This window comes from uncultured Gimesia sp. (genome assembly GCF_963972345.1).
Lineage (GTDB): Bacteria > Planctomycetota > Planctomycetia > Planctomycetales > Planctomycetaceae > Gimesia.
Genome location: NZ_CAXAVM010000038.1, coordinates 1 through 43,371 on the forward strand (window position 1 = coordinate 1; position 43,371 = coordinate 43,371).

Consider the following 43,371-nt stretch of genomic DNA (forward strand, 5'->3'; position numbering starts at 1 on the left):
ATAGAGACGTTTGGATTCCGGATGGCATTCAGCAGACGCTGGTTGATCTGTTTCTGAGGTTGTTTGAGACCGTAATGCAGCACGGCAATCACCCAGTCGGCTTCACTGAGGACATCATCGGGCAGGTCCATGCTGCCATCTTCGAGGATGTCGCATTCGATGCCTTTCAATATCTGAATGCCGGAAATTTTGTCCTGTACTTTGTCGATCTCTTTCCAGAGTTCCCGCAGACGTTTCGCATCCAGACCGTTGGCCATGGTGACCCGTTTGGAATGGTCGGTGATGGCGATATATTGATAACCTTTGGCTTTGGCTCCTTCCGCCATTTCCAGGATGGAAGCCGTGCCATCGGTGGCCGTTGTATGCATATGCAGGTCGCCGCGAATGTCTTTCAGTTCGATCAGGTCCGGTAAACTGTCGTTCTCTGCGGCTTCAAATTCCAACCGGTTTTCTCGGATTTCCGGCGGGATCCAGGGGAGTTCGAGTGTTTTGTAAACGTCTTCCTCGGTCTTGCCGGAAACGAGTTCGTCCTCGCGAAACAGGCCGTACTCATTCAGTTTGAGACCTCGATCCTGCGAACGGCGTCTGAGTACAATATTGTGTTCCTTGGAGCCGGTGAAGTAGAGCAGGGCGGCGCCATAGGATTCTTCGGGGACCACGCGGAGGTCCAGTTCGAGGCCGGAGTTAAGCCTGACGCGCTGCTTGGTATCACCTCGGGCAAGGACCTTATTCACCAGTTCGTGTGCCTCCAGTGCGTCCATGACTTCGGCAGGCTGGCTGGAGGTGACGAGCACATCCAGGTCACCGACCGTTTCTTTTCGCCTGCGACAACTGCCGGCTTCCGAAATCTGCTGCACGGAGTCGAGTTGACTGAGATCATGAATGATGGCATCGGACTGTGCTTTCGCTTCAGCGAGCCGAACACGGTTACCCGCCTGGCTGAGATGTTCGAGGCCTTCCAGAATGATCTGTTCTGTTTTTTTACCGAAGCCTTTCTGCTCGGCGATGACACCATTTTCGGCGGCCGCTTTAAGATCATCGAGAGACTGAATGGAAAGTTCAGAAAAGAGAAAGGCGACTTTTTTCGGTCCGATTCCTGGAATATCCAGCATGCGGACGACATCGGCGGGGATTTGTTCTTTGAGTTCTTCCAGTTGTGGAAGCGTGGAGGTTTCCACAATGATGACAATTTTTTCGGCGAGGTCTTTGCCGATGCCCGGCAGTTCCTGCAATTCACCGGGGTTGGATTCGACGATATCCTGTACGGAGTCCGGCAGTCCCGAGATCGTGCGTGCGGCGTTTCGATAGGCGCGAAGCCGAAAGGGATTGGCGCCTTGAATTTCCAGCAGGTCTGCCAGTTCCTCAAACTGGCGTGCGATTTCTGAGTTTTGCATAGTCCAGATCCGGATGATTGATCAAAGAGAGTGGAAACCGATTGTCGTATCGTATCTCTTTACGATAACGGGATTGGCGCATAAAAAAAGTGCAAGGCGGTCAGGCACTTGCACTTTGTTGAGACTTGGTGATTCTGTGATTATTTGCTGGCAATTTTTGCAGAATCGGTAATGGCAAACCAGCCGGAATTCACAGGGACATCCTGTTTGGCCACACGGGGTGCAGAGAAGCTGGTGCGAATGGTCAGCCGTTCTGCGCGGGGCGCTGATTTCCAGGTGATTTTCTGATCCAGGTTCAAAGGACGAACCCGCAGAGGAGGAAAGTTGGTTTCCTGTTCTGCTTTAGGAGCTTTGATAGCCGGTTCCTGAATGGGGGCCGACTTTTTCTGGGGGATGGCGGTTTCAGGAAGTTTACCATCAGGAGTTACTTTGAAGGCATCGGTTGAATTTCCACCGCCGAACAGATCGTTGCTGTCTTCTTTTTTCTCAGGCCCAAAGTCTGGCTGGCTGCGTTCCGGTCTCGTATTTTCTGGCACGATCGGATTGGCACGCGGCACAGGCTGAGTTTCTCCCTCTGGTTTCACAGGGGGTTGAAACAGGTCGTTGGCTTCATCCTTCGGCATGGGAGTTGAATTCATGGGACTGCGATCGTAGCGTCGCTGTTCGAATCCGGAATCTTCGACACCTGGTCCTGGATTGCCGGAATTCATCGGTTCATCGGCAAATGTTTTGGGTGTGGTGCTTTCCACTTCACGCGGTGGGGGAACAGGATTCCCCGAGTTCGGATCGGGAGTGGGAGTACTGGCGGTGGCCGGGTTATACGAAACCCCACATTGTCCTGTACTGCAGCCAGCTGCACCGCAGGCGCCTGTTGCACATCCACCAATGCCGCAACCACCCATTCCGCAGGATCCACAGCCGACCGGGCCATAATAACTGCCGGTAGAAGCATAGGCTGTTCCGCCACTAAAATTACGGTAGCTGACGCCCACTGCTTGCGGGTTATTGAGCAGATACCAGCGGTAGGCGGCCCGTGAACTGCGCCGTGACCGGGCGTTATTCATGGTTCCGCCGTAGTAGCTTGTGTAGCCGGGCTGACCACAGCAGTTGCCACTGTTCATCATGCCATATCCACCATAGTTGGTGGTATAGGGGGCAGGAGCGTAACCGGCACCATAAGCCATGGGACCGTTCCGGCTTGGGCCAAAGATTGCATTATAAGTCCAGGGAATGATTCCCGCATTGGACTCAGCCAGAGACATCATGGCAATGGTCAGGAAACAACCGACCGTCAGACAGACTTTTTTCAGATTCATTTTTTTTCGAAGACTCATCATCCATTCGACCTTTTTAAATCGAGCTCAACAATTGCACGACCAGGGGCAGTAAGCCATGCCGAAAGAAGACGTAGTCCATCACGCCAGATTCTCTATATTTCCAATATATCGAAAACTTATCCCTAAGTTACTCTTTTGTACCCAGATGATCGTACCGATGTCAATGATTGGGATTGTTGCTCCGGTCGGTTAAACTAAGTTTTTAAACAGTAATTTATAATATTTCGCGATAGTCTCCATTTTAACTAAAGTCTGATTTATCGGGATTGCTCCTGTATTTGAGGCTCAATCGCCGATGGGAACATTGGATGGCGGTTTTTGGATCAATAAATGATGATAAGTTGATGTATTGGAAAGACTTAATAAAAAAATTGTGAATCAGAATCTCACCGGGGCGGATTCCGGAAAGTGGAAAATCTCTGAGAGGTGTTAGCACCTGAAAAACAGCCGAGTTCCTCTACCCCAAAATTCAAAAAAATGGTATTGTCCGCGGCCTGAATCCGGCAGAACCCTGTCTGCTGGCGGGGACTTTATCTGATAATTTCGCTTCAGGCTTGTGACTTCATGGAGGAAGATCACCAGAGCGTATGAGAGATCGTTGTGCCAACACGTTTTCTGAACCCCGGTTCGGTGTGCCGAACTTGAATCGCTCCGATTGCGCGCGGAACGCGCTATTCAGGCAATGCGCCAGGTGGTTGTGTGTGGCGCTGCTGATACTTGTCTGTTCGAGTTGTGTGAGCTGGAAGCAGAAAATGGCGATTCTGGATTCCGAGTCGCAGGATCTGGTTGAACAGGTGCGGGTCGCGACCGAGAGTGGACGTCAGGAGCAGGCTGCAGAACTGCTGAAACAGGCTGTCGCATCCAATCCCAACAATGCCGCTGTGCGACAGCAACTGTCCGAATTTCTGATTGCCAACGGGTACTCGGAAGAAGCCATTCAACAATTGCAGAAGACGACTGTTCTGGCCCCCGATGATCCACGTCCTTATATTGACCTCTCTTATCTGCTGTATGAGAAGAAACAGTACACGGATGCGTTGAAAAACCTGGAACTGGGGCTGACCCTGGACCCGACAAATATTCGCGCCCTGATTCTGAAAGGGGAACTGGAGGAACTGGCGGGGCTGAATTCTTCTGCCGTGGAAACGTATCATCGTGTTTTGCAGGTGGAACCCTATAACATCGTCTCACGGCTGAAACTGGCGGGCCTGGAGATCAAGCTGGGAGAACCAAACCGGGCCACACCGATTCTGCGACCGATCTGTCACAATACGAGTGCCACGATTGATCAGCGAGCCGAGGCACAGTGGATGCTGGGCATCGCCTATGGTGCAGAGCAGCGATGGACGGATTCGGTCGCTTCGCTGGAGCAGGCATTGAAAAATCGTGAGCAGAATTCGGCTGATGACTGGTATCGGATGGCGTACGCCTGCCTGCAGGCCAATCAGATGGAGAAAGTGTATCCGGCGGTCACCCAGGCGCTGACATTGAACCCGATGCATACTGAAACCAATCGCCTGTCAAACTTTCTGACCCAACAGACCAATCAGATCAATATTCAGCAGGCATCCATGTATACGCCTCTGCATCGCCCCGGTTTTATCGGACAGGAACCGGAACGGATTCCGATTGAAACCCTGCAACCCCCCGAAGGCTGGGAACGCGTTACCAGGCACTCCGTTTCTTCTGCCAGATCGAGTTCTCCTTAGGTGCGAATGTATAGGGCAGGAAACTCCAACTGTCTCACCTGCCCGGCAGGATTGTTCCCGTCATTCAGAACGGATTCCGTCTGCGGAATTATTCGTAATTTCAGGTCAGAAAAGGGCTTATTTCGACTTATGGCCGGTAAATGCAGAATTTTGATACTTGAAAAAAGTATACACGGGACTAAATGATATAAAGGTAAGACTTTGCTATAGTATGTACCAGTAAATGTTTTCGATGAATTTCAGATGAATTAAAAGACTGTCCCCGGCTGGGTTTTTGAATCAATTGAGTGATTCCGTGTGTGACTCCTCAAAGTGGATTCTTAAGGGACGCGTCAAAAAAACGCGATCCGGTACCACCAGCAAAACAGCAGTGACAGCCCAATGAAAGACGTTTGTATGTTTGAATTTGTTTCCGATGCTCTGAATCTCAAACAGATGGGAGCTGCTGATCAGGGTACGCAATCTGTCATGTCCACAGACTCCCGCGCGGTCTCCACAGCAAGCCTGCTGCCTGATGTTGCCAATGAACTGCTGCCTACAGCTGGCGGTACACTGGAACGTGTGGGGATGTCAGGGGTGGAGCTGGTTCTGCGGTTGCGCGACGCCTCGGGCGAGATCTTTCGCACACCGGCCCGGGCGGATGCTGCCGTCAGCCTGGATGACGAAAACGTCAAAGGCATTCACATGTCACGGCTGTTTCTGAGCCTGAACAATCGACTGGCGGATACCGAACTGACTCTGCCTGTCGTCAATGATATCCTGAAGGATTTCATTCGCACGCATCAGGATATGAGCTCCAGCAGTTACCTGACCTTAACCTACGAGCATTCACTGAAACGCCCCGCGTTACTCTCGGATCATGCCGGCTGGCGTGCCTATCCGGTCAAGATTCAGAGTGCCTGCCAGCAAGGCGTCTTTCGTCATCAGCTGCAGATCAGACTGACTTATTCCAGTACCTGCCCCTGTTCGGCGGCTCTCTCCCGGCAGTTGATCCAGCAGGCATTCGAAAATCGGTTCGGCGATCGCAGCGAGCTGACACACGATGAAATCGTGCAGTGGCTGGGAACGCCGGAAGCGATCCTGGCAGTGCCCCACAGCCAGCGGAGTCACGCTGACGTGTGTGTGGAACTGGAAAGTGACGTCGATGACTTTCCGATTGCAGCGCTGATTGATTACCTGGAACGGGTGATTGCCACCCCGGTGCAGACGGCTGTCAAACGGCAAGACGAACAGGAGTTTGCCCGGCTGAACGGCGCGAACCTGATGTTCTGCGAAGACGCCGCCCGAAAACTGAAAGGCGCACTGGAGCATTATGCCGGTATCAAGGATTTCCGCGTGGAGATCAACCACCTCGAAAGTCTGCATCCACACGATGCTTCCGCCGTGGCAATCAAAAATCGGTCATAATCCGGGTGGAAGTCACAATCCTAGCCTGCCCTGTGCAGGCTTTTTTTATTGGCAGGGAGCAAAATCAACTGAAGCCCGCGTTACCCCGGCTTTTCTATTTTGACTCGAGTGATGAGTTTTTTGAGGTTGCTTCTTGCCAAGAGTTGTTGGATCCAATAACTTAATTTTATTAAAGAAATTACTTTCGGTTGAGCCCGCAATCGGGTTTGTTGTAGCGCGGGGCAGAGCTGGAATTCTCTCCCGGCGCCATTTAATTCAGGAAAGCGCATATGTATTTGAAACGACTACTGACGATCACCTGTGTCTGTCTGGCTGCTGTCTGGAGTGCTGGAGCAACAGCGGAAGACAAAGTCATCACTCCCAAAGATGGTGTGATTCATCTGTTTAACGGCAAGAATCTGGATGGACTGTATGTCTGGAATCGCGATACCGCCTATGAAGATCCCCGTGAGATCTTCACTGTGAAAGATGGTATGCTGCATATTTCCGGCGATGGTTATGGCGGATTGATTACCAAGAATGACTACCGTGATTATCACATGGTCATCGAATTCAAGTGGGGCGAAAAAACCTGGGGCAAGCGGGAAGACCGTGCCCGCGATTCAGGCGTCCTGATTCACTGCCATGGTCCTGATGGCGGATACGGCAATACCTGGATGGCTTCGATCGAAGCACAGATCATCGAAGGGGGCGTGGGTGACATCCTGGTCTTAACAGGGAAAGATCCCAAGACCGGTGAGACACTGCCGACTTCTCTGACCACCAAAATCACCAAAGACCGCGATGGTGAAAAAGTCTGGAAAAAGGACGGCGAAGAAATCACACTCAGTTCCGGTCGGATCAACTGGTTTGGTCGTGACCCCGACTGGGCAGACAAAGTTGGCTTCCGCGGCAAAGATGATGTCGAAAGCAAGTTCGGCGAATGGACGCGGATGGATGTCATCTGTAAAGGTGACAAGATTGAATACCAGGTGAACGGCGTGACTGTAAATGCAGGATACAACGCCAAGCCCGATTATGGCAAACTGCTGGTGCAGACCGAAATGGCCGAGATGTGGGTTCGCAAGTGGGACCTGTATCCACTGGGCGAAGCACCCAAATACAAGAAAGACTAAGTTCACACATCGTGAATTCAGCCCTGCTGCGGTGAGGACCGGAGCAGGGCTTTTTGATGCGCAGTATGAAGAGTCAGAGGCCGTGGCTCTCTCTTTGCCGGGGCTGTTACTTCTTCATCGTGACCGGGGAGTCATCTTTGTCCGCCAGCTCGGGGATTTCTTCCTGCATCACGGTAAACATCTCGGCGACTTCGGGTTTGAAGACATCGCCGATCAGGATGTCGACGAGGTTGGATTTGAATTGGGGATACTGCCTGAGGAAGTTCCCGAAGCTGAAGCCGGGGGTGTAGAAGGCGTAAACCAGTTTGCGGAAGTTGTCGACGCCTTCCTTGTATCCGGGATACCAGTGGCTCAGACGTTCGACTGAAAAGTCGTCTGTTTCGTAAGCTTCGTTGATGGCATCGGCGATCATTTCACCCGATTTCATCGCCAGGAAGACGCCACTGGAGTAAACGGGATCGATGAAGCCGAGTGCGTCACCCGCCAGCATCCAGCCGGGACCGGCAGGTTGTGTGGAGTGATACGAGAAATCTTTGGTGGTCATGAATTCGGTAACGGGCTGCGCATCGGTCAGGCGGCCTTTGATGCCGATACAGCGTTCGACTTCCTGAAAGAAGATTTCTTCGCTGTTCCCTCGCTCTTTGGAGAACATGTATTTCATATCGCCGGTACAACCAATGCTGACCACATTGTCGGGGAGCGGAATGTACCAGAACCAGGACCGTTTGCCTTCGGTCTGCAGGATGAGCGTGGCTCCTTCGTCGATGCCGGGATCGCGTTGTGCATTTTTGAAGTGGGCCCAGACGGTCCCTTTTCGCAGAACAGGATCTGCTTCCTTGAGCTTGAGTCGATTCACAATGAATCCGGATTGCCCGCTGGCATCGACGACCATTTTGGCGGTGATCTCGCGGGTTTCCTGGTTGCTCAGTTTGACTTTGACGCCGGTGACCTGTTCGCCTTGCGTCAGCAGGTCCAGAACCTGCACGCTGCTGTGAAAAGTCGCGCCCTGTTTGCGGGCATTGTTGATCAGCATCTGATCAAATTCGGCGCGGAGGACCTGCCAGGTTTGCGAGCTTTCGTGGTCTTTGTGTTCGTGGAAGTAGAAGGGCATCGTTTCGACGCCTTCATCCGTTACGAACTGGACACTGAATTTTTTGGGAAACGCGGTCTGTTTGAGCTGCTCGATCAGGCCGAGCCGTTGGAGCGGCCAGTAGGTTTCCGGGATCAATGATTCGCCGACATGGAAGCGGGGGAAGCGGGCGCGATCGACGACCAGGGTTTTGCCTCCCTGTTCGGCGAGCAGGGCAGCTACCGTGGAGCCTGCAGGGCCGGCTCCGATGATTACGACATCGTATTCAGATTCGAGTTCAGGCTGTTCTTTCAGGTCCGTATCAAGCATGGAAAACCCTTGGTCAGTCAGTATAAATTCAGTTAGCGAGCAAGCTGGTTCAGGATTACGTCTCCCCCGCTGTTCAGGTCGAGTCGTTGGGGATCAAAGCCGTGCTGGTTTAGGGAAGACACATTCCCCGGCTGATTTCAGGGAGTTATAGAAGCGGGGATGAAACTTCCAAGAGGTCAATTGCCGGTTGTTGATTACAAAATATAGTTGCCAGGCGTCCATAGGTTATCTGGCCTGGTTCGATTTTCATGACTTTCGACAGACCGGGACCTGCTGTAATACGGAGCACGGCTCCCAGGTCGACATGTCTGAGTACGTTATGGTTGATTAAAACCCGCCCCAGCGGAATTTCGCCGGCGAGGATTTCGTCTTTGACGGCCTGGGTCACATAATCAAAATTGAATCTGACAATCCCGAACTGGACGACATCGTCTGTGCCACTTTTGGATAACAGGATCTGTCTGCTGTAAATGTTTTCATCAAGTTTCTGGTCCAGCACGGTGACATCGACAGAAGTCTTGTGATATTCCTCCATCGTGACAGTCATGTGGTGATAGTGTGCGAGCAACGATTTATAAGGTTCCGGCAGACTGGCAGAGGAAACGTGTTCGGCCCGTTCGAACAGTCGTTGTTCGCTGGGAAACAATTTGACAAGTGCATCGAGTTCGTCTTGTGGGTTCACTTGAAAATGATTTCTTTTATCAGGGGAGGATCTGGAGGTGTAGAGCTATCAGCTAGCATAGGAATTTTATGTGTATCGTACCATACGATGTTCTGGTTCGAAATATTCAGTCAGCAGACTGTCTGCCTGTAGCATGCCTTTTCGGGTCAGTTTAACCTGGGAATCGTCGTAAGTCAGGTAACCCGCTTTCTGCTGGTTTTGCAATGCTTCGGAAAATTCTTCGGTGAGATCGACGCCGAATTTATCCTTGAATGGCTGGGTCAGCACGCGACCTTCTTTGAGTTGCAGAATAAATTCGCGAATCAGTCGCTGGTGTTCGGAAGGCTCCAGAGCACGGTTAATCGGCAGGTCCCCTTTTTCGACCGTTTCCAGGTAGTCTTCCAGGCGGTCGAGGTTCTGGTAATGGACGCCCTGCATATGTCCGAACGATGAGACACCTGTGGCAATGATGTCGTTGCCGCGGAACAGGTTGTCACGGTAGACGAAGCGATCTGTTTCGGGGTTTTTCACAAGTTCATTTCCGCTGGCGAGGTGATAACCTTTCGCCTGCAGGGTTTCGATGGCTTCATTCATCCAGCGGCGTTTGGTGGTCCAGTTGGCGATGGGCGAGGTGATGCCCATCTCTTTCATTTCTTTGGAGATGATCGTGTTGTGGGGGAGTTCCATCTGGTAGATGGTGATATTATCCGGTGCGAATTCGGCGGCTTTTTCGACGGACTCGGACCAGTTCTCATCGGTTTCTCCCATCATGCCGGCAATCAGGTCGATGTTGACCTGGGGGAAACCCACCTGCTGAATCCAGTCGTAGGCTTTGTAGACTTCAGGAGTGAGGTGGGCACGTCCGTTGGCTTCGAGCAGTTTGTCATTGAAACTTTCCACTCCCAGGGAGATGCGGGTGATGCCGATCTCTTTGAGTGTCTCGACTTTTTCCTGATTCAGAGTTCCGGGTTCGCATTCGAAGGTCACTTCTTTGGCCGTTTCCCAGGAGAGCAGGCTGGACAGGCGGTCGCGAACCGAGAGCAGCTGTTTTGAACTGAGATAAGAGGGAGTTCCGCCACCAAAGTAGGTGAAGTCCAGGGTGCGGCCCTTAATGGCTTCAACCTGGCTCAGCATTTCGAATTCCTGCTGCAGTGCCTGCACGTAGCGTTCGATGGTTTTGGCGTTCTGTTTTTCGTAGACGCGAAAGTAACAGAACTTGCAGCGTTTGCGGCAGAAAGGAATATGAATATAGAGCCCCATCGGTATCGATGTATCAGGACTCTGATTCAAAACCTCGTGGATACGAGTTACGTATTCCTGCTTCCACTGAGAGAAAGGGGGGTAGTTCGAGATAAAGTAACTGCCGATTTCGGTAGTGCCTGTTGCTTCCAGATCCATAATTCTCTCAACGTTTTAATTAAATGTTCAGTGGAGTCAGCGACCGCGTTTCTGCTGTTTCCGGGGCTTATTACTTATTGTCACTTCTTTCCGAAACAATACAAGGCACCATTTCGGGATTCTGTGCCGATGATCAGATGTCCCGATCCAATCGCCGGGGAAGCGGTGATGTCATCACCCAGATTTTTTTTCCAGATAACCTTCCCTGTCTTCAGGTCCAATTCATACAGGTTATCGTCCGAAGATCCGATAAACACGCGATTGCCGAGAATCACCGGAGAGCTGTCCACGCGCCCCCGCGTACCAAAATCCCAGACCGATTTTCCGGTTTTGCGTTCGACGCAGTGAACCTGTTTATCACGGCCGCCCGCAACAACATAATCGCTGGTGACCGCAGCAGAGGAATGATAGGGAAATTCTTTTTTGGGGTCTTTATAACGCCATTCGACTTTCAGGTCTTTCCAGTTGACCGAGATGATTTCGCTGGCATAAGTTCCCACATAGAGGCTGTCGCCCATTAACGCCGGTGATGCGATCAGGTAGGTTTCCAAGGGCATGTGGCTGTGCTGTTTACCGGTGTCGATGTCAATCACGCGGAGCTGTTCATCACAGCCGGTCACAAATGTGAAATTTTCTACGATCGCCGGGGAACAGTTCACATAACCGTCGGTTTCAAATCGCCAGACCAGGGAGCCATCGTTTTCATTGAGACAGTACAGCGAGTTGTCATAGCTGCCGAACAGGATTTTTCCGTGGGCGGTGATATTGGCGCTGCTGATAATCTCGGCGTCAGTTTTGAACTGCCAGAGTTTTTTTCCGGTCTTCAGATCAATGGCGTGGAAGATCCCGTCTTCGTCACCCAGGTAAACGCCTTTCGCTGTAACAAGCGGCGACGATTTAAAGCCGGGAGCAAATTCCTTGGGATCAGGATTTTCAATCGAGCGGTACTTCCAGATCGGTTTTCCGGTTTTGAGTTCGAGGCATTCGACATAGCCGTTGAGCCCTGCCATATAAACGCGATCTCCGACAATCGCAGCGGTGGAGGCGACGCCATCAGAAGAAGGATGCTGCCAGAGCAGTTCCAGTTCAGCGGGCAGAGTTGAATCGGCGATGCCCTGCTGCAGTTTTCCGTTGCGGAAGGAAGCCCAGTTCCCTGGTGTTTTCTGCGGAGTATCGCCTGCTGCCTGCCCTGATTTGCCTGTGAGGCCCGCCTGTTCGGCAGCGGACGCATCACTGAATGAACAGGCCAGCAGAAGCATGCCGATCAATGACAGTGTGTACCGGGCCCGTATGAACCGGTTTGCAGATCGGGGATGAGTTAATACGCGCATTCGTACAAATCCCTTAGTGAGGATTGATCGACGGGTCGGGGGTTGAACTTGCCCGTCCATTGACGGGAGGCTTCTTCTGCCAGCTGGTCGACCAGATTCAGGTCGACTTCACATTCAGAGAGAGTGGTCGGCGCGCCTGCCAGCGAGACCAGTGACTGAAAATGTTCGGCTAATAAGCCTGCGCCGGCAGGGTCTTGAGGCTCACACAGGCCAATATCGGAGGCCAGCAGCGAGTACTGTCGTCCGACGAGTTCTGCATTAAAGCGAATGACGTGGGGCAGCATGATTCCGATGGCAATGCCATGCGTGAGACCAAAGTGGGCAGAGAGCGGGTTGGCTAGGGCATGCGTGGCACCCAGCATGGAATTCTCAATCGCGGCGCCTGCAAAGTGGGCACCCAGTTGCATGTTTCCGCGTGCTTTCAAATCTTCGGGAGTATTGAGTACCTGCGGGAAGCTGTTTACCAGCAGAGTCCAGGCGCGGCGGCTGAACAGCTGTGAGATTTCGTTGCGGGGTTTTGTGACGAACGTTTCCACTGCGTGGCTCAAGGCATCGATGCCGGTGACGTGCGTGACCGAACGGGGCATGGTCAGGGTAAGTTCGGGATCGAGGATGGCGACGCGGCAGGCGGCTTTTTTATCGCCACAGGCCATTTTCATGTGCGTCTCGGGGTGGGCGATGACGGCGAAAGACTGTGCTTCACTGCCGGTCCCGGCTGTTGTCGGAACCGCGATTAAGGGAAGCATCGGTTTGCGCGCTTTGCCGACACCCCAGTAGTCTTCTATTTTTCCGCCATTGGTCAGCAGGAAATTGATGCCTTTGGCGCAGTCCATACTGCTGCCTCCGCCCAGACCGACGATCAGATCAATCTCATGCTGGCGGGCGACCTTTAAGCCTCGTTCGACGTCTTCGGTGGTGGGATTGGCGTGCACGTCATCAAAAATAGTGATATCGATGCCGCTGTCCTGGAGCGAGGCGACGGCCCGGGCTTCGTGTCCGGCGGCTGCCAGTCCTTTGTCGGTGACCAGCAGAACGCGTTTGGCCCCTTCTGCTGAAGCGAGTTCTCCCAGGCGGCTCAGTGAACCACTGCCGAACACAATGCGTGTTCTGGGTTCGTAATCAAAGGCGGAAAGCGAGGCTCCTTCTTCCAGTTCTGTATTGAGCTTCGTTGTAGATTTCGAATCCATGACAACCATATTTTCCTTGCGAATTCTGTCAGGTAGGTCAGGCCGAGTGATGAGCTACACTGACAGGTTTAATTTTTAATCCGATTCTCTGGTGATGTCATTGATGAACAGGATCAAAGTTGTCTCAATAATATCTGGCGAGATTTTCAGGCAGGTTTCAGCGGGTACTCAATTTCAAAATGCAGATTCAAAACGCAGACAGTCCATTCCCATTCTGACTCTATTTAACACCGAGGTGGTACTGTGGGCATCGTTTAAAAAACCAAAGCGCGTGGCGATTGACTAATTCTGATCGAAACCGACAGGAATTTCCAGTAGTCAGCACTGATTTATAAGTGTTCCCTCCTCATAAGCGAAGTGAAAATCCAAGTTTAGGGAAATCTTACTCTAAATACAGTCTGTTATTATGGATATAAACTTCGACCGAGCGCGGCGTCATATAGCGGACACTTCTGTTTTCGTGAATTCGCTGGCGGATGTCGGTTGAGGAAATTTCGATGCCCGGCATGCTGACCCAGGAGATTTTCCTGTCGATGGATTCACCGAATTTCTGTTTTAACTCGGTCAAATCTGGTAGACTGATGTGAGGGCGATTGACGCCGATCAGGCTGGCCAGTTCCAGAATGGCTTCCGGTTCGCGCCAGGTATGCAGGTCTCTGACCGAATCTGCACCGATGATGAGAAAGAATTCGTCCCGCGGGTGCAGGGCCTGCAGTTCCTGCAGTGTTGCCACCGTATAACTGGGTCCCTCACGGTGCAGTTCCAGATCTTTGATGAGAAACGCGGGGTGACCGGCAACTGCGAAGTCGAGCATTTCCCGTCGCTGTTTGCCGGAAGTGACATGCTTGACTTCCTTGTGAGGCGGGTTACCGGCGGGGATGAACCAGATCTGATCCAGTTGGCATTGTTCGCGGCACTGTTCTGCCATCAGGAGATGTGCATTGTGCACAGGGTCGAACGTCCCACCTAATATTCCAATCCGCATTATTTATCTTTTCTATCCCGCATTCCAGTCAGGTCTGTCGTTCAGAACCATTCAGATGGAAGTCGAGGAATCTTTTATTGTGAAATCTCGATAGTCGAGATTGTTTGTTGAGTTCAGCCTGGGAAAGAGTTACAAAACAAAAGAACCCTTTCCCCTAGTGCTTTGTCAAGCTAGAAATTGAGGGTTGGGGGTGTTGTTGACGTGCTCCGTTGTCGCACTCTCGTGATATCTATCAACCCAAAATTTAAAAATGACACTCCCCTAGTATATCCAGCTGGCGTGATGAGTAAACCGAAGCAACAGAGCCTGTTTGAAGAAGAAGAGCTTCCCGAGAATCCCATGCCCTGGGAACGGGAGTCGGCACAGGATCTGTACCTGGCGGAAATCGTTCTGAACCGCCCCGTCGATCGGGTGTTTCACTACAAAGTACCAGAAGAACTGAGACCGCTGCTGCGGGCAGGACATCGGGTGCAGGTCCCCTTTGGCAGAGGAAACCAGCTGGCGCCCGGTTATTGTGTGGGCGTGGGGCCTGGTGATGAGAATCTGCCCAGCGTGCGTCTGAAGTCGGTCGAAGCCATTCTGGACAGTCGCCCGTTGTTCAATGCCAAAATGCTGAAACTCACGCGCTGGATTGCCGATCGATATCTCTGCAGTTGGGGACAGGTGCTGGACTGCGTGGTTCCCGCGGGAGTCAAAAACCAGGCCGGGACCCGGATGGTGACGGTGTTTGAAGTGGTGCCCACTGCTCCTGGGGGAACATCACAGACAGAGGTGCCACAGACAGAGGCCATTGAGAAACTGCCCGCGAAACAACGCGCCGTTTATGAGGCACTCAAGTCAGCTGCCAGGCCACTCACGATGGAAGAACTCACGCAGTTGGCCGAATGTGGTTCCGGTCCGGTGACTTCGCTGAAAAAAAAATCTTTAATCAGCAGTCACCAGAAACGGATGCAGTACTTTGAAAATGATGACGATGTCGTGCACGCGCATATTCAGAAACAGGATGACCTCAAGCTGAATCGAGATCAGCGACTCGCCCTGGACCAGGTTCTGACAGCCATTCGTGCTCAGCAGAGTGAGACCTTTGTGCTGCACGGCGTGACCGGCAGCGGCAAAACCGAAGTTTACATCCAGGCGATTCGCGAAGTGGTGAGCTACGGACAGCAGGCGATTGTGCTCGTTCCGGAAATCAGCCTGACGCCTCAGGCAATCCAGCGGTTTCGTTCCCGCTTCGATTCGGTGGCCGTGTTACACAGCCATTTAACCGACAGTGACCGGCATTATCACTGGCAGAATATCGCTGCCGGCAAGGTGCAGGTGATCGTCGGTGCCCGCAGTGCAGTCTTTGCCCCGGCACCGCATCTGGGTTTGATTATCATTGATGAAGAACACGAAACGTCCTTCAAGCAGGAGACCGCCCCCCGCTATCACGCGCGGGAAGTGGCCCGCAAGCGATCTGAACTGGAGCGTGTCCCGTTAATACTGGGGTCCGCGACGCCGACATTGAATTCGTGGTTACGGGTGATTGAGAAAAAAGACACGCTGATTTCCATGCCCCGTCGTGTCAATGATCTGCCGATGCCGGGTGTGAATATTGTGGATGTGCGAAATGACGTCCAGATCAGACGCAATGAGTCGATCGGACGCGTGTTATTTACCGGAATGCAACATGCGCTGGGGGCCGGCGGGCAGGTGATTCTGTTTCTGAATCTGCGTGGTTATTCGCCGGCACTGTGGTGTAAGGGATGCGGGAATTCGGTGAAGTGTCCGCATTGTGAAATTTCACTCACCTGGCATCGCGATAAGAATCTGGCGGTGTGTCACAGTTGTGATTTTTCCGCCAAACCACCCACGAACTGCCCTGGCTGTGGTGCGCCGGGGCTCCGATTCGTGGGAGCGGGAACGCAACGACTGGAAGAAGAGGTCAAAGCCAAGTTCCCCGGTTATTCTTGTCAGCGGATGGACAGCGATACGATGCGCGGCACCGGCAGCCATGCGCGCGTGTTAAATGCGTTTGCCGGTGGGGAAGTGGATATCCTGCTGGGAACCCAGATGATTGCCAAGGGACTGGACTTTCCGAATGTGACGCTGGTGGGAGTCGTGGATGCCGATACGATGCTGCACCAACCCGACCTGTTTGCTTCCGAACGCACGTTCCAGTTGATCGCGCAGGTCGCGGGGCGCACGGGGCGGGGAATGCAGGGGGGACGCGTTTTCGTGCAGTCTTCTTCGCCGACGGAGCCTGCAATTGTGAAAGCGTCGGAACACGATTTCCTCGGCTTTGCCCGGCTGGAACTGGGGCACCGCAAAGAGATGCTGGCGCCTCCGTTTTCCCATTACGCACGGGTGATTTTGCGCGGACCACAGGAAGAACATGTCGAACACTTTGCCCGTGAACTGGCAACAGTTTTGAGTGATGCAGCGAACGCGAAGCAGCTGCAGGTACAGATTCTGGGGCCGGCACCGGCTCCGATTATCCGGCTGAAAAAGTACTTCCGCTATCATTTTCAACTCGCGGCAATTGATGTCGAACAGATCCTGCAGCTCTGGCATGAGGTGGAAGATAAACTGCCTCGCGAAAAAGGAATCGAATATATCATCGATGTCGATCCGGTTAACATGCGATAACCGGTTCCCCTGGTTGAGATTCCGTTTCCGCAGTGAATGCCGTCGATTCGCAATTGCAATTGCCGGTCTCGCAGGTTTGAATAGTATCAATGTGCGTTCAAGCTCTCCCCGTGATACGAACCGTCCTGACAAAAGACGCCTGACTAAAGGCGAATGAGGAACCTCTGGCATGTCAGCCCCTGAGAATAAAAATCGTCTGGATGCCTGGTGCCTTTGTGCTGCGATTCTCGCCTGTTTTGTGATCCAGGTGACAGCGATCCAGGCAGAGGAAACCCGTTTTGGTCTGGAAAAGCGAGTCCCCTGGACGACATCGCGCGTCACAGGGACACCCGATCCGGCGTTGCCTTATGAAACAGAGCGGGCCTTTCCCCAGCTGAAATTCAATCAACCCCTGGCAATTGCGACTGCTCCCGGCGAAAAGCGTTTCTTTGTGGCAGAGCGGAGAGGGAAAATCTTTTCGTTCAACTATGAAGATCAACAGGCTTCCCAGGCAGATCTGTTTTTCGATCTGAAGGTCAAAGAACCGGCGCTGAATGAGATCTATGGCATCACTTTCCATCCCCGTTTTGCCGAGAATCGTTATGTTTATATCTGTTATGTGCTGAAGCCCGGTTTGCCGGAAGGGACACGGGTTTCACGGTTCAAAGTGCTGGACACTGATCCTCCGCGCTGCGATCCCGCTTCGGAAGAGATCCTGATCGAGTGGTTGTCGGGAGGTCACAATGGGGGTTGCCTGCGGTTTGGTCCGGATGGCTATCTTTATATTTCGACGGGAGATGGCGGCCCCGCTTCGCCTCCGGATATTCATAACGCCGGTCAGGATGTCAGCAATCTGCTCTCCTGCATCTTACGAATTGACGTGGATCAAACAGGCAAAGAAAAACCTTATGCGGTTCCCGCCGACAACCCGTTTGTGAATCTGAAAGATGTGCGGCCTGAAATCTGGGCGTTTGGATTTCGCAATCCGTGGAAGATGTGCTTTCATCCTGAGAATGGTGATTTGTGGGTGGGAGATGTGGGCTGGGAACTGTGGGAACTCATCTACCGCGTTGAGAAGGGCGGGAATTATGGCTGGAGTATTCGAGAAGGACGACAGCCGGTCAAACCCGATTTAACACCGGGACCCACGCCGATTCTTCCGCCGACGGTGGCGCATTCGCATCGGGAAGCACGTTCGATTACCGGCGGCTATTTCTATCAGAGTCCGCGACTGAAAGCGCTGCACGATACCTATATCTACGGCGATTACTCTACGGGAAAACTCTGGGGACTGCGATATGCCGACAATCGCATCAATTGGCATGAGGAACTGGCGAATTCTACGCTGAAAGTAACCGCGTTTGCCGTCGATGATTCGGGCGAAGTCTATATTGTCGATATCGAAGGGGGTGGCTTTCACCGCCTGGTGCCGATTAAGAAGTCCGATCACAATCCCGAGTTTCCCACATTGTTGAGCGAGACCGGTCTGTTCCAGGATACGGCCAAACATGAAGTGGCTCCCGGCGTCATCCCCTACAGCATCAATGCGCCTGCCTGGGCCGACTATGCCACTGCACAACGATTTGTGGCTTTGCCCGCTGAGACAAGTATTGATGTGGTCAACAAAAAGATATGGAATTTCCCCAAAGACAGCGTGCTGGTCAAAACAATTTCCATTGAAACCGAACGCGGCAATCCGGCGACCGCTTATAGGCTGGAGACCCAGTTGCTGCATTTTAACGGGGTACGCTGGCTGGGTTATTCCTATCGCTGGAATGAAACGCAGACCGATGCCACGCTGGGACCGGCATCCGGGGATCAGATCAAACTGGAAATCGCGACACCAGAAGAGCCGGAGAAAACGATTGCTTATGAGTGGCCGATTCCCAGCCGGGCCGAGTGTGCGGTCTGTCATACGCCATATCAGAGTTATCTGTCGGTCCTGTCATTTGAAGAACCGCAGTTAAATCGAATTCAGAAGTACGGCGAAACGGTGGATTATCAATTGCGATCACTGGCACATATTAAAGTATTGCCGGAATCGGTCTGGACCGATGCGAAAGGCGCCCGCGCGAATTACCTGGTCGATCCATACGATACGAAAGCGGCAACCAACTCCCGCGCACGTTCGTATCTGCATACCAACTGCCGCCACTGTCATCGTAATAATGGGGGAGGCGGCGCTACCATTGAGCTGGATGCGGGTCTGGACTTTGATGCCATGAAGGCTCTGGGAGTGAAGCCGACTCAGGGAACGTTTGGTATTCATGGAGCGCAGGTGATTGCTCCCAGTGATCCCTATCGTTCGGTGCTCCTGTATCGCATGAGTAAGCTGGGGAAGGGCCGCATGCCTTATTCCGGTTCTACCATCGTTGATACGCGGGGGACGAGACTGATACGCCACTGGATTCAGGACATGGCGGGTATTGCCGGCGATACTACTTTTGAGGTGTCTCGTTTGAGAAACCGCCAGGGGCAACTGTTGTCAGATGCGGTCCAGATTGAAGACCAGGAGTTTGTCAGCCAGAAAATTCAGGAAGTCCTGAACTCCACCAGCGGCGGACTGATCTTGCTCCGCACCCTGGATGAAACGTCGATTTCTGAGCAGATGCGAAAAATGATTATTCAACAGGGGACGGAACATTCCAGCGCACAAATTCGTGATCTGTTCGAACGGTTTCTGCCTGCGGATCAGCGGGTGAAACGACTGGGCGTGAAGATTGATGCCGCCGCGCTGGTTGCATTGCCCGGCGATTCGCGTGAGGGAAAAAAACTGTTTTTTGAAATGGCGGGACTGCAGTGTCGCAATTGTCATCGCGTGCATCAGCATGGAAAAGAACTGGGGCCCGATCTGACTCAAATTGGCAAAAAACTCTCGAAACAGGAATTACTGGAAAATATTATTGAACCTTCCCGGAAGATCGATGAGAAATATTTCACCTGTGTCGTCCAGCTGCGGTCGGGCAAAGTCGTCAGTGGTCTGCTTTTGAATCGAGATGAGACCGTGGTGCGTCTGAAAGACGCGAAAAATGAAGTACTGGAACTTGCGCCGAAAGAAATTGAAAGTCTGACCATGCAGAAAAAATCGATCATGCCCGATCAGTTGCTGCGGGATCTGACCGCTGAACAGGCCGCTCACCTGCTGGCATATCTGGAATCATTAAAATAACTGGCCATGGAATTGGAGTGATCAGGCCGGACAATGCCAAAACACTCTGGTTTTTCGTCTGCGAATCCTTATAATTCCGTTCAGTTGCTCACGAGTTCCCTGCCGAAGCTGCCACAGCTGATTTCCGGATACTTGAACTCTTCCTCCGGTTCAATCCGTTTTTCCTGATCTATTATTCTTTGAGTTAAACAATGGCGATTCAGTTTGATTGTCCTTTTTGCACATCCACATTAAAAGTCCCCGATTCGACCGCGGGAAAGCAGGGGGACTGTCCCCGGTGTGGCACGAAGCTGGTGATCCCCAATCCGTTTGCAGCGGGAACGGCTGCGCCGGCCGCTGATACCGCTCCCGTCACTCCGGTTCCCCCACCAGAGGATGCCCCGACTCCCCCTCCTGCCAGCCAGGCAGCGGAACAGATTCCCGGTGCGCCTCCCGTCGATGTGACAGCTCCTCGACCGCGATCGAGCGTGACGGCTCAGTATCTACGGAAACGTCGTAGATCGAATATGGGAGGAATCATTCTGTTCCTGTTTTTCTTTTCGGCGATGGCAGGCGTTGGCGGATATTTTTACTGGACCTATGGATTACGGCTGGAAGGGAATCTGGTCGCGGCGCGGATCTCGTCTGATGCTGCAAAACTGGAACAGCGGCTCAATCCTGAAAGTGCAGGTGTATCGGAAGAGGTGATTAAAACCGTCAATCAGAATCTGCTGGAAACGCCGCGTCGAGTGCAGAGTGACCTGATGGATATGCTGTTCTACGGTCCCGAAAAAGGCGGTCTGGAAGTCCGGCTGAAACCGGGAACCGATACCCAGCTGGTGCGCGTCGATCTGACAGGTGATCCGGCACTGATGGATTACATCAGCAAAAATGGCGCACAACTGGATCAACCGCGGGTTGCCGAGCTGCAGGCTGCGTTAAAGAATTTTTATACCGACTGGAATGCCATGATTCAGAATCAGGGCGTATTGCCGGACCTGCTGCATTACCGGAATACCGTCGGTCTGAATTCGCTGCTGGGTGGATTAGGTTATCACATGGAAGCACGTGTGAATCATAAAATTTATCCCTGCGTGCATGAGGATTCAAATGGGGGGCTCTATTTCCTGGTGCCGAAAGGAACGCTGCAGTTCAATATCCAGGGACGGGAAATGGAAAATGGCTGGAAGACATTCCCGGGAAAATATGAAGTCCAGGTCACGCAGGAATACCAGTCGCAACCCTGAATTTCGCTTTCATAAAATATCGACCACAACCGAATCGGCAAGCAGACAACCGGCTTTCGTCAGCTTGAGATGAGTGTCTGTCTCTTCCAGCAGGCCGGCTTCGACATTGGTTCTGATGGCAGTTTCTGACAGCTGGTGCAGGTCAAATCCGTAGCGCTCCTGAAACTCACGTCGATTGATTCCCGCGCGGCGTCTTAAGCCGAAGATGATGGCTTCACGTGCGCGTGTCTCCGGTGCCAGTTCTTCCTGATCCACAATGGGTGAATCCCCGGCTTGAACCCGTTTCAACCAGGTGATGACGCTCCGGTGGTTCTGTCGTCGCACGCCGTTCAGGTAACTGGCGGCTCCGGGACCAAATCCATAATAGGGGTAACCGGTCCAGTAGACTTCGTTGTGGCGACATTCATAGCCGGGGCGGGCGAAGTTGGAAATTTCGTAATGCTGCAGGCCCGCCTCATCCAGAAATTCCAATGCGAATTCATACATGTCTCCGGCCAGTTCGTCCTGAGGCAGGTGTAACAGGCCGGCCTGCTCTCGGCTCCAGAACGACGTCCCCTTTTCGATGGTCAGGCCATAAGTCGAAATGTGCGGGATGTTGAGCTGCACCGCATCCCGCAGTGTCTGTTTCCAGCCGTCCAGGCTCTGACCGGGAACGGCGAAGATCAGGTCGAGACTGGTATTGCTGATCCGGGACTGCAGAGACGTCACGATTTCAAAAATCTCATCAGGTTTATGATCGCGTTCCAGAAATGTCAGGATATCAGAGTCGAACGACTGGACTCCCAGGCTGACGCGGTTCACTCCTGACTGTTTGAGGAAATCAATTTTTTCCGGTGTCAGATTCAGCGGGTTGGCTTCGATACTGAATTCGTAATCGTCGGCCAGTTGAAAATGGGAAAAGATGATTTCGAACAGTCGAGTCAGCTGATCGATACTGAGGTGGGTCGGCGTACCGCCGCCCAGAAAAAGCGTCGACAGTTCAATTCCCTCTCCCAGTTCAGACGTCTGTTTCGCCATTGCCTCCAGGTACGCTTCGATCAGATGATCTTTTTGTGCGACGAGCGTGAAGTCACAGTAGCCGCACCGATGTTGACAGAAGGGGACATGAAAATAAGCAGAGCGGGGATGTTTCGGGGTTAACACAATCAGAAATCCGCTGGCTGTGTCAGCATGTTTCCGGGAGTGATTCAGCGTCTCTTAAGCTGATTGGGAGAGAACTTCGCTGAACGGGGCATCACTGAAGCTCAAGGCAGCCAGAATATGAGCCAGTGTGAGGATCGCATCACAGGTGGGGACGGCATCCCTGAACCAATGATATCCGGATTGCCCTCCTGCGTAAACGGCCTGCTGCTGCATCATCTGAAAATAGCCGTCCGCCAGCGTGTCGGCATGGGGTTGAATGTTCCAGCCTGCCGGACAATCGCCCAGTTGTTCCAGCGCCGCCTGATCGAGCAGGAAGTTGCGGGATGACTGTTCCCGTGACAGGGACTGCATCAGAAACCGGGAGACTTTTGTGTTTGACAGGAGAGTTCCGGTTTCCGCGAAAAAAGCACAGCGACGACTGTCATCATCAATGATCAGGCCCAGGTCAGCGGAATCAGTCTGCAGCTCTTTCTGCATTTTCTGCACATCCCTGTCCTGTGAATTGAGCAGATCCCGTTTCTGATGGGGAATCTCGACCCAGGAGAGTTCGCAGGGCAGTTTATCGAAGAGCGCATTTAAGGTTTCTCTGACCAGTCTCAGTGAGCAGGCAATTTTGATTTTGAGTGGTCGCAGGGCATGAAAGTGTTTCTGAAACTGCGCCCGGTAGGCTTCCATGGGATGAAAAGTTCGCTGCGATCCCGGTTGTCGGGAGGCACGACCGAAGCCCCGCTGCGTGATCTGTTCAATTCTTTCCAACCCCCGTCCTGCTGAGACTGGTTGCGAATGTTCCAGCAGAAAGTCGAGTCCCGTATAAGCGGGGCCCGACTGCGCGCCGGTCACCATGATCGCACCATGTGCCTGCAGGTGATTTGTTGCGAACGAGAGTATCGAAGGGACGGTCAGTCCCAGGTCGATGACCCGACAGCCATTTCTGCGGAGGGCACTGGCGACACCGGTAATGATGTCTGGTGAGGAGGGGCGTTCATCAAAACCGATGACCACACTCGGTCCCCGGCTTTGCTCCTGGTTTCCTTTTGGTGCAACGTCTGCTGTTGCGGGTTGACTGTGTGGAACCTTTTTTTGCGGCGCCACTCCCTGCAGGGGGATCGCTTCCCAGAGGAGCGTGGAAAAAGCACCGGCGAAGTGGGCGGCCTGAGTCCGGTTGATCTGGTTCAGATAGACGCCTCGCACCCCTTCCCGGGTAAACGGTTTTTGTGTCGAGGCGCGGCTGTGTTGTGTCTGCTTTAATCGCTCGATCAGTTCCGGGGACAGATTTCCGGTATGTGCATGATGCGGGCACTCGCGGCACTTCGGATAAAAGGCTGCCAGTCGGGACAGGTGGATGGCTTTGGAAATCGGATAATTTTCGCCCGGACACTGAAAAAAAACTTCCGCTGATTTCAGCAGCGCCGGCTGTTGCAGTAGAGGCAGCGGGGGCAGGATCCCGGCTTTGATCTCGGTCAGAGGTCCAAATTGTGATTCGGTATCTGCAGAAATGAGATCAGGCTCCATGGGGATTTACAGTTTTTACGGGATCGGGGGGGCGGCGTCTCTCGAAATCGATACACAAATCGATTGTAATGAGAGACAACCGAGGGCCCCGAATATTCAAGATATCTCTCAATTGCGGGAGCCAATGTACGTCATCCCACTGATTTTGGTCAATAAGAGTTATTTATGAGCCAGCACGTTACCGATTTTCTGCTGAATCCTGCTGCCAGTGAATTGGGGCCGGTGGTTGTCCTGCATGGCGATGATCGCTATATGAAGCAGGAAGCGATCAAAGCGCTCGAACCACTTGTTCTGGGTGAAGAAGAGGACACCAGTATCACCCGCTTCGACGGTAAACGGCTCGAAAAAGAGCTGCCCCCCTCGACGCTGTTTGATGAACTGAAAACCGTCTCCATGTGGGGGGATAAACGTCTGGTCATTGTCGATGATGCCGAGAAATTCGTCAGTGCCTTTCGTGGTAAACTCGAGAAATACCTGGAGTCTCCTGCGAAAAGCTCCTTTCTGATTCTGGATGTCAAAAGCTGGAGTAAATCGACGCGTCTGGCCAAGCTGGTTGCGAAAATCGGTCTCGATCTGGAATGTAAAGAGCTCAAGGGGGGCGCGTTAGCCAAATGGATTTGTGATACAGCCGGGCAAATGCATCAGAAGCAGATTTCACGGGAAGCCGCGGCTTTGCTGGTGGAACTGGTGGGCACGCATTGTGGACAGATTCATCAGGAACTGGAAAAACTGTCAACTTTTGTGGGAGATCAGCCCCGCATCAGCCCTGATGATATACGTGCGGTCGTGGGGGGCTGGAAAGCAGAAACGACCTGGGCGATGACGGATGCCGTCCGCGATGGGAATATCGGGGATGCCTTGCATTATCTGGATAACCTGCTGGTCGCAGGTGAAGCGCCCCAGAAAATCCTGGGTGGGCTGAACTTTGTCTGGCGGAAATACTTTAAGGCCACCCAGCAGGCGGTGCGGGGAACCCCTTTAAAACAGGCGATAAAGCAGGCAGGGGTGTTTCCCCGCGACATCGAATCGACGGAACGCTATCTGAGACGAATCACCAGAAAGCGAGCCGAAAAAATCAGTCACTGGCTGCTGGAAACCGATCTGAATCTGAAAGGTAAAAGTCGGTTAACGCCTCGTCTGGAGCTGGAGCAATTGTTGTTTCTGCTGAGCGGCTGCTCCTGAATTTATTGTAAATAACTTTCGATTCTTCACTTAAAGCGTGCACGTATCTTCATAAACTTCCTTTCAAAATTATCCGATTCTCGTAGAAATGAATCTTGCCATGGATTTCGGGGAGGGGTATAAATCAGTGTTGATAAGGTTTTTACGAAACCCATTGACGCTGTTTGAACCTTGCAGCGATTGCTAATGTTTCGTGCACTATTGGGATCTCAGGCGCACATTGAGGTGAAGCATGTCGTCCGAACTCTTGGATCCAGGTGAAGTCGCAAGCATTTATGAGGAAGCCCCTCTGGAAGCTGAGCGACACAAATGGATCGAAAGCCAAAAGAATGGCTGTGATCTGGGCAAGCTTGCCATCTCTGACTGGTATGCAAATCACTGGTACTATTTTTGCATCGGAAAGAAGATGGAGCATCTGTTAGGAAACAGGTGCTGGCAGGAATTCAATGACACCCGTTTCGGGTTTTTGAAGTCACTGCAACTTGAACATGATCTGTTGGCAGACCGGATTCTCGATCGGATTTTCTGGCTGCGAATGGAGAATCTGGATATCATTATCTGGGCTCGCGAGTGGAGTTTACCGCTCGACCGTGTGCTGGAAATTCTCGAACTGATCGATATCAATTCCGCACGCCTCGAACCCGTTTTATCCTGATTCAGTTTGTGTTTCATGGATGAACCTGCTCCACCTGAAAATGCATCAAGCGAACAATCACGGGTGGCTGCCGTAGAGAATACGCGCAAGCTCTTCTCCGGCCTGCGGGTGGTCAGTCTGCTGACTTTGCTGAGTCGCATTCTGGGAATGGTCCGCGACATCGGCATGGCGACACTCTTCGGCAACGGGCCGATCATGGACTCGTTTTCGGTCGCGTTCAAGTTACCGAACCTGGCACGTAGACTGCTCGGTGAAGGGGCGCTGTCTACCGCTTTTCTGCCCACTTTTATTCGCGAGCTGGAAAATCAGGGTCGTGCCTCGGCGTGGAAACTGGTGACCGCCGTCCTGTTCTGGTTGATGCTCTTTTCCCTGTTAATCGTGGGGGTTGGCGAAATCTTGCTGATCTATCTGAGCAGTCTGGAGTCTGCCAGTTCCGAAGCACGTCTGCTGTACTGGCTCACCGGGCTGCTGTTGCCTTATCTGATCCTGGTCTGTATGGCAGCGCAGGTGAATGCGACCCTGCACGCTTTGAATCACTTTTCGATTCCCGCTGTACTACCTGCGATACTGAACCTGTTCTGGATGGCGGGGATCTGGTTGGTTGCTCCTTTTTTTCCGGAAGCTTCTGACAAGATAACCATCATCTGTCTGGCGATTCTGGCCGGCGGAGTTCTGCAGTTGATCCTGCCCTGCCTGAAATTATTTTCGCTCGGATATCGTCCCCGAATGGACTGGCAGGGTGGATTGACACAAATACAGACGATTGCGGCCAGCATGGCTCCCATTGTCGTGGGGCTGTCCATTACCCAGTTCAATACCCTGATTGACAGTGTACTGGCCTGGGGACTGGCGCGGCCAGAAGCTGTTGTCGGTGCAGGGGAAGTATCTGCCTGGGAAATCTTTGAATCAGGGACCGCATCGGCGCTCTATTTTGGTCAGCGGATGTATCAGTTTCCATTAGGAGTGTTTGGAGTCGCGCTGGGGACAGTGCTCTATCCCCGTCTCTCCCGACACGCAGAACGCCAGGATGGAGACCTGCTGAGACAGGATCTGCTGCTGGGCTTGCAACTGGTGATTGGCGTGGGGTTACCGGCCAGCCTGGGACTGTGTCTGATGGCGGACCCATTATCATCACTGCTGTTTCAGTACGGAGATTTTGACGTCTTCGATGCACGGCAGACAGCAGAAATGATTCGCTATTATGGCGTGGGGGTCGTTGCATTTATGGCGGTGCTGATTCTGAATCGAGGCTTTTACGCCGTCGGCGATACCCGGACTCCTGTGAGGATCGGTGTGGTGATTGTCATCTGCAATCTGCTGCTCAACCTGGCATTGATCTGGTGGATGAAAGGTAAAGGACTGGCGTTGGCGACCTCACTGGCGGCGATGATTCAGTCTGCTCTCAGCCTGTGGCTGATTCGGGAAAAAACGGGAGCACTGGATCTGAGGAAGTTAGCCAGTACGACATTGCGGGCGGGCTTCGCCACTCTGGTGATGTCGGTGCTGATCTACCTGGAGTTGCAGCTGCTTCCTGTATTCGATCAGTTTCAGTATCGACTGCTGCGCGTGCTGGTCCCACTGGTTTCCGCTGTTCTGGTCTACTTATACCTGGCACATGTGCTGGGACTGACTGAAATCATGACCCTGATGAAATCGGGTAAACAGACACCGGAGAAAACAGAGTAAGCTGTGTACAGCTTTACTGTCGCGTCTCCAAGGCTGTCTGGGCCGGGTATAACAGATCGAGAGAGACTATGGTTGTATGTGATGCGCTCTCGAATCTGCTGAATACTATCAAAGCAGACAGGCCCTGCAGATTCTCTGCAGGGCCTGTAAAGCGTATCTCGTGAATGTTCAACACAGTTTAGAATTCACCGATCACTTCACCACCGCTGCGGGTGCTGAGTGCCCGGTAGGTATTCAGATCGATGTTTTCGCTGAGCGAGCGAACCGATCCATCCATCAGCAGGGCATGCACGATCCCTGTGTGGTAGCTGCGTGCCGTGACGGCAGCATACGTCGGCCCCGAGCAACTTTGTGCTTCCCGGCAGGAAGTGTAGTCACCCGCATCCAGGGCGCCCGTGGCTCCTGGTACAACGACTTTGGTATTGGGGGGCAGGGTACTGGTAAAACCGGTCTGGTGCACGCGGCCATCGACCCATTCGGTATGACCGCTGTTGCCTTTGTTGGAACCTCCGCCGGCGATTAAGGCTTCGACTCCCCCGGCAGTGCTGGGAATGGAAGAGGTGCCTGAATCGCCATCCCGGTTATAAGCGGTAAAGGCTTTGACTTCTGCAAAGCAGAGTGTGTTGGTGGTTCCGTCCGTAAAGTCCCGTGGCCGGGTTTTGCTGTTGGGATAGAACGAACCGTCTCCACCGCTCAAGCTGGAGTTGGTGAAAACACGCCAGGTGCCTCCGTTGTAACCGTAGCTGACAGGATAGTGTTCGGGAGCGCCGCCAGCGTCGGTACGGATTTTGTCATTCACTTCACTGGGACACTGGAAGAACGGGACCCGGGTATAAGCGATACTGGGGTCACTCTGATTCGAGTAGTTGTTTGAGAAATCAATATTGTTGAACAGGTTGGCTCCATCACCATAAGGCAGAATCCGGGCATGGATGGACCATTGACCGCCGGGGGTATAGCCGCTGCTCCCGTCGGGGCTCACAGAGAACGCCGGGGGGAAAGCAGTGAAGGCGGAGAGGTAATTGTGTAACGCGAGTCCGATTTGCTTGAGGTTGTTTTTGCATTGACTGCGGCGGGCCGCTTCGCGAGCCTGTTGGACAGCAGGCAGTAATAATGCAATCAGGATGGCGATGATGGCGATCACCACCAGGAGTTCAATCAGTGTGAATCCTCGTTTGATCCGAACCTGGCTTTGGCGGGAGTTTGAGTGTTGCCCCATTTCTCTTCTTTCTGGTGAAAAGGATAGTGGCAACGTGCTCCCGGGCATGGGTGAATGCATGCAACGTACTTTCAGAGTCCGACAGGTATCTGAAAAAAGCCGTCTTGCCGATATTTCAGTAAAATATACGAGACCAGATGTCAGCTCTTTGTTGACACTGAGTCTCAGGTTCATTATGGTATCGCTCAGTCGGACGAGTTACAAGTATCAACCGACTCGATTTTTCGCATTTTTCTTGTGAAAAATCAGGGGAGCGAAGGTGTTCCATCTGCATCATGCTCCTCACTACGGAAATAAATTTAGAGCATTTCAATTAGCAGCAGTGAAATTCACGGTTGCTTGGGGCGTATTGACATGCGATTTTTGAAATCTCTTAATTTTTGGTATCTACAAAACCATGAGCGAACAAGAAAACACGGAACGCCCGTCTCCAGCACCTGCACCCCAAAAAGAAATTCCAGCCGAGGTCATCGGCTCGGATACGATCCTGCAAGGCAGGTCGGAAGTACTCATCCAGCATGGGGAAACGACCTACCGTCTGAGAATTACTCAGAACGGGAAGCTGATTCTCTGCAAATAGCCCAACAGGGGACCGCGACAGAGAATTGAGCAGGGAGCAGCAGATCGGTCTGACGGCTCGTGTTAATTAGAAAACGCGAGCTGCAGACTGTCCAGGATATCCTGTTCCAGAGCAGGGTCGCGCCCCCGGGGAATCCAGCCTACCGGGTTGCTGTGCTCCTGAACCAGGTTCAGGTCTCGACGCAAACTCAGATCCTGCTGAAAGGTTGCTCCGCCCGGCGCTGTGGATACCTGTGTGTTCACGTCTTCAATTTCTTTGAAGGCTTCGACACCCAGCAGGTAGCCTCCCTCAATGGGTGTCACGCTGATAAAAACGCGTCGGCGGATCGATTGCAGACTGCTTTCCAGACGATTATCAAAACCGACTGAATCGCCATGCCAGGGTTCCAGGAAGTTGGAACCGACCTTGTATTCGGTTTCAATTCGACCATCCAGTCGGTTTTCACGGGCGATGGCGAATTTATAGTTATGGATCGTATCCACGACTCGTTCCCAGACCACATCCTGGTTGGTTCCCGTGATCTGTATCGGATTACTGACCGTCACAGGCGCAGGCTGACTCCCGCCTGAGACACAGCTTGTGAACAGGATGCATAACATCAGGAATTTGATAAGGTTACAAGTCATTTACGGATGCCGTCAGCCAGACTGCATGGGGATCTTTATGTAATCGACAGGCACACTGAGTGAAGACACTCAGCAGTCAACTCTGAGGGGACGGGGAAAGGATTTGTCTCGAGGTTTCCTCAAACAGCTGCCAAGTTTCCCAGATTACAAAATCTGAGGCAAGATCACTTTGAAAATCCATTTGTAATGTTTGTTCAATAACTTCTGCAGGCTACTCTCTGCATTGAATTCTGTTTAGACTGTGTCCAGTTTTACTGTCACGTCTCCCGGTCCATCGGGGCCGGGTATCATCGATTGAGAGACGTTATAGTTCGACGTAATCCGCTCCGGCAGCGCTGATTGAAGTGATTGTCTTTAAACGTTTTAACCTCAATACAGGTAAGCACCATGGAATACTTTGCAGACGTCCCGAAAATTGAGTACGAAGGTCCCCAAAGCAAAAATCCACTCGCCTTCAAGCATTATTGTCCCGAAGAGGAAATTGAAGGCCAGACGATGCGGGATCTGTTTCGCTTCAGCATCTGTTACTGGCATACCTTCCGGGGAACCGGCAGCGATCCCTTTGGAGCCGGCACATTGCAGCGTCCCTGGGATGATGGCTCCCAGTCCGTCGAAAACGCGTTGAAGCGGGTGGATGTGGCCTTTGAATTCTTTGAAAAGCTGCAGGCTCCTTATTACTGCTTCCATGACAAAGATGTCTCTCCCGATGGTGCCACCCTGAAAGAAGCCAATGAGAACTTTGATCGCATCGCCGACAAGCTGCTGGAAGCCCAGGAACGAACGGGCATCAAGCTGTTATGGGGGACTGCGAACATGTTCTCCCATCCGCGTTTCCTGCATGGTGCTGCTACCAGTCCGAACGCAGACGTCTTCGCATACGCGGCCGCCCAGGTTAAAAAAGCGATGGAAGTGACACATAAGCTGGGCGGAGAAAATTATGTATTCTGGGGTGGTCGCGAAGGCTATATGAATCTCTTCAACACGGACATGAAACGGGAACTCGATCATTTAGCCCGCTTCATGCACATGGCGGTTGAGCATGCTCAGAAGATCGGCTTCAAAGGTCAGTTTCTGTTCGAACCCAAACCCAAAGAGCCGACCAAGCATCAGTACGATTTCGATGCCGCCGCCTGCCTGAACTTCCTGCGGTCTTATGATCTGCTGGATCATGTCAAACTGAATATCGAAACCAATCATGCGACACTGGCCGGTCATACCATGATGCACGAACTGGTTTACTCTTCCATTCAGGGCGCGTTGGGCAGTATCGATGCGAATACCGGCGACCTGCTGCTGGGCTGGGATACTGATCAGTTCCCGACCGACATTTATCTGACCACCCAGTGTATGCTGGCGATACTGGACCAGGGGGGGCTGGCGCCAGGGGGAGTCAACTTCGATGCCAAGGTCCGTCGCGAAAGCTTTGAGCCGATTGATCTGTTCTATGCCCACGTCGGCGGCATGGATGCGTTTGCCCGGGGCGCGGAGATTGCCGCCCGCATTCGTAAAGATGGCGTCCTCTCCGATTTCGTTGCAAAACGTTATGCCAGCTATGATGACGGCATCGGGAAACAGATCGAAGAGGGAAGCGTCTCCTTTGCTGATCTGGAAACCTACATGCTGGAAAAAGGGGATTCCGCCGCGAACACAAGTGGCCGTCAGGAATGGATCGAAAATGTGATCAACGATTACATTTAATACTGCTGCGACCAGTCAGGAATGAAATCGGATGGCCTCCTGTGTTTCTGTAATACAGGGGGCCATCTGCGTTCGGTTTGCAAGATCTGAAAATTTCAAAATAGTCACGCCACACTGTCCTCTGTGAAGTATGCTTGAAATGGTGTTCTCCCGCGTTCAGCGTTACATCGGTTGGAGGTGCTGCGGAAAGTCTGCACGTCAATCAGGGGAGTTCCCGTTGTCAAAAGATCACTGGTTGCTGTTTGAGATTTGAGGTGTACGATGCTGGAAACAATTCAGGATACCTGGCGTGAGTATTCCACTTTTTATATCAGCTATTTGAACAAACGATGGGATAATATTTCTCCGATGGAATACGGAGTGGTACTGGTCACCATCGCTGTGATTGGCTGGCTGCTGATGCGAAGTGGTGCCAAAAAAGCCTGAACGTCCCCTGGTTTCACTTGGAGCGGATGTCCGACTGACGCTGATTTCTACGCCCCTGCAGCAGAAAAATTCTTCCCCGTAGATTCCTCTTGCTCCCCTCACGAAAATCATTATGATCCCCTTCCTGCTGTGGGAGACCTGTTCTCCGGCGGATCACGGGACCGGCTGTTTTTTTCTCTTTTTTGAAAAACGAAGCAAACAGGCAGGCCTGTGAATGCCGATGAATTTTACAACCTGCTTCAGGCAGTGATAATTTTAGTTTCAATACCCGTGTCATCGTGAATTTTTTGTTTTGATTTAATTCACCCATCGACGAGTGTATTGACGATGCATACAATGAAATCAGTATTCTGTCGTATCAAATTCCGTCGGAGGATCCTAAACCTTAGCATGGACCGGAATCATTAGTGGTGAGTGCCAGGCACTACCCGATTCACCGTCCTTCTTGCAGCGACCCCACCGTCGCAATGTTATGACAGTTATACGATGAAAGTCGTGACCTCCCTGAGGCGCGGCTTTTTTTTTGTGCGCGGAGTTGAATCAACTCGTCGGTCATCCAGGCGGAACGTCGGCGATCAATTTGGAATAATGTGGTTTCATTTCTTGCTGAGGGCCTGTTTACGTGTCACAATTAAGTATATTTTGAATCGCTCGCCACACCCCGGATCCTGATGCTGTTGCATGAATATCTCGAAAACCTCACTGGGCAGATCTTTTTCTCATTCGATTCTGAAATCGTTTTCACGATCCCGGCTGTTCTCCAAGGGGAGCATGTGGATCTGGCCGATTGTCGGCACGATCCTGTTGCTGATCCTGGGATTTATGGTTCGCACGGTTGTGGAAGAATCCGCCAGGCAGACGGTCGCAAATATTCTGCAGACAATTCTGGATGCCGATGTGGCGGCCCTGGAGATCTGGCTGGAGCGGGAAGAGTCCCTCGCGGAAGTAATGGCGGAAGAACCGCGGGTGCAGAAACTGACCGCGGAACTCGTAGCCTTGAATCAACAGAAAGCCGACGACCGCGAGGCATTACTGCAGTCAAAGACGCTCGTGGAACTCCGAGAGGAATTTGAATCGGAACTCGAACATCTGAACTACCTGGATATCGGATTGATCAGTCTGCAAGGCAGAATACTGGCGTCTTCACGAGATGAACCGATCGGTCGCGGCGATTTACCGATTCAGAAATCGGCGCTGGAAGCAGTACGTCAGGGAAAAGCCACCGTGACGCGACCTTTTGAAAGTGTCTTCGTCCGCAAAGATGCAACAGGAGAACTCAAAGCCGGCCTGCCGACGATGATGGCGCTGGCGCCGGTGAAAGATGCCGACGGGAAACCGATCGCTGCACTCTCACTGCTGATTCGACCTGAAGTCAATTTCACGCGAATTCTATCTGTCGCCCGCGCCGGAAGTTCCGGGGAAACGTATGCGTTCGATAAAGAGGGAGCAATGCTGTCCCAGAGTCGTTTCGACGACGACTTGAAAATGATTGGTCTGATACCCGATCGCGCCGACGCCCAATCGATTCTCAATGTGCAGATCCGTGACCCGCAGGTGAATATGACGGAGGGCAAGCGACCCGAATTAAGACTGGCCGAGCGACCGCTGACCCGCATGGCGGCCTCGGCTGTGCAGGGAGAAGCGGGTATCGACGCAAACGGCTATCGTGATTATCGAGGCGTGCCTGTGGTTGGTGCCTGGGTCTGGCTGCCTGAATATGAATTCGGCGTCGCGACCGAGATGGACGTCGCCGAGGCATTTCGACCGCTGTACCTGTTGCGGTACAGTTTCTGGGGGCTGTTCGCGTTGCTGGCGATGGGGGCGATTGTGATTTTTATCTTCACGATTATCGTGGCCCGCAAAGAACAGGAAACCCGCCGCGCCGTGATCAAGGCCAAACAGCTGGGACAGTATGCCCTGGAAGAAAAGCTGGGAGAAGGGGGGATGGGCGTTGTCTATCGCGGGCAGCATGCCATGCTCAGACGGCCGACGGCAATCAAGCTGCTGAGTATTGAGAAGACCACCAACGAAGCGGTGGCCCGTTTTGAACGCGAAGTGCAGCTCACCAGCCAGTTGAACCATCCGAATACGATCGCCATCTATGACTACGGCCGCACGCCCGAGGGGGTGTTCTATTATGCGATGGAACTGCTGGATGGCATCAACCTCGATGATCTGGTCAAACGGTATGGCGCTCTCCCGGAAAGCCGCGCCATCCATCTGCTGAAACAGATCGCCGGTTCGCTGGCAGAAGCGCATCAGCTGGGAGTCATCCACCGCGATGTGAAACCGGCGAATATCTTTCTGACGCATCGTGGCGGCGTTTACGACTTTATCAAGCTGCTCGATTTCGGACTGGTCAAAGCCGTCGATGGCCGGGAACAGGCTTCCTTGACGTCCACCAATTCGATGGCGGGTACGCCGATGTATCTCTCTCCGGAAGGCATCAATCATCCCGACGCCGTTGATGGCCGCAGCGATCTGTACGCCTTCGGAGCAGTCGCCTACTACCTGCTGACAGGGACGACGGTATTTGACGGGGAGTCCGTTATCGAGATCTGCATGAAACACGTGCAGGAACAGCCGCAAAGTCTCTCGGAACGCCTGGGCAAACCGGTCTCAGCCGACCTGGAACAGATCGTGATGCAGTGCCTCGCGAAGGACCCGGCACAACGACCGCAGACCGCCGGCGAAGTGATTCTGGAACTCTCAAAATGTGACAGCGATGGCCAGTGGTCGATCCTGGATGCCAGCCAGTGGTGGGAGCAAAAGATGCCAGGCCAGGCCAGTCAGGGGCAGGCGACGCAGATTCAATCCGGCATTCAAGCCAAAACATCATCCAGCTCCGTCGCGGATGCGACACTGATTATGAATCTGTCGCAGGACGAGTAACAGCGTTACGCAAGAGGTATGTAAAACCGGTTTGAATGATTCAAAGTAAATCATGTGTTTGACAGAGTCGTCTGTTTGAGGGAATCGTTTGCTCATAGGAAAACGCTCAGTGTGATATACTGAGGGTAAACGCTTTCTAACTTCTTTTTAAAAGCCCAAGCCAGTCGCCTGGAACTTTTATACAGTCTGATAAATTACGTCATGTTTTATAATCTTGCCATTCTTGTCTACACAGCCTCAATTATATTTGATGCATTTACATTGACCAATTCCGCGAATGAGGAACAATCCATTGAAGGATATACCTGTCTCGTTTTGACCATGTTCGGTCTGTTTGGATTCTATGCATATTGCTGGGCAAATGTGTTGTTTTTAATGTGGGTTTGTGAAGCAAGAAATACAAAACGAAAAAAACATTGTCTAGTTATCTCCACGGCTGCAATCTTATGTGCATTTTCATTTTTATTTGAAACTAAATTTCCATTAGATGAAGCTGGTATCAATTATGGAACCATTCAGTCATATGGTTTAGGGTTTTATCTATGGTGTGCAGCGCCCGTTCTGGGACTGATTCATTCTCTGACTTTGAAAGATGATATAAGTCAGAACGCATCAGAATCTACCTGATACTTCTACTTCTCTCGACTTTGAAAATGGGAATTGATAAACAAGCCTAGACATCATCCAGATCCGCCGCGGATGCAACGTTGATTGTGAATCTGTCGCAGGACGAGTAACAGCGTTACGCAAGAGTTCTGCGGGTAAGCTGATGGGAATCACTTCCAGGAAAAAAGCGACGTGCCGCGAGTGGATCAAGGGGGACGTTACTCCCGTACGCCGGCGTTACGGAGGATGTTGATCATGTTGTCGCGGTGCATTTCGCGGGCGTGGTCTAATAATGTCTGTCCGTTCTGGTCCTTGAAATTCGGGTCGAGACCGCGGTGCAGCAATGCTTTGAGTTTCGCTTCGTCATCTTGATTGATGGCCTGGATGGCTTCCTGCCGTTGGTGGCGGATCGTGTCGGGGGAATGCTGATACAAATACGTCACGCCATAAGCGGCGGCATTCACGATGATCAGAACCAGCAGCCCTCCCAGCAGGCGGCTATACAGCGAGCGGCGGGATTTTTGTTCCAGCTCTTCCAGCGTGCCCCGGATCAGACGGTTGGGCTGGGTGCTGCCGGATGCAGGCAGCAGGCCCTGTTGCAATTCATTATATTTGCCAATCACACAAACCGGTTCGCCGACGTCAATCCGCTTTTCCGTCATTTTGGGAAGTGAGGAATACGAAAAGGCCAGGTCGTCTGCTGCGAAGTCTTCATCAACGGTATCGTCTTCCTGCTCAGCCATATCTTCGGATTCCCGTGTTTCATCCTGATAGAAAGTCTGGTCGGGATAGCCTTCCTGGTATCGTGATGGTTCTTCAGCGTCGGTATCCTGATGCGCTTCTGCGTTCTGTTTCTGCTGCAACAACTGCTCGAACAGATCGCGTGTGAAAAGTTCTTCGGGTTGAACATTACGCAACTGCATGTTTTTCTGTACCAGGCCATCGTCGTCCGACCAGAGTTCGCCAAACACACTGAAGATCGTCACCATTTTCAGGCCTGTCCGATTTTCAAATTCGGTCTTTGTCAGAAACTCAAATCCGTTTCGGGCGGCATCGAAGCCGTGGCAGACTTCATCGGGAATGTCCTCCAGGATCGGAAAGCCCAGCAGTCGCACCTCTCCCTGCGGTGTATGAATCGCAGAGGGGGTCATCAGGAATCCGGCATAGTCGGAAGGGGTGGGATTTTCACCCGACTGTGATCTGTTTTGACTGCCCGGACGCCCGATATCATATTCACAGATCACACATTCCCGGCCGCTGAAGGGGGCAATCAACGGTTGATCGACGGGGTGAATGGTTCCACCGACGGCGATCAGCCTGCCATCCTCAAGCCTGATACCGTTTCGGGACGCGGTTGCCAGCGACCAGTCTCGCAGCGCAGTGCGGGCATTCATAATGGAACCCAGGCACAGCGTCGTGATCAGGCCGACGCAGACCGCGCCAATGATGCTTCCCGGCGGATCATAGATTTGATCGAACCAGTACCAGTAACCCCCGGCCACAGCGAGCCAGAAAAACAACGCGAACAGACAGCCGCGCAACATGGTGATTCCAGTATGTCAAATTTGAAAGCAGGGATCGACGCCGATCGGTAAATCTGCATCAAATCCTATCAGGTTCTATTGAGAACTCAAGCAGGTAGAACAGTCAATTGAAACGAGTGAACCGCAGGGGAGCGGACAGTGGTATTCGTTTTTCCTGCAAAAATCATTGGAAAGCGGTTTTTTCTGTAAGTCATCCTCTTTTCAGGTTACTAATACTGGTGGAAAGGGGTGTAAGTTTAATGAACGACGCGCAAAAGTCGCTGTTTCTGAACTGGCTGGACGAGCATGGCGCGGCTGTCATGCAGGTCGCACGCGCCTACACCCTTAATTCCGAAGAGACCCAGGACCTGGCGCAGGAAATACTGCTGCAGGCCTGGAAATCGCTGCCGAATTTTGAGCAGAAGTCGAGTGCCGCCACATGGTTTTATCGCGTGGCATTACAGACGGCGATGAACTGGCAACGTAAAGAGAAACCGCGGCGGATTATTCAAAAGCCTCTGCTGGAAGTTCACACCGTGGTGACGGAAGGAGTGAACTCTGCCGAAGCGGCGCAGCAGCGGGATACCGTGGAGCAGCTATACCGCGCGATTCGACAGTTACCCCAGGCAGATGCCGCGCTGGTGCTGCTCTACCTGGATGAACTGAGTTATCGCGAGATGGCCGACGTTTTGGGGATCTCGGAAAGTAATGTGGGTGTGAAACTGAACCGGGCGAAACAACGACTGAATGAACTGATGAAAGGGGAATCCGATGGCTCCTGATGAATTTCAACAAGCCTGGCAGGCACAGGCATCTCAAACGCGCGTGACCATCGATGCAGACCTGCTGCGCCAGGAAGTGCACCGCGATCAGCAGAGTTTCCGCACGATGATATTGTATCGCGATTACGGGGAAGTCGGAGTCGCGCTGCTGCTGATTCCCGTCTGGTTCATTCTGGGAGCCGTGACCAGTTCCCCCTGGACGTGGTACCTGACCGTGCCGGTGTTGATCTGGATGGCGGGGTTCATGCTCGTGTATCGCCGACGTCATCGACAGGAACCGGGTGAACCGGATGAGCCACTGCTGCAGTGCGTGCAGCGTTCGATCACTGAGGTGGATGATCAGATCTGGCTGCTGCGGAATGTGTTCTGGTGGTACCTGCTGCCGCCCAGTGTTTCGATTCTCATCTTCTTTGCGCATGTGTCGTGGTTGTCGCGTGGGGGAGGCTGGCTATATGCGCTCATTTTCTTCGTGCTGCTTGCCGGCTTTTTAATTGCCGTTTATATCTGGATCTATTTGTTGAATCAGCGGGCCGTCCGTCTGCAACTGATCCCGAAACGCGAAGAGCTGCTAACGCTGCAGGCCAGTCTGCAGGAGGAAGGCACCGGGGAAGGGACACAGAATCAGATCGCCCTGCCAGGTCTGCCTTTTTCAAAACAGGGGCTCCCCGCGTCATGTCATTCACCGGCACGAATCATTCTCGGCCTGGTTGCTTTTTTCGTCATTATGCTGCTGGTGGTATTCCTGGTAGAAACGGCCCGGAATTCCGCGAGAAACGAACCGCATCCCGAGAAATCTCCCTTCGCTGCGGTGCGCTGGCAGGATTCTCAGCCGGAAGTCAAGCTGGATGAAACGTGGTATCAGCTCGTATCGCTGGACGGATTGTCTGCCTCAGAGATCGTGACATTCAGCAAACAGACCTACGACGACAAATGGCAGAAACGTTTCGAAGAAGACCTCGTCGAACTCCTGACCCGCATGGGGCACCCGCCCGCAGACCAGGTAACGCTGGTCGTGCAGTCGCTGTCATCATCAGAGAGACAGACCCGGAAAGGCGTCCCCATGACGTATGAAAATCGCCGGGAGATCCGCAACGCCGCGCGAGAGCGGGAGGAGGGGAAGCCGTGAGGTTGGGTTGGCTGCGTTTCACGAACAATGTAAAACGCAAAAAAGATTGTTCGTGGTCGTTCTGGATGGGTATCATGAATAGATCCGGTTTGGATCAGGACATGCCGGGTGGCAGAGTTGGCTTGCCCAACAGTGTATGTATTCCAGCCGCGTTTCACAGCTTGAACCAATCGATGGGAGATCAGATGTTTAAGAAACATTCTATTTCGAGAATTGGAAACAGCTTACTTCTAGTGTTCGTGTCACTCATCTTGCTGTTGAATTTGAATGAGCTCAGATCGAATGCGTTCAAAATCCCTGACTCTTTACCTGAAGACATGCTGGGGTCGAGCTATCTGCCTGAGGATGATTCTAAAAGGATTACCAGCCTGCCTAAAGATCAAAGAATGCTCTATACCGAAAAACCCTATTTCTTGCCTGGGGGGCTCAGTGACTGGGAGCGATTACGTCATTTAGAAGAACACAAGATCGAGTCTATCCGGATCCTGATACCTGAGTGTGCTGATGTGACGATCAAAGATCCGAAAGACTGTCAAAAGTTTTCTATTGCACTCCAACCCAGGTATATTTTACGAAAAGTCGCTTCTGACGTGGGAAGAAGCCACGGAGGTTATGGTGCAGGGGCTTCATTAGGTGTGATGAAAGTGCGCTATCAAGGTGTTAAGAAACCGCTCATCATCGGTATCGCACAAATTGGTTTTTATCTGGATGTCTGGCATGGAAATAACAGGCAGGAATTTTATTCCAAAGCCCTGTCTGTGGCCGTGGATCACGCCATAAAAAAATATTCCGACTATCAGATTCCCAAAGAACACCTTGCCAGGCAGTCCGGGATTGATTTCCTGACGCTTCCCGATGAGTTGAAGGACCTGTAGTTGAAATAGAGAAGGGCAGGGCTCATTGTTAGAGAGACCTGTACGCTTAATAGCCGCACCAGGAGAGACTGCGATGAGTAGAAAACGGTTTGATGCAGTCTGTCTGACTTAGCTTCTGAACTTCTGAATGGAATCAGTTAATTCGGTGCACTTAACTCTTTTCCGTCATTCCTAGAATGAGGGTATTATACTTCTTCAGTCTCAACGTGCCAGCTCATAGGTTCATCACCTGGTGCATGGGGATTTGATGTTGTTGTTGTGAAGATAGTCCCGCCAGGTGTATCGCAGTGAGTACCGCTGACAACATCGTCATCAAATCCCATGATTTCGCACATCGCGACGAAGTTTGCTTGCTTTTTTGCGTCCACTTTTAGCGAGTCAATATAATTGTTGAAGTGTTCGTGTATCTCCCGTACGAGGGCTGCAGGATTGATGTGGATTTCTCCACGGCAGAGGTGAATGCCCGGTTTAAAGTCGCGAGATAGATGGCAACCCATCTTAGGCATACCACCGTGGTACATCCCGCAACGCACAATTTTGTAGATCTTTCTGATTGCATCGTCAGTCCACTGCTGTCCAGGATAAACGTCTTTGAAGCCGCGTTTGAAGAAGTCCCAACTAAAGCTTCTGAAAGTGCCGTTATTCTCCTCTCTAGCGCTTTCCTCGCCATCAATGAACTGCTGAATCATTTCGAAGTACGCAGATGCAATAGAAAGGATCACGAACCCGGATTGCTTGAACGGAGTCTCATCATCCTTATCTTCAAAGTGCCGGCCTAAACATTCAGCAAGTCCAATCTGGCGAGTCTCGACATAGAATCGAAATCTTCTAATCTTTTCATCAATATTCAGTGGCATACGTAGTCTCGATTACTATTAATGTGCCTCGAGTAATATATTTTCAAAAGGTCTGTAGTCATAACCAATGAATTCGTAGTTGCTAGTACTCGAATGACCTGCACGCCGGGAGTTGATCGTGGCTTCAAAATCTGCTGGCCACTAATTTTCCCTATCATGTGATAGTTGTGCCTCGTATCAATTTACTGTTTCAATGTTGCCGACATGATTCCTCACCATCCATTGGGTTAGATTTTCTTTGATTATTGCTGGGTTAATCATCGTTGACGTGATTATGATTGCTGAATCACCGATTATTGGTTCATCTGGATCGAGTCCGCACGGAATCATATTCCTGTTTAACGCGTCCAGAATTGATTGAGCAAACCGCTTGCTACAAATTATTTCGCAGCATCCGTCACTACGAACCCCATTGTATTTCACGATGTTGGAGGCTTCGAATATTTGGTCAAGATTTTGAGTCATGTTTATCTTCCATACGATTGCAGTGTGTAAATGATGTTAAGTGAGATTCGGTGTTCAGAGAAACAAAGGTGTCAGGAGTCAATATTAGCCATATCGTTTTTTGGTTACTGGAATCTTTGTTTGTTCACATTGCTTGTCATAAAGTTGATCCTGAACCTCAGCACAGAATTGATATTATTTACCCCTTCAGAGATTCAATGAAAGCCATCCTTGCAGCTTGTGCCGGCGTAGGACCAGCAAGCCCAGGTGACTCTTTGATAGAACCTTCCTGCTCTGTATACGATCGCTTGGCTTCTTCAATCGCAACGGATATTTTTTGATCGATAGTATCGATATCTTCGAACACGAGATCCAACTCATGCGGTGGCAATGCCATTGGTCACTCCTTTAAAATTTTACTGTTTTAAATATTCTGCTAAAACGGTCTTATTCCATTGATGGGTCTAATTCACCAGCTGGAATTCCTAATGCGTCAGCTAATTTTTGAATTGTTATATCTGTCGCTGCATGCTTGCCTTGTTCTAGGCGGCTAACGTGACTTTGTGGCATCTTAGCCGCATTGGCCAGTTCCTGCTGTGTCCAGTTTCGGATTTTACGTGCAGCTTTTATCCTAACCCCAACTTTTTTTCGGTATGATTCCACCCTTCTAGCTGTTTCAGGGTCAACTATCGAATCGAGTTCTTGGCTACTCACCCAGTCACACTTACAAAAGATTGAATAGACGATCTCGACTAACGCATCTATTATTTCATTTTGTTCATCTGGGTCTGTGGAGTCCCTGTGCAAATTCCACAGTTCAGCAATTCTTATAGCCTTGGTTTCAGGGAGTTTTTTTAACTCCAGGGTAAGTGATTCAATATCGGGCCTTATTTCATTCTTTATCATATTCATCGGAGTCCTCAATCTCCTTCCTTGCCTGCTGTTTAGAGAGACGTCCTCTCAGATTCCCTTCTCTTTTTCGTTATCGAAAATCAGCTGCTCCAGCGCTGATTCTTCTAAATATTCTTCTAATCTATTTTCAACGGTTAAAACTATATGTCTGGGTATCTGATTTTCTTCCTCCTTTTTGTAAACTTTTAGTACAACGATTTCGTTACGGTCTAATAGATGGGCAAAATAAATACGAAGATTGATTTTACCCAGCAAACCACCTTTAAGTTTTAGAGCATAAAAACTACCAACTTTTTGAATACGAAGATCATGCAGTTCCCGTTGGTCACCAAAGTGCTTCAAGCGATCAACTAAATCAAGCAAATGCTTTCTCTTCCCCCTATTCTTCAGTTTTTTGGTTGCTTCTTTAATTGCAAAAGGATGCAACTTAACCACCAGCCCGTCTGCCCCATCAGACTCACCGGTTTCATCACCCTCACTTTGCCCCTCAGCGTTTTGCGCCATAACTTCACCTCCGTGAATAAGCGACTCATTTCAGATTGTCATCAGATAACTGTCTCAGCATTTCCCTATCGGAATGAATTATATAACAATATGCAACAATATGCAACGGCATATTGCTTTAGATTGCATATTATGGTTAAATTTCTCTACTACAAAAAATCTGTCTCAAAATAGGGTTTTCTGGTCCCAGGGGTTTCGGGTCTGTTTCCACAAGTGTTCAAAAAATGTTATCTGAACCGTTATTGCTGTCGTTTACCGTAAGATACTTCTGATTGACAGCAGTTTTATTTAGCTCACTATTAACCACAGCAAACGCCGTGCGGCTGATGTTGCTTGCTGTCCGTGATCGGTTTTCAGTAGTGTGGGATTACTCTGATCGTTTTCTACTCGTCGGGTTGTGCCGAGAAAGTGGGGAGATTCAATTCTTGTACGAACGCGGCAGCTGTGACCTCCTGCTCGCTGCGCTCGGTCCGGATAACATCCGGACTTACCCTTTTTTGCTTTGGTGTGGTTTTGTGTTTTTTGTGGTCGAAGATTCTGATGGGGGGGCCTCATCTGTTCCCATTGTATGCGATACCGGGTTGAACCTCGCCAGGCGGGCTGACACATGGGACAGCCCCTACGGCAAGGCAGGTCGGGTATGTGGCACTGAAGTGTGTGTTTGCCCTGACGGTTTCCTGTTGTCTGCGACAACCTCGAATTGGATTGGGGCTATCCGATTCTTTCTCGGGCGATTAAAAAGGTGTCAGGAACCTTAAATTTAAGGTTCCTGACACCTTTTTAATCCTATGATGAATATCGATCACACAATTCAAATCATTCAGTGGTTCAGGATTTTCATCTGCGGGGGTTGGGGCACTTCTTTTATGATGCTTTGTGAAACGGGTAAGGAAGCCGTGATCACCTTCACCGTTGGGCAAGCCAACGGTGCCACCCACCGTGTGAATGTGGGGAGCATGGTGCCGAATGTGTATGGGAATCCTGATGCTGGAATGAATGCGATAGCTGTGACTTCCTGCTCGCTGTGCTCGGTCCGGATTTTATTCGGACTCAACCTGTTTTTCTGAGTGGGGATGGTTGTTTAAAGCACTGTCGGGCAAGCCGACAGATGGCACCCGGACGGGGGAGAGGACATTGAAAACTTGTTATTTTTGTGGGGTTCATTCTGGTGTTCGATCTGTGGAACTGGGGTTCGTTG

General features: G+C 51.7%; 35 protein-coding genes. 18 read left to right on the forward strand and 17 right to left on the reverse strand.

From position 1 onward, the window contains the following. The coding region (gene polX / locus AACZ40_RS08960) for a DNA polymerase/3'-5' exonuclease PolX (protein WP_339674107.1) at positions 1–1,394 on the reverse strand (1,394 nt) is incomplete at its 3' end. 140 nt (positions 1,395–1,534) lie between these two features. Beyond that, positions 1,535–2,731 carry a hypothetical protein gene (locus tag AACZ40_RS08965; protein ID WP_291173408.1) on the reverse strand — a complete coding sequence of 399 codons (1,197 nt, stop codon included), beginning with the start codon at positions 2,729–2,731 and terminating at the stop codon, positions 1,535–1,537. A gap of 701 nt (positions 2,732–3,432) precedes the next feature. Between AACZ40_RS08965 and AACZ40_RS08970 the strand changes: the two genes are divergently transcribed. The 3 genes from AACZ40_RS08970 (at position 3,433) to AACZ40_RS08980 (ending at position 6,962) form a co-directional block, all read left to right on the forward strand. Then, positions 3,433–4,440, forward strand: a complete 1,008-nt coding sequence (locus tag AACZ40_RS08970; RefSeq protein WP_291173412.1) for a tetratricopeptide repeat protein — start codon at positions 3,433–3,435, stop codon at positions 4,438–4,440. 381 nt (positions 4,441–4,821) lie between these two features. Then, on the forward strand, positions 4,822–5,847 hold the full coding sequence (folE2, locus tag AACZ40_RS08975) for a GTP cyclohydrolase FolE2 (protein WP_339674113.1): 1,026 nt from the start codon (positions 4,822–4,824) through the stop codon (positions 5,845–5,847). A gap of 269 nt (positions 5,848–6,116) precedes the next feature. Continuing rightward, positions 6,117–6,962: a DUF1080 domain-containing protein gene (locus tag AACZ40_RS08980; RefSeq protein WP_291173417.1), complete on the forward strand. Its 846-nt coding sequence runs from the start codon at positions 6,117–6,119 to the stop codon at positions 6,960–6,962. Positions 6,963–7,068: 106 nt separating this feature from the next. Here AACZ40_RS08980 and AACZ40_RS08985 read toward each other — a convergent pair whose 3' ends face one another. From AACZ40_RS08985 to nadD, 6 genes are all read right to left on the reverse strand, one after another. After that, on the reverse strand, positions 7,069–8,361 hold the full coding sequence (locus AACZ40_RS08985; protein ID WP_339674116.1) for an NAD(P)/FAD-dependent oxidoreductase: 1,293 nt from the start codon (positions 8,359–8,361) through the stop codon (positions 7,069–7,071). Between the two features lie 145 nt (positions 8,362–8,506). Then, a complete protein-coding gene (locus tag AACZ40_RS08990; protein ID WP_291173423.1) occupies positions 8,507–9,043 on the reverse strand; it encodes a hypothetical protein in 537 nt (178 codons plus the stop codon). Between the two features lie 66 nt (positions 9,044–9,109). Then, positions 9,110–10,420, reverse strand: coding sequence for a coproporphyrinogen-III oxidase family protein (locus AACZ40_RS08995; protein ID WP_291173425.1), 1,311 nt, complete (start codon positions 10,418–10,420; stop codon positions 9,110–9,112). Positions 10,421–10,500: 80 nt separating this feature from the next. Then, positions 10,501–11,751, reverse strand: a complete 1,251-nt coding sequence (locus AACZ40_RS09000) for a PQQ-binding-like beta-propeller repeat protein (RefSeq protein WP_291173427.1) — start codon at positions 11,749–11,751, stop codon at positions 10,501–10,503. After that, positions 11,739–12,938, reverse strand: coding sequence for an iron-containing alcohol dehydrogenase (locus tag AACZ40_RS09005; protein WP_291173430.1), 1,200 nt, complete (start codon positions 12,936–12,938; stop codon positions 11,739–11,741). Before AACZ40_RS09005 ends, AACZ40_RS09000 begins: the two co-directional genes overlap by 13 nt. Positions 12,939–13,320: 382 nt before the next feature. Further along, positions 13,321–13,923: a nicotinate-nucleotide adenylyltransferase gene (gene nadD, locus AACZ40_RS09010; protein WP_291173433.1), complete on the reverse strand. Its 603-nt coding sequence runs from the start codon at positions 13,921–13,923 to the stop codon at positions 13,321–13,323. 282 nt (positions 13,924–14,205) lie between these two features. On the opposite strand from nadD, the gene priA reads away from it, so the two are divergent. From priA to AACZ40_RS09025, 3 genes are all read left to right on the forward strand, one after another. Then, entirely contained in the window at positions 14,206–16,551 is a 2,346-nt protein-coding gene (gene priA / locus AACZ40_RS09015; RefSeq protein WP_291177842.1) for a primosomal protein N', read from the forward strand. A gap of 169 nt (positions 16,552–16,720) precedes the next feature. Beyond that, positions 16,721–19,699: a PQQ-dependent sugar dehydrogenase gene (locus AACZ40_RS09020; protein ID WP_339674124.1), complete on the forward strand. Its 2,979-nt coding sequence runs from the start codon at positions 16,721–16,723 to the stop codon at positions 19,697–19,699. Between the two features lie 191 nt (positions 19,700–19,890). Then, the gene (locus AACZ40_RS09025) at positions 19,891–20,925 is read left to right on the forward strand and encodes a hypothetical protein (protein WP_291177838.1); all 1,035 of its coding nucleotides are present in this window, start codon (positions 19,891–19,893) and stop codon (positions 20,923–20,925) included. 9 nt (positions 20,926–20,934) lie between these two features. Here AACZ40_RS09025 and hemW read toward each other — a convergent pair whose 3' ends face one another. Continuing rightward, positions 20,935–22,068 carry a radical SAM family heme chaperone HemW gene (hemW, locus tag AACZ40_RS09030; protein ID WP_339674128.1) on the reverse strand — a complete coding sequence of 378 codons (1,134 nt, stop codon included), beginning with the start codon at positions 22,066–22,068 and terminating at the stop codon, positions 20,935–20,937. A 54-nt stretch (positions 22,069–22,122) separates the two neighbouring features. Beyond that, a complete protein-coding gene (locus AACZ40_RS09035) occupies positions 22,123–23,580 on the reverse strand; it encodes a hypothetical protein (protein ID WP_291177832.1) in 1,458 nt (485 codons plus the stop codon). A 165-nt stretch (positions 23,581–23,745) separates the two neighbouring features. Here AACZ40_RS09035 and holA point away from each other — a divergent pair, with 165 nt between their 5' ends. The 3 genes from holA (at position 23,746) to murJ (ending at position 27,103) form a co-directional block, all read left to right on the forward strand. After that, entirely contained in the window at positions 23,746–24,762 is a 1,017-nt protein-coding gene (holA, locus tag AACZ40_RS09040) for a DNA polymerase III subunit delta (RefSeq protein WP_291177830.1), read from the forward strand. Positions 24,763–24,994: 232 nt separating this feature from the next. Next, positions 24,995–25,417, forward strand: coding sequence for a hypothetical protein (locus tag AACZ40_RS09045; RefSeq protein WP_291177829.1), 423 nt, complete (start codon positions 24,995–24,997; stop codon positions 25,415–25,417). A gap of 15 nt (positions 25,418–25,432) precedes the next feature. Continuing rightward, positions 25,433–27,103 (forward strand): murein biosynthesis integral membrane protein MurJ, encoded by a 1,671-nt coding sequence (gene murJ, locus AACZ40_RS09050; protein ID WP_291177827.1) that lies wholly within the window; start codon positions 25,433–25,435, stop codon positions 27,101–27,103. Between the two features lie 178 nt (positions 27,104–27,281). Here the strand turns inward: murJ and AACZ40_RS09055 are convergent, their stop codons facing one another. Continuing rightward, a complete protein-coding gene (locus tag AACZ40_RS09055; RefSeq protein WP_291177825.1) occupies positions 27,282–28,322 on the reverse strand; it encodes a DUF1559 domain-containing protein in 1,041 nt (346 codons plus the stop codon). A gap of 397 nt (positions 28,323–28,719) precedes the next feature. Here AACZ40_RS09055 and AACZ40_RS09060 point away from each other — a divergent pair, with 397 nt between their 5' ends. Then, positions 28,720–28,902 carry a hemin uptake protein HemP gene (locus AACZ40_RS09060; RefSeq protein ID WP_291177823.1) on the forward strand — a complete coding sequence of 61 codons (183 nt, stop codon included), beginning with the start codon at positions 28,720–28,722 and terminating at the stop codon, positions 28,900–28,902. Positions 28,903–28,964: 62 nt separating this feature from the next. Here the strand turns inward: AACZ40_RS09060 and AACZ40_RS09065 are convergent, their stop codons facing one another. Beyond that, positions 28,965–29,447, reverse strand: coding sequence for a hypothetical protein (locus AACZ40_RS09065; protein ID WP_339674135.1), 483 nt, complete (start codon positions 29,445–29,447; stop codon positions 28,965–28,967). 468 nt (positions 29,448–29,915) lie between these two features. Between AACZ40_RS09065 and xylA the strand changes: the two genes are divergently transcribed. The 4 genes from xylA to AACZ40_RS09085 all read left to right on the forward strand — a co-directional run bounded on the left by xylA (position 29,916) and on the right by AACZ40_RS09085 (position 35,171). After that, a complete protein-coding gene (gene xylA, locus AACZ40_RS09070; RefSeq protein WP_291177818.1) occupies positions 29,916–31,226 on the forward strand; it encodes a xylose isomerase in 1,311 nt (436 codons plus the stop codon). Positions 31,227–31,487: 261 nt separating this feature from the next. Next, positions 31,488–31,652 (forward strand): hypothetical protein, encoded by a 165-nt coding sequence (locus AACZ40_RS09075; RefSeq protein WP_291177815.1) that lies wholly within the window; start codon positions 31,488–31,490, stop codon positions 31,650–31,652. A 681-nt stretch (positions 31,653–32,333) separates the two neighbouring features. Beyond that, a complete protein-coding gene (locus AACZ40_RS09080) occupies positions 32,334–34,544 on the forward strand; it encodes a serine/threonine protein kinase (RefSeq protein ID WP_291177813.1) in 2,211 nt (736 codons plus the stop codon). A 201-nt stretch (positions 34,545–34,745) separates the two neighbouring features. Next, the gene (locus tag AACZ40_RS09085) at positions 34,746–35,171 is read left to right on the forward strand and encodes a hypothetical protein (protein ID WP_291177811.1); all 426 of its coding nucleotides are present in this window, start codon (positions 34,746–34,748) and stop codon (positions 35,169–35,171) included. Positions 35,172–35,368: 197 nt separating this feature from the next. Here the strand turns inward: AACZ40_RS09085 and AACZ40_RS09090 are convergent, their stop codons facing one another. Beyond that, positions 35,369–36,694 (reverse strand): hypothetical protein, encoded by a 1,326-nt coding sequence (locus AACZ40_RS09090; RefSeq protein ID WP_291177808.1) that lies wholly within the window; start codon positions 36,692–36,694, stop codon positions 35,369–35,371. 239 nt (positions 36,695–36,933) lie between these two features. On the opposite strand from AACZ40_RS09090, the gene AACZ40_RS09095 reads away from it, so the two are divergent. The 3 genes from AACZ40_RS09095 (at position 36,934) to AACZ40_RS09105 (ending at position 39,456) form a co-directional block, all read left to right on the forward strand. After that, a complete protein-coding gene (locus tag AACZ40_RS09095; protein WP_291177805.1) occupies positions 36,934–37,455 on the forward strand; it encodes an RNA polymerase sigma factor in 522 nt (173 codons plus the stop codon). Then, a complete protein-coding gene (locus tag AACZ40_RS09100) occupies positions 37,445–38,581 on the forward strand; it encodes a hypothetical protein (protein ID WP_291177803.1) in 1,137 nt (378 codons plus the stop codon). Before AACZ40_RS09095 ends, AACZ40_RS09100 begins: the two co-directional genes overlap by 11 nt. A gap of 74 nt (positions 38,582–38,655) precedes the next feature. Next, positions 38,656–39,456, forward strand: coding sequence for a hypothetical protein (locus tag AACZ40_RS09105; RefSeq protein WP_291177800.1), 801 nt, complete (start codon positions 38,656–38,658; stop codon positions 39,454–39,456). Between the two features lie 185 nt (positions 39,457–39,641). Here the strand turns inward: AACZ40_RS09105 and AACZ40_RS09110 are convergent, their stop codons facing one another. The 4 genes from AACZ40_RS09110 to AACZ40_RS09125 all read right to left on the reverse strand — a co-directional run bounded on the left by AACZ40_RS09110 (position 39,642) and on the right by AACZ40_RS09125 (position 42,173). Beyond that, complete coding sequence (locus AACZ40_RS09110; RefSeq protein WP_291177797.1) at positions 39,642–40,313, reverse strand: hypothetical protein; 672 nt, start codon at positions 40,311–40,313, stop codon at positions 39,642–39,644. Between the two features lie 643 nt (positions 40,314–40,956). Continuing rightward, positions 40,957–41,154: a hypothetical protein gene (locus AACZ40_RS09115; protein WP_291177791.1), complete on the reverse strand. Its 198-nt coding sequence runs from the start codon at positions 41,152–41,154 to the stop codon at positions 40,957–40,959. Between the two features lie 50 nt (positions 41,155–41,204). After that, positions 41,205–41,669 carry a helix-turn-helix transcriptional regulator gene (locus tag AACZ40_RS09120; RefSeq protein ID WP_291177788.1) on the reverse strand — a complete coding sequence of 155 codons (465 nt, stop codon included), beginning with the start codon at positions 41,667–41,669 and terminating at the stop codon, positions 41,205–41,207. 48 nt (positions 41,670–41,717) lie between these two features. After that, positions 41,718–42,173, reverse strand: coding sequence for a hypothetical protein (locus AACZ40_RS09125; protein ID WP_291177787.1), 456 nt, complete (start codon positions 42,171–42,173; stop codon positions 41,718–41,720). Positions 42,174–42,961: 788 nt separating this feature from the next. Here AACZ40_RS09125 and AACZ40_RS09130 point away from each other — a divergent pair. Continuing rightward, positions 42,962–43,240 (forward strand): hypothetical protein, encoded by a 279-nt coding sequence (locus AACZ40_RS09130; RefSeq protein WP_291177784.1) that lies wholly within the window; start codon positions 42,962–42,964, stop codon positions 43,238–43,240. Positions 43,241–43,371 lie beyond the last annotated feature (131 nt).

Coding starts and splice junctions, on each gene's coding strand:
- AACZ40_RS09090 (WP_291177808.1), bottom strand. CDS start 36,694: ATGTTGCGCGGCTGTCTGTTCGCGTTGTTTTTCTGGCTCGCTGTGGCC.
- AACZ40_RS09080 (WP_291177813.1), top strand. CDS start 32,334: ATGAATATCTCGAAAACCTCACTGGGCAGATCTTTTTCTCATTCGATT.
- holA (WP_291177830.1), top strand. CDS start 23,746: ATGAGCCAGCACGTTACCGATTTTCTGCTGAATCCTGCTGCCAGTGAA.
- AACZ40_RS08995 (WP_291173425.1), bottom strand. CDS start 10,420: ATGGATCTGGAAGCAACAGGCACTACCGAAATCGGCAGTTACTTTATC.
- AACZ40_RS09130 (WP_291177784.1), top strand. CDS start 42,962: ATGATGAATATCGATCACACAATTCAAATCATTCAGTGGTTCAGGATT.
- AACZ40_RS09095 (WP_291177805.1), top strand. CDS start 36,934: ATGAACGACGCGCAAAAGTCGCTGTTTCTGAACTGGCTGGACGAGCAT.
- AACZ40_RS09115 (WP_291177791.1), bottom strand. CDS start 41,154: ATGGCATTGCCACCGCATGAGTTGGATCTCGTGTTCGAAGATATCGAT.
- folE2 (WP_339674113.1), top strand. CDS start 4,822: ATGAAAGACGTTTGTATGTTTGAATTTGTTTCCGATGCTCTGAATCTC.
- AACZ40_RS09120 (WP_291177788.1), bottom strand. CDS start 41,669: ATGAATATGATAAAGAATGAAATAAGGCCCGATATTGAATCACTTACC.
- AACZ40_RS09000 (WP_291173427.1), bottom strand. CDS start 11,751: ATGCGCGTATTAACTCATCCCCGATCTGCAAACCGGTTCATACGGGCC.
- xylA (WP_291177818.1), top strand. CDS start 29,916: ATGGAATACTTTGCAGACGTCCCGAAAATTGAGTACGAAGGTCCCCAA.
- AACZ40_RS09055 (WP_291177825.1), bottom strand. CDS start 28,322: ATGGGGCAACACTCAAACTCCCGCCAAAGCCAGGTTCGGATCAAACGA.
- nadD (WP_291173433.1), bottom strand. CDS start 13,923: ATGCGGATTGGAATATTAGGTGGGACGTTCGACCCTGTGCACAATGCA.
- AACZ40_RS09035 (WP_291177832.1), bottom strand. CDS start 23,580: ATGGAGCCTGATCTCATTTCTGCAGATACCGAATCACAATTTGGACCT.
- AACZ40_RS09075 (WP_291177815.1), top strand. CDS start 31,488: ATGCTGGAAACAATTCAGGATACCTGGCGTGAGTATTCCACTTTTTAT.
- AACZ40_RS09100 (WP_291177803.1), top strand. CDS start 37,445: ATGGCTCCTGATGAATTTCAACAAGCCTGGCAGGCACAGGCATCTCAA.
- AACZ40_RS08985 (WP_339674116.1), bottom strand. CDS start 8,361: ATGCTTGATACGGACCTGAAAGAACAGCCTGAACTCGAATCTGAATAC.
- AACZ40_RS08980 (WP_291173417.1), top strand. CDS start 6,117: ATGTATTTGAAACGACTACTGACGATCACCTGTGTCTGTCTGGCTGCT.
- AACZ40_RS09020 (WP_339674124.1), top strand. CDS start 16,721: ATGTCAGCCCCTGAGAATAAAAATCGTCTGGATGCCTGGTGCCTTTGT.
- AACZ40_RS09025 (WP_291177838.1), top strand. CDS start 19,891: ATGGCGATTCAGTTTGATTGTCCTTTTTGCACATCCACATTAAAAGTC.
- AACZ40_RS09125 (WP_291177787.1), bottom strand. CDS start 42,173: ATGGCGCAAAACGCTGAGGGGCAAAGTGAGGGTGATGAAACCGGTGAG.
- AACZ40_RS09005 (WP_291173430.1), bottom strand. CDS start 12,938: ATGGATTCGAAATCTACAACGAAGCTCAATACAGAACTGGAAGAAGGA.
- priA (WP_291177842.1), top strand. CDS start 14,206: ATGAGTAAACCGAAGCAACAGAGCCTGTTTGAAGAAGAAGAGCTTCCC.
- murJ (WP_291177827.1), top strand. CDS start 25,433: ATGGATGAACCTGCTCCACCTGAAAATGCATCAAGCGAACAATCACGG.
- AACZ40_RS08965 (WP_291173408.1), bottom strand. CDS start 2,731: ATGATGAGTCTTCGAAAAAAAATGAATCTGAAAAAAGTCTGTCTGACG.
- AACZ40_RS09110 (WP_291177797.1), bottom strand. CDS start 40,313: ATGCCACTGAATATTGATGAAAAGATTAGAAGATTTCGATTCTATGTC.
- AACZ40_RS09085 (WP_291177811.1), top strand. CDS start 34,746: ATGTTTTATAATCTTGCCATTCTTGTCTACACAGCCTCAATTATATTT.
- AACZ40_RS09105 (WP_291177800.1), top strand. CDS start 38,656: ATGAATAGATCCGGTTTGGATCAGGACATGCCGGGTGGCAGAGTTGGC.
- AACZ40_RS09060 (WP_291177823.1), top strand. CDS start 28,720: ATGAGCGAACAAGAAAACACGGAACGCCCGTCTCCAGCACCTGCACCC.
- AACZ40_RS09045 (WP_291177829.1), top strand. CDS start 24,995: ATGTCGTCCGAACTCTTGGATCCAGGTGAAGTCGCAAGCATTTATGAG.